The organism is Embleya sp. NPDC001921 (genome assembly GCF_053594475.1).
The window spans coordinates 1-57,671 of the sequence record NZ_JBSFEO010000001.1; the positions used below are offsets into that span (position 1 = coordinate 1).

A 57,671-nucleotide genomic window follows, 5' to 3' on the forward strand; every position below is an offset into this window, starting at 1 on the left:
CAGCACACCCCCACCGAACCCACCCGACGTCACGCTCGTCGGACCGACCCGCACCACCCCAACCCGCCGCAGAAAGACCTAAAACACCGGTATTGCCGCTAGGGCGTGTCTTCGGGTCGCCCTGTCCGCGCCGACCCGGCGCGGACAGGGCGACCCCGACCTCAGCAGTGGTGCGTGAACAGGTTCAGGGCGACCCCCTCCGGTACCGGCACCGGCATCGTGTCGACCGGCGGGTGGACCGTCCGGCCCGCTTTGATCGTCTCCTCGATGTCGATCTCCAGGAGTGCGTCGCCCGACACCGTCGCCGGATTGGCGCTCAGGATCACCAGGTCGGCCAGCTTGCCCACCTCGATGCTGCCCTTCTCCGCCTCCTCGCCGTACTGGTAGGCCGCGTTGATCGTGATCGACTTGACCGCGTCCGCCCCGGACACGCACTGATGCTTGCCCAGGACCATCCCGCTGCGGGTCTTCCTGGTGACCTGACCGGACAGGATCGCGAGCGAACTCGGCCGGGCCACCGGTGCGTCGTGATGCGACGTGTAGACCATGCCTCGGGCCAGGGCCCATTGCGCGGGCGAGATGTTCACCGCGCGCGACTCGCCGAGCACGGTCTCGACGTACCAGTCGCCCCAGTAGTACGTGTGCATCGAGAAGAACGACGGGATGATGCCCAGGCGGCGGAACTCCCCGATCTGGTCCTCGCCCGCCGTCTGACAGTGGATGCCCGTCGTACGCCTATCGGCCGGGTCGAACTCCCCGGTCGCGGTCCGCACGCAGCGGATGAACTGGGCGATCGCCTCGTCGCCGTTCACGTGCGCGATCACCTGCCAGCCGTGCGCGAAGCCGGCCCGGACCTGCTCGAGGGCGACCTCGTCCTCGAGCGTCGGGTAACCGCAGTAGTCGTCGCCCTCGTCTCCCGGCGGCTCCTTGTACGGTTCGCGCAGCCAGGCGGTCCGGCCCTGCGGGGAGCCGTCCAGGTTCAGCTTGATCCCGGCCGCCCGCAGACCGTTCACATACTCGCCGCTCGCGTCGACCAGGTGCGGGGTCTTGATCGCGTCGGCCGCCTTCACGTAGACGACGACGTCCAGGGGCAGCGGCGCGGCCGCCGCCAGTGCGCGCAGGTCACCCAGTACGGCCAGCTCCGCAGCCCCTTCCTGCACCGTGGTGAAGCCGTAACTCGCCGCCGCCTTCAGGCCCTTGTCCAGGAACAGGGCCCGGTCGCGCTCGTCGATGCCCATGATCGCGCGACCGGAGGCGGGAGTGAACGCGGTCTCCTCCAAGACCCCGTTCGGCTCGCCGAAGGGCAGTACCGACTCGTCGCCGCGCCGGATCACCCCGCCCTTCGGGTTCTCCGTGTCGGCGCTGTAGTTCAGCACCTCGAGCCCCTTGCTGTTCACCGCGCCCAGGTGGAACGACTGGTGGATGGCCAGCACCGGCCGCTCGGTGGAGACCCGGTCCAGGTCCTCCCGGGTGGGATGCAACTCGCCGTCGAGCAGCGCGTCGTCGTAGCCGAACCCGACGATCCACGCGGAGCGCCGGCCGACCTCGCTGTCGCCGAACTCGCGCAGCTTGCGCACGATCGCCTCGATGTCCCCGACATCGCCGTCCGGTTCGCCGAGCAGGTCGGCGACGGTCTCCTGGAGGCCGGTGCCGACCACGTGGCCGTGCGGATCGATGAAACCCGGAAGCAGCGCCCGGCCGTCCAGGTCGCGCAGTTGCGTCGTCGGGCCCTGCCACCGCGCGAGTGCCTCGTCGAGATCGCCGACGAAGGCGATGCGACCGTCCTTGACGGCGACCGCCTCGGGCCGCGCGCCGTCCTCTCCCATGACCGCCTTCGGACCGGGCCCGTCCGCCACCGTCTCGATTTCGCCGCCGTGGAAGATCACGTCGGCCTCGCCGGAAGTCGTCCCGGCGCCCTCACGTCCTTCGGACATCACCACTCACCCTCACTTTCGTCCCTCGATGATTCATGTCGCTACGAAGTCTGTCGGCGACGCACCGTAACAACGAAGAAGAATTCCGGACATCCTTCGCTCACCACGCGGACCGGACCACACGGACCACGACCGGAAGACCCGGGAGGGCGGAGGTGGCGCGGAGGTGGCGCGGGCGCGGAGGCCGCAGGAGCGGGAGGCACGGGCTGGGCGCGGTGTGGAAGGCCGGAGGAGCGGGAGGAGCGGGCTGGGCGCGGGCGCGGAGGCCGGAGGAGCGGAAGGCACGGGAGGCACGCGCCGCGAGGTCGAAGGGTGGCGGTGGGGGCGCGGGCAGAAGGGTGTGCGCCGAGGGCCTGGAGGGCGCGCTATCGGGGCGGGGTGGGGCTTCGGTCGCCTTGGAGGAGTTGGGCCAGGCCCTGGCGGGTTGTCGCCAGGACCACTCGGTCGGTGGGGCGGAGGAGGTATCCCGGGTGGAGTTCCCACTGAAGGTCGCGCTGTGGGGCCGCGTCCCGGCCGAGGTCGGCGCGGCGTTCCGCCGGATCGGCCACGTCCAGCGCGAGCACCCGCCACAGTCCGGCCCGAAACGATTCCGCGACCGTCTGCCCCTGCAACTCCGGGTGGCCGGCGACGTCGATCGCCGCGAACAGCAGCACTTCGCGCTCCACCGGGATCGCGCCCAGGATCTGCCGACCCATCACGGCCCCCGCGAAGGCCGGCGCGGACAGCGAGGACACGCTGCGGCTGCGGGTCAGCGCGTTCGGGTAGGACTCGCGCAGCGTGCGGTTCACCATCTTGGCGAAGTCGTCGTCGAACAGCCGCATCGCCACCCGTAGTTCGGGATCGACCTCGCGGGCGTACAGGGCCGCCTCGAGGTTGATCGCGTCGTTGCTGGTCAGCGCGAGCAGCACCCGGCTGGTGCCGATGTGCGCGGCCTCCAGCACGCCTTCGCGGGTGACGTCGCCGATCACCACCGGCACCCGACGCGCGTGCGCGGTCGCGATGCCCAGCGCCTGCGGATCGCGCTCCACGCACACCACCGGGATGCCCAGGTCGCACAGCCGATCCAGCACGCGCGTACCGATCTTGCCCAGACCCAGCAGCACCACGTGGTTGGCGATCGCTCGCGGCGGCGGGCGCTGGGTGGTCGCGGTGCGGAACGTGCCCAGGCTCTCCAGCACCACCGCGAACAGCACCGGCATCAGCGCCATCCCGGCGAGCCCGGACAACACCTGCAGGACCTGTCGTCCGGTGCCCTCGCCGATCGCCGGATCGCCCATCCCGAACACGTCCAGGATCGAGCGGTAGGCGGCGCGCAGCGGCGGATCCCCGGTGACCCACCAGGTCAGGCCCGCGAACACGAAGAGCAGCGCGACCAGACCGAAGATCGCGTACCGCAGCCGGGGCGGGAAGAGCGTGGCCACCGGCAGCCCCTGCGGCAACCGGGGCCGGTTGACCGGTGCGCCGCCGCCCTCCTCCAGGGCGATCGTCTCCAGCACGGTTCGCCCCCGCGTCCGTCCCGCCGCGGCCACCGCGGCGTCGTCCGGCAGCAGCTCCGGGCTCCCGCCCACCCCGTCGGAGGCGAGCGCGAGCGTGTACAGGTACGGCGCGGGGTCGCGTTCGTCGGCGGGCCGCTCGGCCGCCCGCAACAGCAGCCCGTCCGCCTGAACCACCTTGCCCGCGCCGGAGATCGCCGCCGCGACCAGGGCCGGGGTGGCGGTGTCCGCGTCGGAGAGCACGGTCGTGGTCACGTCCCGGGCCGAGATGTCCCCGATCCGGGCCACGACCGCGCGGTCGAGCAGTTCCTCCAGGTGCCGGCCGAGCTTGCGGTTGTACAGCCGCACCACGAGTCGGATGTTCGGGTTGATCCGCCGGGCCCGTAACGCCGCGTGGATGTTGGCCCGGTCGTCCCGGTAGACCAGGGCGAGCGCCATCGCGCCCGACACGCCCGCCGAGCGCAACGCGTCGTCGCTCGGCTCGGCCGCCTCCACCACCGACACCGACAACCCCCCGCCGCGCGCGAGGTCGTCGATCTGCGGACCGTGGTTGCGGTGCACCGAGGGCAGCAGCACGGTCACGTGCTCGCCGTAGACGTACGCGAGTTCGTAGGACAGCCGTTGCGCGAGCGCGTCGTCGCCGCACACCACGAGGTGGCCGGCCCGAGGCGGAGGAGTCGGGTGATGCGCGGGAGTCGACACACCCCCACCCTGCCTCCCGATCCCTCCCCCGTCAGCCCCCTATCCGCACCACCGATCACATCGAACACATCGATCGCACCGTAAAAGGTCGCGCACGTGCACACGCCACGCAGCGCCACGCACCGCACCGCACCGCACCCATCGGACAGAGCCCGCACGACGAACAAACCGAGAAGACCGAGCACGACCGATGACGGTCGGACCCGGCCCACCCCCGTCAGGTCCCCGTGGTGTCCGAGATCAGCAGATCCAGCACACCCGGCAGACCCCCGGCCACGAACGCCTCGCGCTGCCGATCGGCCCCCGTACCCTGCAGGATCAGTCGGTCCACGAGCGAGAACACCTGGGCGGTGTCCCCGAATTCGTCCAGCACCGGGGTCACGTGCTCGAGCAGCTCGCAGACCAGGTCCCCCGCCTCTATCCGGCGGGCCGTACCCGCCGGTCCCACCGGCCCGAACAGATCACCCTCCAAACCGTCCCGAGCCGCCAACCAACACGCGGCCCGCAGCAGTTCCGGTTCGGGTGCGGCGTACGGCGCCTTCTCGTCGTGCTGGTGCAGCGCGGTCACCACCAGCGCCCGCACCAGACCGGCGAGCATCACCGCGTCGTCCGCGCGCAACTGCACGTCCGGGCACCGGATCTCGATGGTCGGGAACCGCTCGGAGAGCCGCACCTGCCAGTACACCTGACCGCGGTCGAGCATCACGCCCACCGCGAGCAGCGCGTCCACCCGTCGTTCGTACTCCTCCAGGTCGGCGAACAGCGGCGGTTGCCCCTCCACCGGCCAGCGCGCGTAATGGATCGTGCGCCAGCTCGCGAAGCCGGTGTCCAGCCCCTGCCACAGCGGCGAGTTGGCACCCATCGCGACCAGCACCGGCAACCACGGCCGGATCCGATTGACCACCTGTACGCCGGTCTCCCGATCGGGCACCGCCACGTGCACGTGCATCCCGTGGATGAGCTGCACGTCGGCCAACCGCCGGGCGTTCTCCCGGATCGCGAGATAGCGCGGATGCTCGCTGACCTCCATCAGCTTGCCGTCACCGGCGGGCGCGGTCCCGCAGGCGACCATCCGGCAGCCGATCCGCTCGGCCGCGGCCGAGAGTTCGTGGCGCATCCGGTACAGGTGCCCGCCGATCTCGTCGAGCGACGTGCACACCGGCGTCGCCACCTCCAACTGCGCCTTCAGTAATTCGGGCTGCACGTCGCCGAGGTCGAGCCCGGGCCGCAGGCTCGCCTCGGCCCGGACCCGCTCGGCCGCCGGTACCGGCAGTCCGCTGACCGGGTCCACGAGCAGGTACTCCTCCTCGACACCCAGAGTGGTCATCACCGAACCGTCCTTTCGAGCGGGCGAACCCGCCGGGCAGGGCCTCCGCCTGGACATGACCATCCGTAGCCGGTGCGCGTCACGACGTGTGCCCGCACCCCGCCGGCCCCGGGACGACCCCGGACCCCACCAGGTGCGACATCGCGACCGCGACGCGCTCGACCAAGATCCGGACAGGCCGCACTACTTGGGAGGACTCGATCGGTTGTACCCGTAATCACCGCAGGTCGACACGTCGACCCGAATGCGCGTCCGAGGGAATCGCGGACGCGTCGGGGCCGGCGCGCCCGATGTCCGCGCTTTGTGATGGGGTGGAACCCGAAAGTGGAACGGGTGAGCGTGGGGGCGAGTGGTGGCACGGGTACAGATCACGAACAAGGCCGTTCTGGTCGGACTGTTGTTCGAGGGAGCGGCCGTCGGCGACCTCGGGCGGGTCCGCCATCGCATCGGCGACGACGTGATCGGCGCGCTGCTGGGCGATCCGAAACTCGCCCCGAGCCTGCGTTCGCTCGCCGCGCGGGACCCCGACCCGTGGGTGCGCCGCGCCCTCGCGCACAACGTGGCCGTGCTCACCGCGGCGGATCTGGCCGCGCTGCTGGAGCAGCCGGACCCGGTCGTGGACCGCATCGTGTACGCGCACCCCGAGGCCGGCGCGTGGATGCGCCGGATCGTGCTCGCGCCCGGCCGCCATGCCGACACCCCGCACCCGCCGGCCGCACTGCACGAGGAGTTGCTCGCGCTGCCCACCGAGGACGAGTTGCCGCGCCGACTGGGCGCGGCGGTGGTCGCCGATCGACCGGATCTGGTCGCGCACGCGCTGCGGGCGTGTGCCGGCGGCCTGACCGCCGCCGAGGAACTGCGCGGCCTGCTGTCGCTGAGCCGGCACGGCGGCACCGACCTGCTCGCCGAGGCGTCGCGCCACGTGCGGCCCGAAGTGGCCGCGACCGCTCTGCTGATCGGCGAGGTGGTCACCATACGTCCCGAACTGGCCGACGCGGTGGCCGAGGCCGAGGGCGCTGCCGGGCTGATCGCCGAACTGCGGGCCGGCCTGCCGCCGTCGACGTGGCGTCGGGAGATCGACTGGGACGCCGTGCACGACGAGCAGCGGCGCGAACCGCTGCCCGAGGCGATCGCCGCGCTGCTGGCCGCCGACCCGGACTGCCCCGACGACCTGCTCGTCGCGCTGTACACCGCGCACCCGACGGTGGTGGGCCCGGTCGCCCGGCCGGCGCTCGCGATGTTGCGCGCGGCGATCGGCACTCCCAAACACCCGGCGCTGGCCCGGATCGCCGCGCTCACCCGCGACCTCGCCGAACCCGCCGACCTGGCCCGGGTGGTGCACGAGGTGACCCCGGCCCGAACCGCCGTCGCCGCCCTGGTCGAACTGCCCGAATGCGCCGAGCTGCGCGACCTGTTGCACCGGCACCTGGGCGCGTGCGCCGACCGCTGGACCACGCTGCGCGCCGTACTGCCGCGCCGGCGCGAAGCGCTGCCCGCCCTGTTGGCCGGCATCGAGGCGGGCACCGTGACCGCGCCGCCGGAGCCCGCCGGCGGCCCGCCGCCGACGCTGACCAAGCCCTACCGGCACCTGCTCACCGCGGCCGACCCCGACGACCTGCGCGCCCTGCTGCCCGACCTGCCCGACTCGCTGGTGCGCGACCTGCTCTCCAGCGGCTCGCTCCCGCGACACGTGCACGAGGCGGCGATCACCTCGACCGACCCGCGGGTGTGGGAGGCGATCGCCCGCAACGTCGGCCTGGACATCCGCGAACTGGCCCGCCTGGTGGCCAAACGGGTCCCGGCCGTGGACGCCGCCGCCTACCTGAGCATGCGCTCGACGCCGTCGCTGCGCCGCACCATCGCCGCGCGCACGCCGTTGGCCCCCGCCCTGCGCTCCGAACTGCTCGCCCACGGCGACCGTCGCACCCTGTTGCCGCTGGTCGCCAGTGGTGATCCCGAACTCGCGGCCCGCGCCCTGTGGTTCGGTTGCCGCAAGATCGCCCAGCAGTACGCCTACGTCAAGGTCTGGGAACGGCACGGCCCGGCGGGCGTCCGCACCCTGCTGGACAACAGCGGCACCGGCACCGCGGCACAGATCCGCAAGCGGGTGGAGGCCGCGCTCAAGTCCGAGGACGGCCTGGCCGACCTGCGCGAGAGCGGCGAGCCGTACGAGGACCCGGCCACGCTGCCGCACCGCTTGCAGACCCGGACCAGTCGCACCACCGTGCGCGACCTGGTGCACGAGCCGTACGCGCACGACTTCCCGCTGTTGATGGCGGCCGAGCGGGACGAGCCGTTCGCCTACGAGGCCGTCGACGACCTGATCCGCCACGAGGACGCCACCGACGAGGACCGCGCGCGGCTGCGCCTGGTGCTGATCAACGCGCAGCGCAACTACGCGCGCCGGACGAACGACACCCTGCCCGAGGAGTGGCTGCGCACCGAGCCGTTCGACGGGAACGAGAACTGGGTGAACGAGGCGGTGGAGTACGACCTGCTCGATCCCGCCCACCTGATCGACGTGGCCTATCCGGCGCGGGCGGTGGTGACGGCCGCGCGCCGGGTGAACCCGAGCACCGTGCTGGCCCCGATGCGGGCCCGGCTGGCCGAGCTGACCCGGGAGCATCTCGCGGGCCACACCGAGGCGTTGGCCATCGCGGTCGGCCTGATCGACGGCTTCAACGCGTCGCTCGCCGAGTTGGTCACCGTGGCCGGTCAGGCCGCGGGTCCGCGCCCGGGAGCCGAGGAGTTGGCCCGGACGGACGCCGCCACGCTGGCCGCCGCACGGCGCGACGCGGCCGAGACTGCGAACAACGGACCGGTGCCCGTCACCGCGTCGACACCGACCACCCGGCGCGGCGGCACGATCCGGGCCGCCGATCCCGATCGCAGGTCCCGGCTGGTCGCGGCGCACTTCCTGCGCGACGTCGCGGCCGGTCCGGATCCGGTGCCGGTTCCGGAGGATCCGGCCGTGCTCGCGGCGCTGGCCTCGGTGTCGACGGTCGACGCGCCGGGCTACGAGTACCCGGGGTGGCTCTACGAGGCGTGCTTCGGCAGCGACTCGGTGCAACCGCGGGTGGCCCTGGGACGCCGGGTGTTCGACGAGTCGGTCGCCAACGACCTGATCGACCTCGGCGAGCCCGAGGTGCTGAAGTCGATGGCCGAGAACAAGGGCCTGGAGGAGCCGACGAAGGACCGCGTCACCGCGCTCCTGGCCGGAAACCCCGCCGAGCGCCCCGAGCAGTACCCGACGAAGGACACCTGGCCGGGCCGGACCAGGCCGAGTTCGTACCTGCGCTGGATCCGCGAGTACTACGACGAGACGCGGGGCGGCGGCGACTTCCTGGCCGAGGCCGCGTATCGGCACGGCATCGTCGGCCCCACCGACGTACTCGGCGTGCTCCCCAACCAGGCCCTGACCCCGCTGCCCAGGAAGTGGCGCGCGCTGAGCCTGGCCGGCCCGCTGAACCGGGCGATCGAGGCGCTGGTCGCCGAGCGGCTGGGCGTGGACCCGGAGCGGTGGTCGCGCGCGCTCGTCGCGATGGACGGCGCCGGGGATCTCCCGTTGCCCGAAGTCCTGGACGCGGCAATGGAGTCCGCTCCCGACGAGACGTTCGAGTGGGGACGGCTCGAGTCGCCGATCACCGTCGAGTCCGAGGCGGTGCGGCGAAGCGCCCATCGGCTGCGCCGCGCTTGGCGGTGGCCGGCCGGCAGCCTGCTCCTGCGCGCGTCCGCCGAGGCGCTCGCGGTGCTGCTGCCGCGGCTGGGCGAGCACGCCTACCCCACGCTGTGGTCCTACGCGGACTATGTCGAGCACCGCGCGCCCGCGCTGGACGAATACCCCTTCCTCACCCGGGATCGGACCGCGCTGCGGATCCTGGCCACGCACAGTCGCGACAGCGCGATCCGGGCCCGGCTCGCGCGCCTGGACGACCCGGTGCTGAACGCCGACCTGTACGGCTCGCCGCTGGTTCGCGGCGACGTCGTGGTGCGCCGTGCGGTGCTCTCCCGCGTGCCGCAGGGGCGCCCGGCGCCCGCGTCGCCGGCTCTGCTGCCGCTGGATCCGGGGCTGCGCGAGCGGCTCCTGGCCGACGACAAGGCGACCGCTTCGGTGCTGCCGGCACTGCGGTTGCGGATCGAGGCGGCCGACCCGGAGGTGATCGAGCACACGCTGCGCCGACTGGGCAAGAAGGCCTCGCTGTTTGACCGACTCCTGGGCGTGCGGGGTCTGTTGCGGTACGGCGGCGCGGATCGGGTCGGCGATCTGGTCGAGCAGGGCGTGCTCGGCGCGACCGCCGGCCGGGTGGTGGCCAAGGCCATGGCGGCGGCCGACCCCGACGCGGCGCTCACCGAGCGGATCGACCGCGAGCGCGCCGGCGACAAGCTGGTCGCCAAGCTGCGCAAGTGCGCGCGGGGCGCCGAGGCGGACGAGGTGCTCGACCTGCCGTACCTGCGCGACTGGGACCTGATCGTGGCCGAGCACGAGCGGGAGCCGTTCCCGGCCGACGTGCTGAACCGGCTCGTGATCCAACCGGACTCGCCCGCGCGGCTGCTCGAACTCGGGCCCGTGCACTTCCGGATCGCCCGCACAGCCGCGACGCTGGACGCGGAGCACGCGCGTGCCTCGGTCGCCTTCGGCCGGGAGCTGCTCGGCGACACCGCGTGGCACATCCACCTGGACCGCCTGGTCACGTCCGGCCTGCTGACCGGCCACGACCTGGTCCACCGCGCCCGCGGCGCGGCCTCCGTGCTGCGCTGGGTCGCCGAGGCGGCCATCCGGATCGAGGCCGATCCCACGATCCGCGCCGCCGCCGCCGAGGCGCGCACCGAGATCGCCGCCCTGATCGAAACCCACCTGGGCAACGACACGACCAAGTGGTCCCGCGCCTTCGCCACCCTGGCCGGCTGCGATCCCACCTGGAGCCCGGAGGCCCCCGGCTCGACGATCACGGCCCTGCTGACCCGCTGACCCGCTGACCCGCTGACCGGACGACGATGCGCCCGAACAGGCCGGCCCCGAGCACCGGACGGACACCCGCCCGTCCCGACCGGCGGTCGGGGCCGCGGCTCGGGCTCGGGGCCGGCACTCGGCGCCCGCGGCCGGCTCGGGCCCGCTCGGCGGCGACGGCGGCCCGGCTCGGCCCCTCCGTCGCCCGGACGTCGGCCCGAACCGATCGGCCCGGTCGGCGCCCGCCGCCGGCGAGAACCCGCGGTGTCGGCCCCCGAGCCGGCCCCGGGCGAGGCCGATCGCCTTACCCGCTTGCGCGTCCTCGAACCCGTGCGTCAACCTCGGGAGATGCCCTCGGATACCCGTGTCCACGACATCGTCCTGTTCGGTGCGACCGGGTTCACCGGCGAACTGACCGCCGCCTACCTGGCCCGCGCCGCCCCACCCACGACCCGCTGGGCCCTGGCCGGCCGCGACGCGGAGAAGTTGCGCGCGCTCCGCGACCGCCTCACCGCGATCGACCCGCGCCACGCCGACCTCCCCCTGCTGTGCGTACGCGCCGACGACGACGCCGCCCTGGCCGAACTCGCCGCCTCGACCCGCGTGGTGGCCACCACCGTCGGGCCCTATCTCCGGCACGGCGGCCCGCTCGTCGCCGCGTGCGCGGCGGCCGGCACCGACTACGTCGACCTGTGCGGCGAGGCGGAGTTCGTCGACCGGGTCTACCTCGACCGGCACGCCACAGCGGTCGCGACCGGGGCGCGACTCGTGCACGCGTGCGGCTTCGACTCGATCCCGCACGACCTGGGCGTGCTGTACACCGTGCGCCTGCTGCCCCGGGACGTACCGATCCGGGTGGACGGCTTCGTCCGGGCGAGCGGCACCTTCTCCGGCGGCACCTTCCACTCCGCGATGAACGCGTTCACCCGACTCCGCGAGGCCGACCGCGCGCACCGGGCCCGCCGGGCCGCCGAGCCCGCGCCGCTCGGCCGCCGGGTCCACCTCGGCACCGGGCCGCCCCGGCTGGACCGCACCACCGGGATGTGGGCGATCCCGCTGCCCACGATCGACCCGCACGTGGTGGTCCGTTCCGCCGCCGCGCTGCCCGACTACGGCCCCGACTTCGGCTACCGGCACTACGCGGCCGTCAAGCACCTCCCGGTCGCGCTGGCCGGTGCCGTCGGCCTGGGCGCCCTGGTCGGCCTGGCCCGGATCGGCCCGGTCCGCGAACGCCTGCTCGCCCGCCGCGCGGCCGGCACCGGCCCCTCCGCCGCCGCCCGCGACCGGTCCTGGTTCCGCGTGCTGTTCGTCGCCGACGCGGCCGGCCGCCGGGTGATCACCGAGGTGGCCGGCGGCGACCCCGGCTACACCGAGACCGCCAAGATGCTGGCCGAGTCCGCGCTGTCCCTGGCCCACGACCGGCTCCCGAAGACCGCGGGCCAGACCACGCCGGCCGCCGCCCTCGGCGACGCCCTGATCACCCGCCTGCGATCCGCCGGCATCTCCTTCCGCGTGCTCCGCGACGAGAAGCGCCCCTGACCGGCACCGCACGCCGCCCGCCGATCGCTCGTGGAGCTCGGCGAAGGATCGAAGACACGCCCTGGGCCGTCCGGGGGACCGCGTGTGTACCCGCCCGCCGTCGCGACCACGTTCACCCCATGGCCGATCTGCCGGTGTATCCGCCCATGCTCGCCACCTCGGGATCGTTGCCGCCGGCCGCCGAGGACGATCGTTGGGCGTACGAGACGAAGCTGGACGGTCAGCGGTGTCTCGGCTACCTCCCGGGGGACGGCACGGTGCTGCTGCGGGCGCGTTCGGGGGCCGACATCACCGGCGCCTACCCGGAGCTGCGCGCGCTGCGCACCGCGTTGGGCACCCGGTCGGCGGTGCTGGACGGCGAGGTGGTCGCCCTGGACGAGCGCGGGCACAGCGACTTCGAGCGCCTTCAGTCCCGGATGGGGTTGGCCGACCACCCCGCCGACGCGGCCCGGATGCGCGATCGGGTACCCGCCCGGCTGCTGCTGTTCGACGTGTTGTTGCTGTCCGGCCGGCCCCTGATCGATCGTCCGTACGCGGAGCGGCGTCGGGTCCTGGAGGAGCTCGAACTGAACGGGCCGCACTGGTCGACGCCGGGCGCGCTGATCGGGCACGGCGAGACCGCGCTCGCGGCGACCCGCGCGGAGGGCCTGGAGGGGTTGGTCTGCAAGCGGCTGGACTCGGTGTACACCCCGGGCGAGCGCTCACGGCACTGGGTGAAGATCCGGCACGTCAAGACCCTGGACGTGATCGTGGGCGGCTGGGTTCCCGGCCGCGGCAGGCTCACCGGTCTGCCCGGCGCGCTGCTGGTCGGCGTGCGCGAGGGCGGCGTGCTGCGTTACGTCGGCGCGGTGGGCACCGGCTTCGGGGACCGGGACCGGACCGTACTGGGCGAGTTGTTGCGGGTGTCCGCGATCGACGCGTGCCCGTTCACGCCGGAGCCGGAGGTGGTCGGCGCGCGCTGGGTGCTGCCCCGGCTGATCGGCGAGGTCCGGTACGCGACACTCACTCGCGCGGGTCTGTTGCGCCACCCGTCCTGGCATCGTCTGCGCCCGGACCTGGCCGAGGACTGATCCGGGCCGGCCCCGATGCCCGCGGGGCGTGTCCTACGGCAGCCGGCCGGTGGTCTTCGCGGCCAGCAGCGGCGCGAAGACGTCGCCGTCGCGCGCCACCCGTTCGAGGACCTGGGCCGGGTCGAACACCAGCTCGTCCTCCGACTCGATCTCGGCCCAGGACACCGGCGTCGACACGGTCGGCTCGGGCTGGGCGCGCAGGGTGTACGGCGCGGCGGTGGTCTTGGCACTGGCGTTCTGGCTCCAGTCCACGAACACGTGTCCCGCTCGCAGGTTCTTGGCCATCCGGTGCACGACCAGATCCGGCCGATCCCGCTCCAGGCGCACCGCGAGCGCCTTGGCGTACGCCCCGACCGCGGCCTCCGGGGTCGGCTCCAGGGCCGCGTACAGGTGCAGCCCCTTGCTGCCCGAGGTCTTGGCCACGCAGGTCAACCCGTCCGCCGCGAGCAGGTCGCGGGCCAGCAGCGCGACCTCGCGGCATTCCCCCATGCCCGCTCCCGGCCCGGGGTCCAGGTCCAGCACCAGCCGATCGTGGCCGTCGGGGTCGGCGCCCCACTGCGGCACGTGCAGCTCGATCGCGGCCAGGTTGGCCGCCCACATCAGGGTGGCCAGCGAGTCGACGTCGACCTGCCGCCTGCTCTCGTCCCGGCCGACCACCTCGATCGTGCTCACCCAGTCGGGCGCACCCGGCGGCACGTGCTTGTTGTAGAAGCGGCTCCCGCCGTCCACACCGTGTGGAAAGCGGATGAACGTGACCGGGCGCCCGGTCAGGTGCGGGAGCAGGACCGGGGCGACCTTGGCGTAGTAGTCCAGCGCCTGGCCCTTGGTGTAGCCGGTCTCGGGCCACCACACCTTGTCCAGGTGGGTGAGCGTCAGCGAACGTCCGTCGACTGTCGTGGCGATGCGGTCCGGCATACGGTAAAGGTCCCCTTGTGTCCAGATTTCGATGCATAGTCCGCGAAAGTGGAGAGCCGATGCGCAGCAGTTGGAAAGGCGCGATCACGTTCGGACTGGTGAGCATCCCGGTCCAACTCTTCCCCGCCACCGAGGAACACAACGTGCCTCTGCATCAGGTGCACGAGAAGGACGGCGGCCGGATCCGCCTCAAGCGCTACTGCGAGTTGGAGGAGCGTGAGGTCCCGTACAAGGAGATCGCCAAGGCGTACGAGGCGCCCGACGGCCGGCAGGCGGTGCTCACCGACGAGGACATGAAGGAGTTGCCGCTGCCCAGCAAGAAGGTCATCGACGTGCTCGCGTTCGTGGACGTGGACGAGATCGACCCGCTGATGTTGTCCAAGGCGTACTACCTCCAGACCGCGACCCCCGCCGCCGCCAAGCCGTACGTGCTGCTGCGCGAGGCGCTGAACAAGGCGGGCAAGTCCGCCGTCACCAAGATCACCCTGCGCACCCGGGAGAGCCTGGCCCTGCTGCGCGTGCACGACGACATCCTGATCCTGCAGACCATGCTCTGGCCGGACGAGGTGCGCACGTCCGAGGGGCTGGCCCCCGAGGGCCGGTTCGACATCCGGCCGCAGGAGTTGAAGATGGCCACGTCGTTGATGGACACGCTGAGCGAGGACTTCGACTTCCAGGCGCTGCACGACGACTACAAGGAGGCGCTCGACTCGCTGGTCGTCGCGCGCCTGGAGGGCACCGCCCCGGCCGCCGCCGAGGAAGAGCAGGCCGAGACTCCGGACAACGTGGTCGACCTGATGGCCGCGCTCACCGCGAGCGTCGAGGCGGCGAACAAGGGACACGGCCGGGCCTCGTCGGGCCGCACGAGTGCCGCGCGCAAGCCGGCGGCGAAGACCTCCGCGAAGACCTCGACGAAGGCCTCGTCGGGGACCAAGTCCTCGGCCGGGACCGCGGCGAAGTCGAGCTCGAAGAAGAGCGCGGCGAAGAAGACCACGCGCAAGCGCACCAGCGCCTGAGCGCCGGACGACCGCCGGCGACCGGCCGACGGTGGTGGTCGGCGGTGACGGTCGGCGGTCGGTCCGCGGTCATTCGGTCGGGAAGGCCGCCATCCGCTGCTCCAGGGGCACCGGCTCCTCGGCGATCCCGTCCGCCGAACCGCTCGCGAACCGCGCGCACACGCCGCGGCAGGCGAAGGTCTGCCGTTCCTCCACATGCCCGACCGGCACCGCGTCGTGCGCGGGTCGGTCCGCTGCGGCCCGCAGGTCGCGGCCGCACATCGTGCAGGCCAGGCCGTAGGTCATCTCGACCGTGGTCTCCGGTCGGGAGCTTCGGCGGTGTCCCGCGATCGAGTGCTGTGAGTACATGGGTTCGAATCCTCTGGTCGGTCTGGTGCGCGGATGTCCGGATCGCCGCAGACGACGCCGCCATGGGTGACGGCATACGAGGTGCCCTCGGTCTCCCCAAAGTACTCCTCCCGTTCCGCCGCCCAGACCCCCTCGCGGAATCGTTTCGACACCGGATCGCGCCGGCTCGGGCCGGATCCGCGGCAACCGATCCCGGGCGCGGCCGCGGGGCCCGTCGCATACGACGGGCCCCACGTCCGGCGGTTCGGCGACGCGTCGACTACCAGCGGTACCAACGCCCACGACGACCACCCGCGCCGGCGCTGCGGAACACGAACCCGAGGGCCCAGAGCACCAGCACGATCACGGCTATCCACCAGAGGGCTTTCAGGGCGAATCCTGCACCGAACAGGATCAAAGCGAGCAAAAGCACTACAAGCAGCGGAATCATCTTGAACCACCTCCGCCCGACGTCTGCCCCGAATGATTCGCTTCACGCGGTGCGATCGCGGACTTGTTCGAAGACCTATCCGAGGGGCTCCGCGCGAAGGTCCGCGGCCACCCGCGCGCCGATCTCCCGGACCACGTCCGCGAGCAGTTCGACGTCCGCCTCGGTGGTTCGCCAGTTCACGATCGCCGGGCGCAGCGCGACCCGGCCCCGGTAGACGGTGGTGCCCGCGTACACCCGGCCGTCCTCGTTGAGTTCGGCGCCGAGTCGGCGGTTGAGTTCGTCCAGTTCGGCCTCGCCGGTCGGCGCCGTCGGGCGGTAGCGCAAACACACGACGCACAGGCGCACCGGGGCCAGCAATTCCAGGTCGGGGGCCTGCTCGACCAGCGCGCCGAGGTGGTTCGCGAGGTCGTTGTGCCGCTCGATCATCGCCCGGTACCCGGATCGGCCGTACGCGCGCAGGGTGGCCCAGATCGGCAGCGCCCGGGCCCGGCGCGAGGACTCCGGTCCGAGCGAGCCGTAGTTGAGGTGGGTGTCGCCGGCGCCGGGCAGATACGGGGCGTTCCACGCACCGAACGCCCTGCCCATCACTTCGGCGTCGCGGACGAACACGAATCCGCTCTCGTACGGCACGTTGAGCCATTTGTGCCCGTCGGAGGCCACCGAGTGGGCCCGCTCGACGCCCTTGACCAGGTGCCGCAGCCGCGGCGAGACGCCGGCGAACAGGCCGAACGCGCCGTCCACGTGCAGCCACGCACCGTAGCGTCGGGCCAGGTCGGCGAGCGCGTCGATCGGGTCGAAGTCGCCGGTGTCCACCTCGCCGGCGGTGGCGATGAGTACGGCGGGCCCGTCGATCTCGATCAGCGCGCGCTCCATCGCGTCGATGTCCACCCGACCCGCGTCGTCGCGCGCGCACACCCGGAGCGTGTCCCGCCCGCAGCCCAGGATCTGCAGGGCCTTGCGATTGCTGGGATGCACGTAGCCGCTGGTGAGCACCGGCATGGTCGGCAATCCGGCCAGCCCGTCGGCGCTGACGTCCACGCCGTGTTGCGCGGCCCACCAGTGCCGCGCGCAGGTGAGCGCGGTGAGGTTGGCGAACGTCGCGCTCGGGGTGAGCACCGCGCCGTACGAGTCGGGCAGCCCGAACAGGTCCTTGAGCCAACCGAGCACCACCGTCTCGGTCTCGGTCGCCAGCGGGGACGCGGCCCACAGTCCGGCCACCTGGTCGAGCAGACCGGTGATCCAGTCGCCCGCCTGGGCGGCCGGGGTGGCACCGCCCACGACGAAGTGGAAGAACCGGGGCCCCGAGGACTGCGTCGCGGCGCGGGTGCCCACGTCGAGCAGTTCCTCGACGCTGGCCAACGTGCCGTCGCCGCGCTCGGGCAGCGGTCCGCCCAGCCGGTCGAAGAGCACGTCGGCGGCCGGGATCCGCACCGGCAGGCCGGGCAGCGCCTCCAGGTAGGGCCCGGCGGCCTTGGCCACCAGGTCGAGGGCGGGCCGGGCGAGGTCACGTTCGTGGAGGGGGTCAGCCATCCTTGCAGGGGACCACGCGAAGCCCGACCGCGTCGAGTATTTCCTTGTCGCGCAAGGCTGTTGACGGATCATCAGGCTCGTCGTGCGTGGGCCGACGCGGGAGTGGGGAAGATCCCGTGCCGGGGGGCCGATGACCTCGATCTGGAGGAAGCGTGGCAACCGACATCGCGCGGACCCATCACCGGGGCGGTGACCTCGACGAGATCCGGCGGGTGCTGCTCGACATCTACGCCGAGGTCTACGCGGCGGATCTGGACCGGCCCTTCCACTCGGTGCCGACCTTCGCGGAGCGGTTGGCGCGCTATGCCGCGGCGCCCGGCTTCGAGTGCGTCGTGGGGTGGAGCCGCGACGTCCCGGTCGGCTACGCCTTCGGGTACACACTCCAGGCCGGCGCGCGCTGGTGGACCGGACTCACCGAGCCGGTGCCGGCGGCGGACATCGAGGAGGACGGCCGGCGTACGTTCGCGCTCAACGAGTTGATGGTCCGCGAACCGTGGCGCGGTTCCGGCGCGGCGCGCACCATCCACGACACGCTCCTCGCGGCCCGCACCGAACAGCGGGTGACCCTGTTGGTGGATCCGACCCACCCCAAGGTCCTCGCGCTGTACCTGCGGTGGGGTTATCGGGTGCTCGGCGACCTGCGTCCGGCCTGGCCGGACGCGCCGCTGCTCACCGCGCTGGTCCTGGATCGCGCCTGACCGGCGTCGGCCGCCCGGGCCCGCCCGGGTCGCGGTTGTCGGAGGATCTGCCCAATCCGAGCCGAGATCTCGGGGTCGGCATGGGGTGATCACACCGATTCGCGGACGGCGCGGCCCGCCCTACCCTGTGCCCGTGCGGTCACTTCGAGGTTTCGCGGACCATCCGCCGTTCGCGCCCGGGGCGGCGGGGCGACAACGTCGCGCGCTGGGCCTGACCTTCGCACAGGTGGCCGCGGCGATGGCGGCGTTTCGTACCCGGGTCACGGCCACCGACGTCGCGGCGTGGGAGGCGGGCACGGCGCGCCCGGGCGAGCCGGAACTGCTCGCGCTGGCCGAGGCGTTGTGGTGTTCGCCGGCCGAACTGATGGGCCGTCCGGGCACCTTGCGCGAACACCGGTTGGGCGCTCGGCTGTCCAAATCGGAGTTGGCCCGGCGGCTCGGCCTGCCCGAGCCGCTCTACCTGCGGGCCGAGGCGGACAACCGCTGGCGTGGCGACGAGCGCGCCACCGCGGTGCTGGTGCGCGAGCTCTCGCTCGACCTGCGCGGCCTGGCCGAGGTGGCCGGCGCCGCGCCCGTGCTGCGTGAACTGGTGGTGGACTCGGCGCTCGGGCGCTGGCAGGGCCGGGTCGGCAAGATCGCGACGCTGCTCGCGCTGCGCCGCGGTCGGGTGTCGGCCGCGCTGGAGACCCTCAACGACGAGTTCGCCTCCCGCGCGACGCTGTCCCTGTCCTGGGTGCCGCGCTCCGACACCGATGAGCCGCGGGGCACGACGGTGGATCCGGACGAGGTCGTGGACCGCTTCTGGGCACTGCTGGCACACCCGCCGGCCAACCCGGCGGCGGCGGGCGTGTGGCGAACCTAGGGCGTGCCCATCGCCTGTCCTGGGACATTCCCGTCCTGGGACATTCCCGCCGAGAAGCTTGCCTCTGTTTAGTTTCGGCGCGCGTGCGTAGGGTGCGCGCCATGAGTGACGCGACCGCGAACAAGCGGCTGATCGAGCAGTTCTGGCAGGACCTGTACGCCCGCGACTTCGCCAAGGTCGCGGCCTACTTCGCCGCCGACGGACACTACACGGACGTCGCCGCGCCCGGGCCCGGCGCGACCGGACCGGCGGCCGTGGAGGCCCGGCTGCGGCTGGGCCTGGAGATGCTCTCGGGCTACATCCACCACCACAAGAGCACCGTCGCCGAAGGCGACCTCGTGGTGACCGAGCACGCCGAGGAGTGGCACTGGGAGAGCGGCGAGCAGGTGGTGCTGCCGTTCGTGTCGATCCACGAGTTCCGGAACGGCGAGATCGTGCGCTGGCACGACTACTGGGACTTCGGCACGTTGATGAACGCCGCACCGCAGTGGTGGTTGGAGCACGTCGCCAAGGGCTACGCGCAGGACGCCTGACCGGCCGACCGCTCCACGCCGGGTGCTCCGGCCGACCGCCCACGACTTCGGCCGTGGGCGGTTCTCGTGGTGGCGGGAGCGCGCCTCTTGTCCGGAGCGGGCGCTTCCCGGGGCCACCCGATCGGGACGGTCAGGTGCGCGGTTCGATGCGTGCGACCACCGTGTCCGCGATCTGCGCCAGCATCGCGATCTGTTCCTCGGTGAGCAGGTCGATCAGGTTGCGCCGGACCGAGGCGACGTGCTGCGGCGCCGCCTCCTCGATCACCCGCAGCCCCTCGGCGGTCAGCACGATCTCGGCGCCGCGGCCGTCGCCCGCACACTCCTCGCGTTTGACCAGGCCGCGCTGCTGCATGCGTTTGACGTGGTGCGACATCCGGCTCTGCGACCACAACATGCGCTCGGCCAACTCGCCCAGCCGGCGGCGATGGCCGGTCGCCTCGGACAGCTCGGACAGCACGTCGTAGTCGGGGTCCGACAGCCCCGAGTCGACGGCCAGGTCACGGGCCACCCGGGTATCCACGAGCAGTCGCAACCGGCGATACCCCCGCCACGCGCGCTGCTGCCCGGGGTCCAGCCAAGGCGTCTCCTCGATGCGGGCCATGGCCACCAATCTAGCAGCTACTTGACATGTCATGTACTTGCCCGGAGGATCTACATGACACATCAACTACTTCGCCGACCCCGACGAGCGCGCCGGGAGTGCGCACAGGAAGGCGGATGCCTCGTGACCGCCCCCGCTCGCCTGCCGAATCGGCTGATCCGCCTGTTCCTCGGCCTGACCCTGTTCGGCGTCGGCATCGCGCTGATGGTGCGCGCCCGACTCGGCCTGGACGCGTGGAACGTGCTGCACGAGGGCGTCGCGGACCGGACCGGGCTGCCGTTCGGGCAGATCGTGATCGGCACCGCCGTCCTGGTGCTGCTGCTGTGGATCCCGCTGCGGCAGCGACCCGGGTTCGGCACGATCGCCAACGTCGTGGTCGTCGGCCTGGTGGTGGACGGCGTGTTGTGGCTGATGCCCGCACCGGAGAATCTGCCGCTGCGGGCGACGCTGTTGGCCGCCGCGATCGTGCTGACCGCGCTCGCCACCGGGTTGTACATCGGCGCGGGACTCGGCCCGGGCCCGCGCGACGGGCTGATGACCGGTTGGGCCGCTCGCGGCCACTCGATCCGGCTGGGCCGCACCGTGATCGAGGTGAGCGTCCTGGGAACGGGCGTCCTGCTCGGCGGCACGGTCGGCGTCGGCACGATCGTCTTCACCCTGGCCATCGGGCCGCTGACCCACTGGTTCCTGCCTCGACTGACACCGAAGCCCGCATCGAAAGCGAGTCGCCCACGATGGACACGAAACTCCTCGGCACCGACCGACGCGGCGTCCTCACCACTCTCAAGCGGGACGGCCGCCCCCAACTCTCCCCGGTCTCCTACCTGTGGGAGCCGGACCGCCGGTTGATCCGGGTCTCGGCCACCGTCGACCGCGCCAAGACCCGCAACCTGGCCCGCGACCCGCGCGCGAGCTTCCTGGTCACCGCTCCCGACTACGACGCCTACCTGGTCGCCGAGGGCCACGCCGAGATCAGCGCCGCGTGCCAGTCGCCCGACGACCCGATCGCCGACGAACTCGTCGAGGTCTACCGCCTGATCGTCGGCGAGCACCCGGACTGGGCCGAATACCGCGACGTGATGGCGACGGAACACCGCGTGGTCATCCGGATCACCGTCGAGCGCACCTACGGCTGGTCCCGCGCCTGAACGGACCGCCACCCCGGCGGACCGCCACCCAGCGGACGGCCACCGAGCGGACCGCCCCGAATACGTCGCGTTCCCGGGCCGCGGGGTTGCCCGGGAGCGCGACCCCCGACCGCGGCTCCGCACCGATCGGGACACCCGTCCCGATCGACCGCCGGGCCGAGGCCGTGGCCGTCCGTGATGTGCGCCGACCGGCCCGCGCCGCTCTCGGGCCGAGCACGCGAGAATTGGTCCAGGTCTCGGCACGACGTAGAGTTCCGCCGGGGTTTTGTGGCGGCGGCGAGCACAGGAAACGGCAACGGCGATGACAGCGAGTAGCGAGATTCAGGCGGACACGGGCGTGGCGGAGGGCATCGATCCCGCGCGTATGGAGTTGTGCCTGAGCGTGCTCGCCGAGGTCGAGGAACTGGACGTCGAGCACCCGGACGCGGTGCGGATCCGGCGGGCCACGGCCGGGATCTACAAGAGCGTCAAGGAGCGCCGCCGCAAGGAGCGCCGGGACCGGGTGATCGCCAACGACGAGGCGGTCACCGCCGCCACCGCGACCGGCGCGCCGGGCCGGATCGACGACGAGACCCTCGGCATCGCGCTGACCACGGTCACCACGACCGAGATCGCCGGCGTCCTGGAACGCGCCCGAGCCTGCTACATCTGCAAGAAGCGCTACCGCGAGGTGGACGCGTTCTACCACCAGCTCTGTCCCGAGTGCGCCGCCGAGAACCGGGCCCGCCGCGACCAGCGCACGGACCTGACCGGACGCCGCGCCCTGCTCACCGGCGGCCGGGCCAAGATCGGCATGTACATCGCGCTGCGCCTGCTCCGCGACGGCGCGCACACCACGATCACCACCCGCTTCCCCAACGACGCGATCCGCCGCTTCGCCGCGATGCCGGACAGCGCGGACTGGCTGCACCGGCTCAAGATCGCCGGGATAGACCTGCGCGACCCGGCCCAGGTGGTCGCGCTGGCCGACTCGGTGGCCGAGGCCGGACCGCTGGACATCCTGATCAACAACGCCGCGCAGACGGTCCGCCGGACCCCGCAGGCGTACGCGGCACTGGCCGCCGCCGAGGCCGCGCCGCTGCCCGCCGGCGAACTGCCGGAGATGGTCTCGTTCGGACACATCGGCGGCAGCGGCCACGTCCTGCTGCCCGGCCAGTCCCGCGCGGAGGAGCAGGCGCTGACCCCGCAGGCACTCACCGCGCTCGCCCTGACCAGCGGTTCGGCCTCACCCGCCCGGATCGAGACCGGCACCGCGATCGACGCGGGCGGCCTGGTCCCCGACCTGGACCCGGTCAACAGTTGGACGCAGCGCGTGCACGAGGTGGACCCGGTCGAGTTGCTCGAAGTGCAACTGTGCAACGTGACCGCGCCGTTCGTGCTGGTCAGCCGGCTGCGTCCGGCGATGGCCGCAGCCGAGGCCCGGCGCAAGTACGTGGTCAACGTGTCCGCGATGGAGGGCCAGTTCAGCCGCGGCTACAAGGGCCCCGGCCACCCGCACACGAACATGGCCAAGGCCGCGCTGAACATGCTGACCCGCACCAGTGCCGAGGAGATGCTCTCCGACGGCATCCTGATGACGGCCGTGGACACCGGCTGGATCACCGACGAGCGCCCGCACCCGCAGAAGATGCGACTCGCCGACGAGGGCTTCCACGCGCCGCTCGACCTGGTCGACGGCGCGGCCCGGGTGTACGACCCGATCGTGCGGGGCGAGGCCGGCGAGGACCTGTACGGCTGCTTCCTCAAGGACTACGCGCCGGCCGCCTGGTAGGCCGCCGACCTGCGTGTTCCGGCCCCGGCGGAGGTTCCCGCCGGGGCCGGTTCGGGTTCGGCCGCGAGTCGCCGAAAAAAACTTTCGCCGGCGCTGAACCCTTTCCGACCCCTCCCCCGTACTGCTGGATGTCGACGCGCAACGACCGGCACGCGAACCGGTCGACTCGGGAACGGGACCCAAAATCCGTCTCCCGTACCGCCGTTCGGCAAAACCATCGATCATCTTCCGGGGGTTCACCATGTCTGTTTTCAGCACCCGCAGCCTCGCCGCCGTCGCCATCGCCGGTGCGCTCGGTCTCGGTCTGTCCGCGTGCGGCAGTGACTCGAAGGACGACGGCAAGGCCGCCGGCACCGCGACGCAGCCCGGGCAGCAGTCCCAGCCCGCGCCGAACACGCCCGGCACGCCCGCCGCGCCCGCTCAGAGTGCGAACGGTACGGCGGGCAAGGCCGTGCTGAAGGCGGGCACGGACGCCAAGCTCGGCCCGATCGTCGCCGACGGCTCCGGCTTCACGCTGTACCGCTTCGACAAGGACACCGCCAAGCCGTCCAAGTCGAACTGCGAGGGCGACTGCCTCGCGAAGTGGCCCGCCGTCACCACCACCGGCGGCGTCACCCTCAACGGCGTCGACCAGTCCGTCGTCGGCAGCGTGACCCGCGGCGACGGCAGCACCCAGGTCACCATCGGCGGCTGGCCGGTGTACCGGTTCGCGGCCGACACCAAGCCCGGCGAGACCAAGGGCCAGGGTGTGGGCGGCACTTGGTTCGCGGTGACCCCCGACGGCAAGAAGGCCGGCGTGACCGCGACCACGGCGCCGCCGAGCGACAAGCCCTCGACCGGCGGCTACGGCTACTGATCGAACCGAGCGGTGGCGCGGCCCGGGCCCTCCACCGCTCCCGGCCGACTGCCGGGCGGCACAAGCCGCTTGGCCGTCCACAGGCACCACGGCACAGCACCACGGCAACAGCACCACGGCAACGACGCCGCGGTAACGACACCGCGGCGGTGACTCCGGCCCGCGCGCCCCCGCGCCACGCACGCGGACGAGGCCCGGCCGGACAACCCACGCGCATTCCAGGACCCATGTCTTCGGGGAGACTCGTCATGTCCGCACGCAAGTACACGCTGCCCACCGTCGCCTTCGCCGCCACGCTCGCGCTCGCGGTCACCGGATGCTCGTCGTCGGACACCAAGTCCGGTGCCACAAAGAACGGTTCGACCAACGTGGCCGCGGCCGAGGCGGGCAACGACCCCGGCTCGCCCGGGGGCGAACACGGCGGCGAGCACGGCTCCGAGCACGGCGGAGCCGTTCCCGCCTCCGACCGGACCACCACCGGCGCGGCCGAACCCGCGACCGGCGAGGAGACCTTCTTCGCCGCGGGCCTGTCCGGCGCGAACGAGGTCCCCGGCGGCAACGCCGCGGTGGGCGACAAGGACGGCAAGGGCACCGCGCTGGTCCGGATCAAGGGCGACCAGGTCAGCTTCGGGATCCGCTGGGAGGGCACCGGCGCGCCGACCGCGGCCCACCTGCACCTGGGCGGCAAGGGCAAGAACGGCGAGGTCAAGGTGCCGTTCTTCGCGACCGCGCTGCCCGACACCGCGAACGCGGTGACCGGAAGCGTCAAGGTCACCGACGTGGCGCTGCTGGAGAAGATCAAGAGCGACCCGGCGAGCCTGTACTTCAACGTGCACACCGGCGAGTTCCCCGGCGGCGCGATCCGCGGCCAGTTGGTCGAGCTCGCCCGCCCGGTCGAGATGAACAGCGTGCTCAAGAACGGCACGTTGCCCGCCGAGGCGAACGGGAAGCAGGAGGTGCAGAACGCCGAGGGCAAGAAGACCGGCGACCCGAACGGTCGCGCGGACACCTCGGTCCGCCCGTGGGGCAACTGCGTCGACTGGTCGTTCTCCTGGACCGGCGTCGCCCCGCCCACACTGGGCCACCTGCACAAGGCCGCGGCGGGCGCCAACGGTGACGTGGTCGCGCCGCTGTTCGACGCGAAGGGCGGGCTGCCGCAGTCGGTGACCGGCCTGGCCGGCACCGTGGAGGGGATCGACCCGGCCGTCGTCGAGCGGATCAACGCGACACCGGCGAACTACTACACCAACCTGCACACGGGCGAGTTCCCGGGCGGCGCGGTGCGCGGACAGCTCGACCGCAAGGTGGCCCCGAAGTCGCCGGCGCTGAACCTGTCGGTGCTCACGGGCAAGCAGATCTACCAGTGCACGACCAAGGACGGCGCGAGCTCCTTCACCCAGCTCGACGTGGCGGCCAGGCTCCAGGGCGACCTCAAGCACAGCTTCGTGAACCCGACCGCCGGCCCGCCGCAGTGGATCGCCCCGGACGGCAGCGCGGTGACCGGCGCGGTGGCGACCAAGCTGCCGAACGGGGACGGCAACATCCCCGAACTGGTGCTGAACGCGACCCAGACCGGCAAGCCGGGCCTGCTGCTCTCCGCGACCACCCAGGTGCTGCGGCTGAACACGCAGGGCGGCGTGGCCCCGGCCGGCCCGTGCGACCCGGCGACCCGGCCCACCGCCGAGGTGCCCTACCAGGCCGACTACCTGTTCATCGGCTGACCGAAATTCCGCTCCCCCGAGCCGGATCGTCCCCCTGAAAGACCCCGAAGGGCCGCGCGTCCAACCCCCACGCGCGGCCCTTCGGCAGGTCCGCTCCCGCGACGCGAACGTGCCCGGCTCTCACTCCGGCAGGGCGACGACCATCTTCCCGGTGTTCTCCCCGCGCAGCATGCCCAGCAGCGCGTCGAGGTTGTTCTCGATCCCTTCGACCACCGTCTCGCGGTACTTCAGCTTGCCCTCCTTGATCCAACCGCCGACCTCGGCGAGGAACTCGTCCCGCCTGCCGAAGTGGTCGATCACGATGAAGCCCTGGAGCCGCAGCCGCTTGCCGATCGACAACGCCAGGTTGCGCGGCGCCGGGGTCGGCTCGGTGGCGTTGTACTGCGCGATGGCCCCGCACATCGCGACCCGGCCGTGTGTGTGCAGCGCGCCGATCGCGGCCTCCAGGTGCTCGCCGCCGACGTTGTCGAAGTACACGTCGATGCCGTCCGGCGCGGCCTCGGCGAGTTGCGCGGCGACCGGCCCGTCCTTGTAGTTGAACGCGGCGTCGAAGCCGTACTCGTCCACCAGCAGCTTGACCTTGTCCGCCGAGCCGGCACTGCCGATCACCCGCGAGGCGCCCTTGAGCCGGGCGATCTGGCCGACCTGGCTGCCCACCGCGCCGGCCGCGCCGGAGACGAACACCGCGTCGCCGGGCTTGAAGGACGCGACGTCGAGCAGGCCCGCCCACGCGGTCATGCCCGGCATGCCCAGGACGCCCAGGTAGGCGGACAGCGGCGCGAGGTCGGGGTCGACCTTGACGGCGCCGGCGCCCTTGCCGGCGACCACCGAGTACTCGCGCCAGCCGAGCCAGTGCTGCACCGCGTCGCCCACCTCGAAGCCGGCCGCCTTGGACGCGACGACCCGGCCGACCGCACCGCCCTCCATGGCCTCGTTCAGCTTGAACGGCGGGGTGTACGACTTGACGTCGTTCATCCGACCGCGCATCGCGGGGTCGACCGACAGGAACAGGTTGCGGATCAGCATCTGCCCGTCGGCGAGCTCCGGGATCTCGACCTCGCGCAGGGCGAAGTCCTCCTCCTTGGGCCAGCCCTTGGGGCGGGCCAGGATGTGCCATTCGCGGCTGGTGGTGGGTGTCATCGGGCGTGGCCTTCCTCGGCGGTGCGGAGTGGATCGGGAAACAGGGAGTGGTGCGGGTACCGGTCGGACGGGGCGTCCCGTGCGGTGGTTCGGCCGTCAGGCGTCCACGGACTCCTGGGTTCGCGGCACGGACACGACGACCGGTTCGGCCCTTGCGGGTACCCGCTTGAGGCCGAGCAACGCCACCCCGACGACCAGCACGAGCATCACCCCGGCGATCACGAAGCTCAGCGTGAACCGGCTCTCGGCCGGAATCGGCGGGAAGCCCGCGGGCAGGCCGGCGACCGACTTGGAGGCGAGCAGCGAGGTGATCACGGCGCTGGCGATCGAGCTGCCGACGCTGCGCGAGATGGAGTTGATCCCGTTCGCGATACCGGTCTGGTGGTGCGGCACGTTGGCCACGATCAGCGCGGGCATCGCCGCGTACCCGAACGAGATCGAGATGCCGGTGAGCATGCCCGCGAGGATCACCGACGCCGAGGCGCCGTGCCCGAAGGCCAGCCACACGAAGCCGGCGATGCCGACCAGCGAGCCGATCACCAGGGTCATCCGGGCACCGATCCGGCCGACCAGGAGGCCGCCCAGCGGCGCCGCGAGCAGCGAGATCAGCGCGCCCGGGAGCAGGTATTCGACCGAGGCGCGCAGCACCGACGCGGTGAATCCGTACCCGGCCACCCGCTCCGGCATCTGGACCAGGTAGGAGATGCCGATGAACTGGCTGAACGCCGCGAAGCCGACGAACAGGCCGGCCAGGTTGGTGAGCAGGACCGGACGGTGCACGAACATCCGCAGGTCCACCAGCGGGTCGGCGACCCGGCGCTCGACCTGGACCCACACGCCCGCCATCAGCACGGCGCCGACGAAGGAGCCGATCGTCCGGCCGGACGCCCAGCCCCATTCGTGCCCCTGCGAGATGCCCAGGAGCAGCAGCACCAGGAACAGGCCGAGGGTCGCCGCGCCGAGCAGGTCGATCCGGCCGCCCACCTTGGTACGACTGGCCGGCACCCGGAGGATCACCGCGAGCAGGGCGACGCCGGACAGGATCGCGGAGAACCAGAAGACCAGGTGGTAGTTCGGGTCGTCGCCGCGGGTGAGCAGTCCGGTGGCCACCAGCGAGAGCCCGCTGCCGAACGCGAGCGTGCCGCTGATCAGCGACATCGCGCCGGGCAGCTTCTCCACCGGCAGTTCCTCGCGGATGATCGACAGCGCGAGCGGGAAGATCGCGGTGGCCGCGCCCTGGAGCACCCGCCCCAGGATCAGCAGCGGCAGCGAGGACGTCACCGCCGCCAGCACCGAGCCGGCGATCATCACGCCCAGGACGCCGATCAGCGTCGGCTTCTTGCCGTGCTGGTCACCGAAGCGGCCGAGCAGCGGGGTGAACACCGCCGCGGACAGCAGCGTCGCGGTGGTCACCCAACCGACCCCGGCGGGCGTGGTGCCCAACTCCTGCTGGAGCAGCCCGAGGATCGGGATGACCTGGGTCTGCGCCATCGCGACGACCATGGCGGCCAGGCCGAGCGCGAGGATCAGCGGGGCACCGGATCCTGGCTTGTCGGCGGTGGCGGTGGCGGTACTGGTGCCGGTGCCGGTGCCGGGCGGGGTGGGACTCACGGAGACGCTCTTTCTTCGGAAAGTCGGGTTCGGGACGACCGGGTTCGGGACGCCCTGGCGAAGCTTTGCAGCCTCGATGGTTGAAGTCTTCAAGCAATAGGACCGACCGTAGACACCCGCAAATTGCTACGTCAAGTTCAAAGGTTGAAGTCCTCAACCTTTTTGCGTTAGCTTGGATCCATGAGCAGCGCCACGGACACCGACGTCGATCCCAGCACCCCGAGCACGGCCGAGATCATGGACGCCATGGCCGCCGTGGGCACCGCGTACTTCCACGACTTCGCCGCGGTGGTCAGCCGGCACGGCCTGACCTCGGTGCAGGCCAAGACGCTCTCCCTGCTCCGCCGCCCGCTGCCGATGCGCGGGCTCGCCGACCGCCTGGTGTGCGACGCCTCCAACGTCACCGGCATCGTGGACCGGCTCGAATCGCGCGGCCTGGTGCGCCGCGAGCCCAACCCCAACGACCGCCGGGTCAAGAACGTGGTGGCCACCGAGGAGGGCCACGCCACGATCCGCCGCATCCGCAGCGAGATGCGCACCACCCGCGCGGCACTGGACGGGCTCACCACCGACGAGCGCCTCGCGCTGTACACCCTCCTGGGCCGGCTGCGCCCGGCCATGGAGACCGTGCACCCCTGACCCTCGGCCCGGGTCGGCGCTCAGCGACCGGGCGGCCGGTCCGGCAGGCCGAACGTCGGGAACAGCGCCCGATCCATGAACGACACCACCCGGGTCACGCCCGCGTCGGCAAGGGTGAGCACCTGGATCGCGTGCGGGCGCAGCACCCCGTCCGGATCCGGCGCGTACAGCGCGAACGCGGGTTGGCCGTTGGCCGCCGTGCGGATCATCCGGCCTCCGCGCAGCAGCGCCGGGCAGCGGGCCGCGATCAGCGCCACGATCGCCTCGGGTCCGACGAACCACGACGGCGTCGGCGGCATCTCCCAGACCGCGTCCTCGGTCAGCACCCCCATCAGCGCGGCCATGTCGGCGTTCTCGAAGGCGGCGGCGTAGCGGTCCAGCAGTGCGCGTCGGGCCGGCTCGCCGGGCCCGCGGACCTCGCTCGCCACCGGCGCCACCTCGGCAAGTCGGGCCCGGGCCCGCTGGAGCACGCTGTTGACCGCGGCCGTGCTGATCCCGAGCAGGTCGGCCGCCTCGGCGGCCCGGGTGCCCAGCACGTCCCGCAGGATCAGGACCGCGCGTTGTCGCGGCGGCAGGTATTGGAACGCGGCGGTCAGCGCCAACCGCATGCCCTCGCGCGCGGTCACGATCGCGGCCGGGTCGGCCGCGACCGCCGCCTCGCGGGTCTCGGCGACGAACAGCGCGTCCGGAATCGGCTGCAGCCACGCCGGTTCGGGCAGCGCGGCGGCCAACGGGGCGGTCGGGTCCTCGGTCGGCCCACCGAGGCCGGCCGGGAGGTCGCGGCGCCCCCGACGTCGTTCCAGCGCGCGCAGACACACGTTGGTCGCGATCCGATACAGCCACGTCCGCAGCGCGGCCCGGCCCTCGAAGCCGGCATAGCCGCGCCAGGCGCGCAGGTAGATCTCCTGCACCGAGTCCTCGGCGTCGTGTACCGAACCGAGCATCCGATAGCAGTACGCGAGCAGTTCGCGCTCGAACGGGCGGGTGAGCCGAACGAATTCCTCGTCGCCGTGCACCGTCGTGGTCATCTGGTCCCCCTTGGCTCCGTCCTCTCTACAGATCCGCGCCGACCGGAAAACTCATCGGTCGGGCGCGGGCCGGTCTCGCCGTGCACGCCACCGACGACTTTTCCCGGGCGCCCGGATCGGTATCGGTACAACCCGATCCGGCCGCGACGGCCGAGAGAGCAGGAACAGATGAGTGGCGACAGCGGCGGGCCGAGCCCGGCATCCGCGCGCGGGTGGGTGTTGACGCTGACCGCGGTGGCGTCCGTGATGGCCGCCCTGGACACCCTGGTCGTGTCCACCGCCCTGGGCGCGATCCGGGACGATCTGGGGTCGTCCGTAGAGGAGTTGGAATGGACGGTGAACGCGTACAACCTGAGCTTCGCGGTGTTGTTGCCGACCGCGGCGGCGTTCGGCGACCGGTTCGGTCGACGGTTGATGTTCGGTACGGGCCTGGCCGGATTCGTGCTCGCCTCGGCGGCCTGTGCGCTGTCGCGCGACGTGCCGACGCTGGTGGCGGCGCGGGCCGTGCAGGGTATCGGCGCGGCGCTGGTGATCACGCTCGCACTGGCGCTGGTGGGCGCGGCGTTTCCGGCCGAGCGCCGGGGCATGGCGATCGGGGTGCTCCAGGGTGTGACCGGACTGGGCGTGGGTTGTGGGCCGTTGGTGGGCGGCGCGATCGCCGACGGGCCGTCCTGGGAGTGGATCTTCTGGCTCAACGTCCCGATCGGTCTGCTCGCGCTGCCGCTGGTGTTCACCCGGCTGCCGGAGAGCTACGGCCCCCGCACGACGCTGGACCTGCCCGGGGTCGCGCTGGTGAGCGGCGGCGCGTTCGGGTCGGTATGGGGCCTGGTCCGGGGGAACACGGTCGGGTGGGGCAGCCCGGAGGTGATCTGCGCGTTCGTGGCCGGCGCCGTGCTCACGATCGGCTTCGTCCGCTGGGAACTCCGCTCGCCCGCGCCGATGGTGCCGATGCGCCTGTTCCGCTCCCGGACCTTCTCGGCGGGCAACGCGGTGGGCTTCTTCATGACCGCGTCGCTGTTCATCGGCGTGTTCTTCTTCGCCCAGTTCCTGCAGAACACACTCGGCTACGGTCCGCTCGACGCGGGTCTGCGGCTGCTGCCGTGGACCGGGACCCTGTTCGTCTGCGCGCCGATCGCCGGCGCGCTCGCCGACCGGGTCGGTGAACGACCGCTGCTCACCGCTGGGTTGCTGCTCCAGGCGATCGGCATGGGGTGGCTCGCGCTGCTCGCCCAGGCCGGGCCGAGCTACGGCGCGATGATCGCCCCGTTGGCCGTGGCCGGTTGCGGGATCTCGATGGCGATCCCCACCGTGCAGAGTTCGGTCGTCGGCGCGGTCGATCGTGCCGAGATCGGCACGGCGGCCGGGATCAACGGCATGACGCGCCAGCTCGGCGGCGTGTTCGGCATCGCCGTCGCCGTCGCGATCTTCGCCGGCGCGGGCAGCTACGCCTCACCGGCCGCCTTCGCCGACGGCTTCGTGCCGGTCGCGGCGCTCGGCGCGGGCCTGTCCCTCGCGGGCGCGGCGATCGGCCTGCTCCTGCCCGCGCGCCGCCCGACGACGCCGCCGGCCGGGTCGCCGGGTACACCCACCCGGACCGAGACGGCGTCGGTGCGGTAAGCCGGGTCCGGCAGGCCCGGCAACGGCCCGGCAACGGCGCGTGGTGGCGCGGCCCTTCGGGTGCGCACGGGACGAAGTCGGTTGCCGAGGCGGGCCTGTGCCGGGCAGGCCCGCCCGGTCGGCGAGCGTGGAGGACCACGAGACCGGTTCCGCGTCCGGCGTGCTGAACGCCGACCAGCAGCTCGGCGCGACGCTGGGCGTGGCGATCCTGGGCACGCTGTTCTTCGATGTCGCCGCCGATCCGGACGCGGGTCATCGGGCGGGGGCGTACCCCCACGCGCTGGAGCGCACGCTGTGGGCGGTCGTGGCCGCCCTCCTGCTCGTCGCTCTCACCGCGTTCCTGCTGCCGCGCCGACCGCGCGAGGACGAGCCGGGTGGCACGGGCCACCCGGGCCACCCGGAAGACAAGCGCTGCCCGCACGCCGAGCCGGCCGACACGCCGACGACCGGACGGGCTCCGCCGGACCGCTTCCGCCGGGCCGGGTGAGCCCGGTCGGCCGGGCCCGTCCTACGCCGGATCCGTCGGCGGTCCCGGCTCGGGATGCGGGGGTGCGGTTCCCGCCGGGATCGTGCCGCCGAGGGCGCGCCACAGGAGGGACGCGGTGCGGTACGGCCAGTTCGGCGGGATCGGGGCGCCCGCGAGTTCGCGGGCGTACCAGGCGCCGGTGCACATGGTCAGCGCGATCTCCAGGTCCGCGTCGGCGGCGAGGTGGCCCTGTCGGCGGGCCGACTCCAGCGCGGCCAGCAGCCGGGCCCGCCGCGGCGCGATCACCCGAGCCCGGTAGCGGGCGCGCAGGTCCGGGTCGGTGGTGTCCTGGAGCATCGTGCCGACCAGCGAGAGCCGGCCGGACTTCGAGACGCCGCGCTGGAAGTCGGTCAACTCGGCCACCAGCGTGGTGAACGGATTGTCCGCGGCGAGGTCGGCGCGGTCCTCCTCGGCCAGCGCGGCGACCACCGCCGCGGCGAGTTCGGCCTTGCCGGGCCAGCGGCGATACAGCGCCTGACGGGTGGTGCCCGCCTCCTGGGCGACAGCCGCGAGCGACATTCCGGCGTACCCGTCCCGGGCCAGATGGCGTCCCGCCACGGCCAGGATCCGGGAGTCGATCGCGCTGTCCCGGGCGCGACCGGAACCGCGACTGGCACTTTCCATTTCAATACACTCCTGTATTGTATTGAATCAGCACCGCACCGAGACAGGGGTAGCGAGCGTGACCATCGTGTTCAACCGTCCCATCATCCCGTCGGGCCGACCCATCGGTTGCACGCCGTGACCGGCGCGCCGATCCCGGCCCGGCTGCGGTCGCTGCTGATCCGGGCACGTGTCCTCGATCACGAACTCACCCGGCGGATGACCGACGCCGACGCGGGCGAGCCGCTGCGCGACACGGTGCTCCGGCCGATGACCGAGGCGCTGATCGAGATGGGCGGGGATACCGCCGGACCTCAGCCGAGCGACCCGCCCGCCGGCACTCCCGCCGGCACCGACTGGGATCCGGCCGGTCCGGTCCGCGAACTCGCCTCGGACGTCACCCGGTTGCGCGTACAGATCAGCCCCGAACCGCCCACGGGCCTGATCGAGGCCGCGGCGGCGCTGCAACACCTGGCCTGGCTGTTCACCGACGGTGACGCCGAACGGGCTGCCCTGGTCGCCGAGTTCACCGAGATCCAGGGCGCGCTGCCGACCCGCGTCCAGGTCGCGCCGGACGGACCGTACCTGGTCACCAACGCGACTCACGTCACCGACCGGCTCGGCGAACCGATTCCGGTGCTGCCGCAGACCGCGCTGTGCCGCTGCGGCGAGTCGGCGACCAAGCCGCTGTGCGACGGCAGCCACGCCCGGATCGGCTTCAGCGGTGCCAAGGATCCGGGTCGAGTGCCCGACGAGCGCCACACCCACCCGGGCAATCCGGTCGAAGTGACCGACAACCGGGGCCTGTGCGCGCACTCGGGCCTGTGCACCGACCGGCTCTCCTCGGTGTTCCGGCAGAAGGAGGAGCCGTTCGTGGCGCCGTCCGGCGGCCGGATGGACGAGATCGTGCGAACCGTCCGGGCCTGCCCGTCCGGCGCCCTGGACTACCTGCTCGAGGGGCACGAACCACCTTCACAGCAGCGCGAACCGGTGATCGAGGTATCGCTGAACGGCCCGTACCGGGTCACCGGCGGCATCCCGCTGGTCGGCGCCGACGGCGAGCCGGAGCCGCGCGGCCCGGGCGCGCCGACCGAGCGCTACAGCCTGTGTCGATGCGGTCATTCGCGAAACAAGCCGTTCTGCAGCGGGATGCACTGGTACGTCGACTTCGCCGACCCGCCGCCCTCCGCCGAACCCACGCTCTACGAATGGGCCGGCGGGCTGCCCGCGCTGACCCGGATGACGCACATCTTCTACGACAAGTACGTCCCGCAAGACCCGCTGCTGGCACCGCTGTTCGCCCGGATGGCGCCGGATCACCCGGAACGGGTGGCGGCCTGGCTGGTCGAGACTTTCGGCGGCCCCAAGCTGTACAGCGAGCGCTACGGCGGCTACGACCACATGGTCGGCGAGCACGCCGGCAAGGCGCTCAAGGAGGAATGGCGGGCCCGCTGGGCGCAGTTGATCAGCCTCGCGGCGAACGACGCGGGTCTGCCCACCGACGCCGAGTTCCGCGCCGCGTTCGCCGGTTACGTCGAGTGGGGTTCGCGGATCGCGGTGGAGAACTCCCAACCCGGCGCCCGCCCGCCGGCCCACATGCCCGTACCGCGCTGGTGGTGGGTCTGCGGCGCCACCCCGGGCGCCCGGGTGTCGGCGCTGTCGCCACCCCCGAAAGAGGAGACGACCGACATGCCCCTGCCGGCCGCGGACGAACCGATCGGCTTCGACGAGCACATCAGGCCGTTGTTCCGGGAGATGGACCGCAAGTCGATGAGTTTCATGTTCGACCTGTGGGCACACGCCGACGTCAGCACGCACGCCGAGGCGATCCTGGCCCGGCTGCGCCAGGGCACGATGCCGTGTGACGGCGCCTGGCCGGCGGACCGGGTGGACGCGTTCGCCCGCTGGGTCGCCGAGGGCAAGCCCGAGTAGTCGGGCGGACATCGGCCGGCGGTCCGTGCCGGGGCGCGGGCCGCCGGCACCGACCCGGATCCCGGTACGAGCCGGTCGGTTGTCCGACGACTTCGGATGTGTACCGATTCCTCGACAGCCCTCCACCGCCGGCCCAAACCGTGAATGCCCCCAGTACAGTCGGCGAACGTAGGGAATCGGTACTGCGGAGGCAGGCGGACGTGACATCCATACCGGCGGGGAACGCGGGGGACGGCGACGAGAAGGCCTGGCGGTTGCCTCGGCTCGACGAGGTGGAGAGTCGGCTGCCGACTCGGATCGACACGAGCATCCCGCACACCGCCCGGATCTACGACTATCTGCTGGGCGGCAAGAACAACTTCGCGGTCGATCGCGCGACGGCGGACGCGATCGTCGCCGCGATCCCCGATCTGCCGGTCACCCTCCAACTCAACCGGCTCTTCCTGCGCCGCGCGGTGCGCTACGCGGCCCGCCGCGGCATCCGCCAGTTCCTGGACATCGGCACCGGCATCCCCACCGCGGGCAACACCCACGAGGCGGCCCACGAGATCGCCCCGGACGCCCGGGTCGCCTATGTGGACAACGATCCGATCGTGCTGGTGCACGGGCGGGCGCTGATGACCGACGCCGACCCGGGCCGGATCACCTTCACCCAGGCCGATCTGCGCGCGCCCGAGGACATCCTGTCCGCGCCCGAGGTGCTGGAGGTGATCGACTTCGGCGAGCCCGTCGCGCTGATGCTGGTCGCCATCCTGCACTTCATCCGGGACGACGAGAAGCCGCACGAGATCGTCGCCCGGCTGCGCGACGCGCTGCCCGCCGGCAGCATGCTCCTGCTCTCACACGCGTCCTTCGACGCCAACCCGAACCAGGGCCGCAAGGGTGCCGACGGGTGGAAGAACGCCTCCGCCGAGATGACCATGCGCCGATACGACGACATCCTGGCCATGTTCGCCGGATTCGACCTGGTCGAACCCGGCCTGCGCACCCACTGGAACCCGGACGCCGAACCGGACCACCCCCTCGACACGGTCGAGAACGTCTGGGGCTACGGCGCGGTCGGCATCAAGCCCCAGGGCGCGTCCTAGCCGCCACCCCGCCCCAGCCACCACCCCGTCCCAGCCGCCACCACCGTCCGATCCGACCCAGGGCCCGTCCGGGCCACGAGCAGGCCCGCCGGCGCGTTGCCGACGGGCCGCTCGGCGGGTGGAGGGGTCACCCGGTCTCGCCGGCGACCACCGACGGAAGCGGTGGTTCCGGTTCCGGCTCGGGGCGCCGGCGCATGACGGATTCCGCGATCTCACCGCTGCGGATCGCGATGTTCGACAGCAGCGACGACGTCAGCCCGTGGGTGTGTTCGGTGCCGCCCTGGAGGTAGATGCCGCAGGCCAGTTCGGGCGTGGTGACCAGCCGGTAGTCCCGGGTCACCCGGTATCGGCCGGTCTCGTCGCGCAGGCAGTGCCGGTCCAGGTCGCCGAGCAGCGCGGTCGGCTCCATTCCGTCGTAGCCGGTGGCGAACACGATCGCGTCCACGTCCAGTTCCCGTGACTCGTCGGCGGGCAGCGACAGCAGCGACACCCGCGTCTCGTCACCGGCCCGCTTGACCTGGTCGACCCGGGTCAGGTTGAGGAAGTGCAACCGCCGGACGCCACGCACCTCTTCGTCGTACGAACGCCGGTACAGGTCGCGGATCACCTCGTCGTCGACCACCGAGTAGTTGGTATTCCGGTGGTAGTGCCAGAACGCCTCGCGGGACCGGTCCGTCCCGAAGTAGTAGGTGTCCACCGCGCCCGGGTCGAAGATCTGGTTCGCGAAGGGGGTGTCGTCCGCGACGCAATAGCCGTAGGACGGGATGATCGAGGACACCTGCGCGTCCGGCAGCTCGTCGTAGAGGAACCGGGTGATCTCGGCCGCGCTCTGCCCCGCGCCGACCACCGCCACCGACTTCAGGTCGGACGGGTTCATCCGGCTGTACTTCTCCAGGAACTCCGAGCTGTGCCAAACCCGTTCATCGCGCACCACACCGTTGGGCATGCGCGGTACCAGGCCGGTCGAGATGGCCACGTTGCGCGCGTCGACCACCCTGGTCGCGGAGCCGCTGCGGATCTCCAGTTGCACGTGGTCGGCCGCGGCCCCGGCCTTCGCCGCCGCCGGCACCCGGATCCCGGTGACCTCCGAGCCGTAGCGGACCCGGTCGGTGAAGCCGGCCGCGGCCCATTCCAGGTACTGGTGGAATTCCTGACGGGTCGGAAAGAAATCCTGATTGTTGACGAACTGTGCGAGCCGGCCCGACGCGTGCAGATACGACACGAAGCTGAATCGCGACACCGGATTGCGGAAGGTCGCCAGATCCTTCATGAAGGAGATCTGCATGGTCGTCGTGGGCAACAGCATATTGCGGTGCCAGCCGAACGCGGGCTGTCGCTCGAAGAAGATCGCCGCCGGCTCGGCCCGGTCACCCGGCGCCTCGGCTCGATACTCGTCCAAGGCGATGGCCAGCGACAGATTGGACGGGCCGAATCCGATGCCCACCACGTCGTAGATTTCGCGTGCAAAAGTGCCCATAGAAAACTCTCCCGCTAGCGTGGCGGCGACAGGGACTTCCGTATCTTCGACGAGTCGTCACGGCACCAGCAGGAAACGCTGGTCGTGGATTCAGGATGGAATTCGTCGAACGTGCCCTATGATCCCATATCTCTCGACCGGCCGTCCGGGAGAAACGCATTCGGTATTGCGCCGGGGGGCACCGCAGCTTCAACTTAAGGGGGCCGGGCACGCCTTTCAAGGGCTCGGTCCGCAATACAGTCGGGTACGCCGTCCTGCCGACGGGACAACGCTTCGCTCCGACCGTCGACGCGACCGTACCCGCGCGCCAGGACCGCCGGCTTCGTCTCGTGGAGCCGTGCACCGCACCAGGTCACCGAAAGGGTGAGTTCCGCATGTTCGTTCCCAAGCAGTATCGCGAACCGGACGGTTCGTGGATGGTCGAGCTGATCCGTCGAAATCCATTGGCGCTCCTGGTGCTGAACGGCACCCCGACGGACGGCCCTTTCGCCACGCATCTGCCGATCATTCCCGACCCGGAGATGACCGACGAATGGACCGATGACCTGTCCGGCGCGACATTGCTGGGCCACATGAACCGGGCGAATCCGCATTGGGGCGCGCTGACCACCGGCGACACCGTGCTGCTGACCTTCACCGGCCCGCACGCGTATGTCTCTCCGACCGTGTACGAGATCACCCCGGCCGCGCCCACCTGGAATTTCACTTCCGTGCACGTCCGCGGCACGGTGCACAAGATCGATTCGATGGAGGAGACCCTCGGCGTCGTGCAATCCACCGTGCGGGCCTTCGAGGACGAGTTCGGCAACGCGTGGGACATGTCCGAGTCGGTCGACTACTTCCGCAAGATCGTGCCCGCCGTGGGCGCGTTCCGGATCCGGGTCTCCCGGGCCGACGGCATGTTCAAGCTCAGCCAGGAGCAACCGGCCGAGATACGCGACCGGGTGGCGCGCTCGTTCGACGGGCGCGAGTGCAGCCGGCATCGCGAAACGGCCGCGATGATGAGCCGGTTGCCCTGACCGGGCGAGACCACGCCGATGGGCCCGCGCTCGGTCGTTGAGCACGGGCCCGAGGTCGTCACGGACCGAGTCGCCCCGGGCCACTCGGATCCCGCGATGTCGCCCTACCGCATGCCGGTACCGGCATACTCCCTACCGCCCCACTGCCTTGCCGCCCTGCCGCTTCGGCGCCACCGGAGCATCACACGCTCACACCGGCCTGCTCCTGGACGTCCTCCAGGACCCGCTCGGCGGCGTGGTCGAGCGTGGCGAGTACCCACTGCTCGAAGTCGATCCCCGATTGTTCCGCGGCCTTGTGCCACCAGCGGATGCGATCACCGGGCACCGCGAGACGACGCGTCGCCTCGGTTTGGCGACCGTCCCGCACTTCGTCCGCTCGCGCATCGCGGATAGCGTTGCGCAGTTGCTTGGTGGTCCACTTCATCTGTTCGGCACGGTCCAGCCACAACTCCTGTTCGGCAACCGGAAGCGAGGCCAGCTCCGCGTGATGCTGAAAACTCAGAGCCGATCGCCGTCGATCGAACTCGAATCGTCGCGATACCCAGGCATAATTCCTTAACGTCTGATAGCTTAATCCCGCGGCACGTATCCCTCGCTGGTACAGGTCTGTGTAATGGTCCTTTCCATACACAAGCCAGTCGCCGAGCCACCACGATGAGGAATCCAAGATTCCGGACAGCTTGCGTCCGGCCTGCTCCCAGTCTTCGAAGGTGATGTCTGCAGGTATTTGCAGACCCACTTTCGTCGTGAGCAAACGGCCGCAATGCGGATTTTCTCCGGCGACTCTTCGCGGTCGAGCCACAATCCCGGGACCCGAGCGAAGCGGTGTATCCCTTGCGCTTTCGTGACTTCTGGTTTGGTTCGCCACCATGCCTCCATGTGAGTGCACGCTCGAACAAGCGAATTTTGCGCCATTCGCTGCTGCTACTGCGCAGCTCGTTGCCACGGGGGTATGCCAGACATATCCGATATGCATTCGATCGTCCACCGTGCCCGCACGGCCGACTCCGCCGATCCCCCTCGGATCACCCCTGGCCGGGCGATCGGCGACACGGACTTCGGAAACGCGCGGCGATGCCGCACGACCATCGCGGTCGTACGGACGGACAAGGTCGACATATGTACGAATGCGTGCATCAACGACTCGCCCCGTTCGCCTCTTTACAGATCCCCGTTGGCGTTGCGGCTGTCGGCGTCACACCCTGCCGACACCTGAAGATCCACATTCAAAGTGGTTCTCTTCGAAGGCCTACCCGAGTAGATCCCAGCAACTGCCGGAAATCAAGGAAGCGGCCGCTAATTGTTTCGGAGCGACACCGAGCGCAACCGCTCGGTAGTCGAGCCCACCATTCCGGCACCGGCGAAAAATATCCGTCCAACCGTGTCGTGTCCTCGGCCGGCCACGGAAAAGAGCCTGCGCACCGGAGGTGTCGATCCCTGTTCCGGTCGGCGTTCGAGTCGGCCGGGTTTCGCGGGGGTGGTCACTATAGAGGTATTCACCTGTTCCGGCTCGGCTACTCGCGCGTCTTGACGCCGTCCTAACGACGTAGATAGACGGAGGCCACCGCGTATTCATAGCGAAGCCGGGTTCGGAATGCCTCCGGCCATCCGGATGGATTTCACCGGGGCCCGCCCGGCGCTCGGATCGGCGGCCCGTCGCAACGCGTCGAGCGCTGCGATCCGGCCACGCGGGATCGGGGCGGGAGGGTGCCCGAGAGCGCGGTCGAGAGCTTGCGGTTCGATGCTGTGAGGTTGAGTCCGGCTACGTTCCGACACCGTTCTCGGCGGGTCCGGGAGCGGCGGGCGGTTGGTACGGGCGCCCGATCGCCGGAGTCGCCCGGCCGCCGGCGGCGCGTGCGCCACGCGCTCGAACGCCTGACGCGCCGACACCGGCGGCACCGGGCCGGGTCGATCCCAAGCGGCCTCGACTCCACCGCTCCCGGAGCCGGTTCGCGGCTGTCCGGGCGACGTCCGCGGGCGGCGCTCGGGCAATCGCGGCCGGGCACCGGCGGCGACGCGAGGCGTTCGGCCTACGCGGGTGCCTCCCCGCCCCTCCACCCCGGCGGTCGGGGCGAGCTCATACCTCGGGTGGTCGATATACCGCGTGGGTTCGATCCTGCGATGCTCGCCGGGCAATTGCATCCGCGCCGGGCACCGAAAACGTTGGCATTACGCGGGCGCGGCGCACCGGAAATCGTGCTTATCGATCGCCGGTGCCGAATATCCATGGCGCTCGCGCGGCACCGGGAGATCGGGCGCTGTTGTCCCGTCGACGGGACGAGACGCGCCACGCCTCGTGCTAGCTTCGGTCGGCGGCAAATCCCGCTCTTCGCCGGCCTGCGCGCATCATGCGCACGCCGTGTTTTCGCCCGGTGGAACGCACCGTTTCGCACCGGCATTGATTTTCGCCCGGACACAATCACGGAGAACAAGGGAATCAAGGTGGCCCAGACAAACGTTGAACAAATCTCGAACAACCACCGTACGGCGCGGTCGCGACGTTTCCTGATGTGCCGGCCGACCTATTTCGACGTCACCTATTCGATCAATCCGTGGATGGATCCGAGTGTGCCCACCTCGGCCGATACCGGTCTGGCCCAGTGGAAGCAGCTCCACGACGCCTACGTGGCACTCGGACACGACGTCGCGCTGATCGAACCGGTACCGGGATTGCCCGACATGGTGTTCGCGGCCAACGGCGCGACGGTCCTGGACGGCAAGGTGCTCGTCGCGCGGTTCCGCCACCCGCAGCGCGCCGACGAAGCCCCGGCCTACCTCGACTGGTTCCGCACCGCCGGCTGGTCGGAGGTGCGTCAGGCCGAGTACATCAACGAGGGCGAGGGCGACTTCCTGTACACCGGAAGCGAACTCCTGGCCGGCTGCGGCTTCCGCAGCGACCTGCGCGCGCACGACGAGGCCCGCGAGTTCTTCGGCGTCCCGGTGGTCGGCCTGACCCTGGTCGACCCGCGCTTCTACCACCTGGACACCGCGCTCACGGTGCTCGGACCGGGCGAGATCATGTACTACCCCGAGGCGTTCGCCCCGGACAGCCAACGTCTGCTGGCCGAGCGCTTCCCGGACGCGATCCTGGCCGACGAGGCCACCGCCGCCGTCTTCGGGCTCAACGCGCTGTCCGACGGGCGGCACGTACTCATGCCGGAGCGGGCCGTCGAGCTCTCCGGCTCGCAACTGCGCGAGCGCGGCTTCGTCCCGATCGGAATCGACCTCACCGAACTGCTCAAGGCCGGCGGCAACGCCAAGTGCTGCACGCTCGAACTGCGCGACTGAGCAAGCACGCGGCGCGCGAGTGCGGTGCCGGTGCCGGTGCCGCGGGAACGCCGCGCGGGCGCCGCGTACGCCCTGCGGGCGGTTCGTCCGGATTGAGTCCCGTCGACGGGACACCCCTTCGTCGGCGCCGGCACCGACGGGCCGCCCGGCCGGGCATCGTCGGCAACGCGCGGGTGCCGGCTTTCCGCGATGCGCCGAATTCCCCGCGAGAACGCGCGCCCACGACGCCGGGCTCCCGTTCACCGTATTCCAGGCGGAGGGTATGCTCGGGCTCGGTCGAAAACGACTTCCCGGAACGCGGATCGAGAACACGATCGACGCCCGATCCGGCCCGATTCGCGCGCGGGTCCACCGCATACCCGTATCGATGCCCGGACGAAGCCGATTGCCGGTCCCCATCCACCGACCGCCGGCGGAAAAAACCCTCACGCGGGTGCGTCCCTCGGCTTCGGCACGGAGAATCTCCGTCGAGGAAACGCCGGCAGCGGGAAACCGGACGCTCCGGGAATCCCCGGAACGCCGGATCCGGAACGCCGGGCTCCGGAATCCCGGGGACCCCGGAATCCGGAGGGCAAAGAATCCGATGGCGTGAGAAGTCCCGCCCGCACCGAGAAACGGCCCGCCGTCCGGCCGACCCGGTCGGGCGAAGGCGGCGGAGGCCGGCGTGGCGTGCGAGCGTCCGCCGCCCCGGCCGCGCAGCGCCACGCGATCGACGACGGCGCGCGTGTCGGCCGTCGTGATCGCCACCGAACCGGGTGAGCCGTCGCATCCGACGCGCGCACCGCATCCGGCGGGTCCGCCGCATCCCGCGGCCTTGCCACCCTCCGCGGACCCTCGGCATCCGAGCGGCCCGCCACGCCAGGTGGGCCCACCGAACCCGGCGGGCCCACCCAGGGCGTGTCCCTCGATCCCCCACCGCGTTCATCCCCACCGCATGCAAAGATCCGTCCAACAGGTTGGCTGGAGAGATTGACTCCACTCCGACCCCGCGAGCGGGCGAACAGTACGAAATCGGTGCCGACCGGACCCAAACCAGGCACCCGGTCCCCGGTCCGGGCCGAACGCGGCACACGAGCCCCCTAGGGTGTTGCCTGTTTCGGGATACGGATCTCGTCTACGGGGTGAGGAGGCCGGTCGGGGTGTCCGATGTGGACGTACCGGGTTCGAGCCCGTCGGGTTCCGACCCGCCGGGCTCCGACGAGGAGACCAAGTTCGTCACGATGCTCTATCGCGAGTACTCGCGGCCGTTGCTCGCGGTCGTCTCGCGGTTGAACGGCGGTGATCGCCAACGCGCCGAGGACAGCGTGCAGGAGGTGCTGGTCCGGGCCTGGCGCAACCGCGCCAAGCTGGATCCCGCCGCGCCGCTGCTGCCGTGGCTGGTCACCGTCGCCCGCCGACTCGTCATCGACGAGCAGCGGGCCCGCGCGGCCCGACCCCCGGAGGTCGGCGACGAGCCGTTGGCCGCGCTGCCCACCGGCGACGAGGTCGATCGCCTGCTGCGTTCGGTGGTGGTCGGGGACGCGTTGGACGCCCTCTCCACATCGCACCGGGAAATTTTGATCGAAACGTTCTTCCGCGACCGTACTGTCAATCAGGCGGCCGACGTACTCGGCATCCCGGCGGGTACGGCGAAGTCGCGCGTGTACTACGCGCTGCGCGCCCTGCGGGTCGTCCTGGAGGAGAGGGGGGTGTCGGCATGAGCGTCCAACCCGAACACGCGGATATCGCCGCGTATGCCCTCGGCCTGCTGGAGCCGGCGGACCGGGACGCGTTCGAGGAACACCTGGCCACGTGCGACCGGTGTCTCGACGAGCTGGCCGACTTCTCCGGCATGGCCACGCTGCTGACCGAGCTGCGCGACGAGGGTGTGTACGAACTGCCGGAGCCGCGCGACGAGGCCGGGCCGTCGGCGCCGGTCGCGGCCGCACCGCCGGCGCGCGCCACCCGGGCGCCCGGACCGGTCCTGACGCCGGTTTCGGAACCGGCCGGTACTCCGGCGACGGCTCCGCCCGCGGCACCCACCGCCGCGTCGACCGCCGCTCCGGCCGCCGGGTCCGGCCCCGCGGACGAACTGGCCGCGCGTCGGGCCCTCCGGCGCGGACCCCGGTGGTCCCTGCTGGTCGCCGCGTGCGTCGCGCTGCTCGTGATCGGCCTGGGCGCGGGTGTGCTCACCGGGCGGACCTGGCTCGAGGACGACTCGTCCACGTCGGCGCGGGAGGTGCCGTTCGACCCGATCAAGGCCATCGGCAAGAACGGCACGAGCGTTCGGGCGAGCGATCCGACCACCGGCGCGGCCGCACAGGTCGCGCTGGAGGGCAAGGCGTGGGGCACCAACCTCGCGCTCGAACTGCGGAACGTGCGCGGTCCGCTGCGGTGTTCGCTGATCGCGGTGGACAAGAACGGCAAGGAGCAGCAGATCTCGAGCTGGAGCGTCCCGGCCAAGGGCTACGGCGTGCCGGGCTCGGAGGCGCCGCTGGTGGTGCAGACCGGCACCTGGACGCCCAAGGACCAACTGGCCCGTTTCGACGTGCGCACCTCGGACGGCGGGACGTTGGTCAGCGTGCCCGTGTAGTTCGGGTTGCCCGGGCAACACCCGCGGGACGTGCGGCACGGGCCGAAGCGGCAGCGGTGGGCGTGCCCGGGCGACCGGATGAGCCGGAACGAACGCCGGTCCTGATGCCTCGTCGGATCCGACGAGGCATCAGGACCGTTCGGTTCGGCGCGGGTTACGCGAAGCGGCCTTGCAGCAGCCAGACCCCGGGGGCGCCGGGGTCGGCGACCGGGTCGCCGAGCAGGCCCCAGAATCGCTCCACCACCGCGGCGCGCGGCACGTCGGCCACGTCCATTCCCTCCGGGAAGACCGAGCTGAGCGCCTCGAGCACCTCACCGATGCGTTTGCGGCGCATGCCGATCAGTCGGGTGATGTCCGGCAGTTGGGTCTTCCAGCGGCCCACCACGGCCTCGGCGAGCAGGGTCTCCAGCTCCGGGCCCACACCGGAGACCTCGGCCAGGTCGCGCATCGACAGGCCGAGCGCGCGGACCAGGAAGCCGGTCCGCTCCTCGTCGGCCCGCCACTTGTTCGCCCGTTCGAGTCGGGTGTAGCCGAGTTCCTTCATCCGGACCCGATTGGCGAGTTCGGCGCGGGTGAGGCCGGCCGCGATCCGGTGGTCCTGGAGGTTGGTCGGTCGGCCGCCCATGAGTTGGCTCACGGGAACGACCAAGGACTTGGCGAGGGCGAGCAGTTCGGCTTCGTTCGGGCGCTCCGTACCGGCTTCCCACTGGGCCACGGTCGACGGCAGTACCCGCAGCTCGTACGAAGCCAATGTCGCGGCCACACGCTCGCAGGTTAGCGCCATCACCCCCCGGGCAGAGGCGGCTGCGGACGGCGAGAACGCCGGTCGGACATCGAGGTCATTGGGGTCGGTCACGCGGCAAGCATAGAAACCCCCGGCGGCGGTGTGGCGCCGACGTCGATGTGGAATCGGACGAAGTGGCGCACACCCGACGGACATCGGGGCGACTCGCGGTCCACGCCGGTCGGGCAGTCGGCCACACCGGGTCCGCACCCGGTCGACACCGATCGGCAACCGGTCGGCAACCGGTGATTACCGGTGCGGCCGCAGCTTCGTCACGTGTCGCGGCAGGGCCGGCGCGATCGACCACAACACCTCGGCCTCGATCTCGCCCGGATTCGTCCATCCGTGTTCCAGCCGCGCGGAGAACGTGGTCGAGTCGCCCGCGCCCAGGTGTCGCACGGTGCCGTCGACGGTCAGTTCCAGGCTGCCGCGGACCATGTACGCGAACACCGTCTCGGCCTCCAGCGTGTACGCGCCGCCGGAACCGCCGCCCGGGCTCAGCACGGTACGCATCACCTGCACGTGGGTCTCGTCCGCCGGGGTCAGCAGGAACTCCTCGATCCCGATGCCGCCCATCTCCAGCGGCGCGCCGATGCCGCTGCGCACCACGTCCTGGTCGGGATAGTCGAACAGGGCGGCGATGCTCGTGCCGACCGCGTCGCAGATGCGCAGCAGGGTCGGCACGGAAACCGACGCCTTGCCCCGCTCGGCCAGGCTCAGGAAGCCCTTGGTCACACCGGCGGCGCCGGCCACCTGGACCAGCGTCAGCCCCTGTGCCAGCCGCAGTTCGCGCAGCCGCGGGCCCACTCGGGACATCCGGCTGGAGGTGTCCCTGCCGGTCTCCTTGGCGGTGTCCCCGCCGGCGTCCCCGGAGGTGTCCCCGGGTGTGGCCACCGCGGGCTCGGCTTCGGGCGCGGCTTCGGGCTCGGGCTCCGCGCCGGGCGGGCGGCTCGGGTCGTCACCACGATGTTCACCGGGTTCTTCTCCGGAATGTGCTGGCACGCGCGACACGCTACCCGCCCTCCCCCGCTTCCCCGCACCGATCGCGGCCCGCCGAACGGTCCACAAAGGTTCGGATTCACCCTGCTCGGGGGTCTTTACGCCACGAGTTTACTCATGTAAAACCTTGACGAAAGTTTAGCGCTACTAAACGCGATCCCGTCCAGCCTGGAGCAGTCATGCGCACCATCCCCTCGCCGGCACCCGCCGACCGCATCCGCGGCGTGGTCCTGCGCCCCGGCAACGACCTCACCATGACCGACCTCGTCCTGGCCCCGCCCGGCTCGGGCGAGGTCGAGGTCGCGGTGGTCGCGGCCGGCGTGTGCCACTCGGACCTGCACGTGGTGCGCGGCGAGTGGGACGTGCCGATGCCGGTGGTGCTGGGTCACGAGGGTTCCGGTGTGGTGACCGCGCTCGGTCCCGACACCGAGGACTCGGGCCTGGCCGTCGGCGACCACGTGGTGCTGTCCTGGGTGCCGGCCTGCGGCGCCTGCCGGTACTGCCTCGCCGGTCGCCCCGCCGCGTGCTCCCTGGTCGCCGAGGTGGTCGCGCCCCTGGGCGTGCTGTACGACGGCACCAGTCGGCTGAGCTCGACCGACGGCGAGGAACTGCACCACTACCTCGGCGTGTCCTCGTTCGCCGACCGCGTGGTGGTCCCGGTCTCCGGCGCGATCAAGGTCCGCAAGGACGCGCCGCTGGACGCGCTGGCCCTGGTCGGCTGCGCCATCGCGACCGGCGTGGGCGCGGTCCGCAACACCGCGGGCGTCGAGGCCGGCGCGACGGTCGCGGTGATCGGCTGCGGCGGCGTGGGCCTGTCCTGTGTCCAGGGCGCCCGACTCTCCGGCGCGGGCCGGATCGTCGCGGTGGACGTGGTCGCGGACAAGCTCGACCTGGCCCGCAAGCTGGGCGCCACCGACACGATCGACGCGAGCACGGTCGACCCGGTGGCCGCGCTGCGCGCGCTGGTCCCCGAGGGCCTGGACTACGTGTTCGACGCGATCGGCAAGATCGCCACCACCGAGCAGGCCATCGCCGCGCTCGGCCAGGGCGGCGCGGCGGTGATCGTCGGCCTCCCGCCGACCGGCAGCACCGCCCGGTTCGACCCGCTCGCGCTGGCCGAGGCCGATCAGCGCATCCTCGGCTCGAACTACGGCTCGGTGGTCGCCCATCGCGACATCCCGATCCTGGTCGACCTCGTGGTCGGCGGCTTCCTGGACGTCGAGTCGATGATCTCGGCGCGGCGCCCGCTGGAAGAGGCCGGGGACGCGCTCGCGGACCTCAACGAGGGCCGCGCGCTTCGCCAATTGTTGATCACCGGCCACCGGCCGACGGCGCGGGAACCGGCCGAACCGGGCGTGGCCGCCGCCGACTCGGCCGGCCACGACTCGGCCGCGTACGACGCGTACACGGCGTACGCCGCACCCCGGTCCGCGTCCGGCCCGAGCACCCGCACCCCGTCCGCGTACGACCCCACCAGGCGCGAGGGCTGACCGATGACTACTCTCACTCCAGGCAATTCGGCCGGAAAGTCCGGAAAGGCGGCAAGCGTGCCCACATCCGCGGCCTCGTCCGGCGCACCGTCCGGCACCCCGACCCCCGGCGCCCCCTCCCCCGGTGTCGCGGCCCCCGGCGGGACCGACAGCGGCCTGGCCCGACGCAGTGTGACCAGCTTCGAGGTGGGCGCGCAGAGCGTGGCCAACGTCGCGCCGAGCGCGGTCATCGCGTTCGCCCCCGCGAGCATGGCCGCGTCCGCCGGCAACGGCGCGTGGTTCTCGTTCTTCCTGGCCATGGCCGCGGTGCTGGCGATCGCGTACTGCATCTGCGTGTTCGCCCGCCGCCGGGCCGGCACCGGCTCGCTGTACGCGTTCACCCGGCTCTCGCTCGGACCGTCCGGCGCGTTCGTGACCGGCTGGGCGCTGTTGATCGGCGCGGTGTGCATCGGCTCCGGCTCGCTGGCCGGCGCCGGCTACTACACCGGTCGCGCGCTCGACGGGATCGGCGCGGGCGCGTTCACGGGTGTGGCCGGTCAGGTACTGCTGGACCTGCTCCTCGCCGCGATCGCGGTCCGGCTGACCATCGCGAGCGTGCGCACCGCCGCGCGCGTGGCGGCGACGCTGGAGGTGGTCTCGATCGTGCTGATCGTGGTCGTGCTCCTCGCGGTGTTCTTCAAGAGCGGCAACGACCTGTTCGACACCGACCAACTCGCCCTGAGCGGCAGCACACTCGACGGCGTGGTGTTCGCGGTGGTCCTGGGCGTGCTCGGCTTCGTCGGCTTCGAGGGCGCGGCCTCGCTGGGCGCGGAGGCGACCGACCCGTACAAGGCGATCCCGCGCGCGGTGATGGGCAGCGCGCTGCTGGCCGGGCTGTTGTACATGTTCGCCACCTACGCCCAGGTGGTCGGCTTCGGCGGTCCGGACGGCCTGGTGGCCAGTGCCGACCCGATGGACGAACTGGCCGAACTCTCCGGGCTCGGCTTCCTGAAGTTCTTCCTGCACGCGGGCTTCGCGGCCTCGTTCCTGGCGGTGGTGATGGCCTGCGTCACGGTCGCGGCCCGACTGCTGTTCGGCATGGCCAGGGAGGGTGTCGTCCCGGCGCGCCTGGGCCGGGCGCACCCGACCCACAAGACCCCGTCCACCGCGATTTGGGTGGTCACCCCGTTCGTCGCGATCCCGACCGTGGCGGTGATCCTGGCCGGCACCGACGGCCTGGACGCGACCACCTACATCGACACGATCGGCGTCTTCGGCTACATGCTGTCGTACGTGCTGGTCTGCCTCGCCGCACCGCTCTTCGTCCGCAAGACCGGCGCCCGGGCCCTGGCGATCACCTGGGCCCTGGGCCTGATCGGCGCGGCGGCGATGGTCTACGTCTTCTACCGCAACCTGTGGCCGGTCCCGGAGTCCCCGCTCAACGTGCTGCCGTACGTCTTCGTCGGCGCGCTGGTGGTGGGCATCGCCGGCTACGCGATCCTGCGCCGGCGAGACCCGCAACGCGCCGACCGCGCCGGTACCTTCGCCGACGACGCGACCTGATCCCCCACCCCGGCCACCGGCCGCCGCCTCCCGCACACCGGGGGGTCGGCGGCCTCGGGTCTCGCGGAGCCCGCACCGGTCTCGGGTCGAGCCGGCGCCGGTCGCCGGTCGCCGGTCGCCGGTCGCCGCATATCACCGCCGCCCTCATCCGGTATCGAATCCGGCAAATGGCGAGAAATGGGTTCCGCGATATCGCGGGAGGTCGGGTGGATTTCGATGTGCGGGCGGATTTCCCTGGACATGAATTGACTAAACTTCGGGATACCACGATTCTTGCGTGCGGCGGCCCAGGGGTGGGGACCCCGGTGACAGACCCGGGCAGCGGGGGCCGCCTTTCATGAGGAGTCGTTTCTTTCATGTTCAGGACCCAGCGGGGTATATCCCGCGTGGCTTCGGCGTTCGCCGCCACCGGTCTGGCCGCGGTCGCGGTCGTCGGCCTGGCGCCTTCCGCGCACGCCGATGCCGACAGCACCAAGCTCCGGTTCCGGGGCCACGTGGACGACACGGAGGGCTCGGTGCGCCTGAAGGGCCACCCCTTCGGCGTGCAGACCGAGTTGATGATTCTCAGCCAGGAGCGCCGGGGGACGCCCGAGGTCCTGGTCTACTGCATCGACCTGGACACCACGGTCCGCGACGACGCCGAGTACCGCGAGGGCACCTGGGGGGAGTCCTGGCTCAACGACACGGCCAAGGTCGCGAAGATCAACTGGGTGCTGAACAACTCGTACCCGAAGACGTCCGACCTCAACGCGCTGGCCAAGACCGCGGGTCTGCCGCTGCACGAGCGCAAGGGCAAGAAGTTCTACGACCTCGACGCCGCCGAGGCCGTCGCGGCCACCCAGGCCGCGATCTGGCACTACAGCAACGGTGTCGACGCGAGCAGCGGCAACGGCGAGGATGTCAACGCGCTCTACGCGTACCTGACGGGGCCGGCCAACAAGGGTGAGTCCACCGAGCCCGGTGCCTCGCTCGAGTTGTCGCCGACCACCAAGTCCGGCAACGACGGCGACACTCCGGGCGTCGGCCCGATCACCGTCAAGACCTCCGGGACCGACCCGGTCGCGGTCAAGCTCGACGGCACCGTCCCGGACGGCGCCTCGCTGGTGGGCAAGGACGGCAAGCCGATCAACTCGGCCGCCAACGGCACCGAGCTCTACGTCAAGGCGCCCAAGACGCCGGGCGAGGCCAAGATCTCGGCCACCACCAAGGCCGGCATCAACATCGGCCGGGTCTTCCTGGGCAAGAACCGCAAGCACACCCAGACCCTGATCACCGCGGGCTCGCAGCCGTTCTCGGCCAGCGCCTCGGCCCAGGTCAAGTGGAGCCACAAGCCGGTTCCGGTGCCCTCGTCGGCGTACAAGGAGGACTGCGTCCAGGGCGGCGTCACCGTCACGCTGAAGAACACCGGTGACGGACCGGCCGACTTCAAGGTCAACGGCACCGCCGTGACCGTGCCGCCGAGCTCGACCAAGACGCAGTTCGTCAAGGTCGCCGAGGACACGGCCTACACGATCACGGTGTCCGGTCCGGGCAACTACGCGGCGACGTACACGGGCAAGCTCGACTGCGTCGAGACGCCGACCGTCCCGCCGACGACCGCGCCGCCGGTCTCCACCACGACGCCGAGCACGCCCAAGCCGCCGACCTCGAGCGCCCCGACCTCGAGCGCCCCGGCGACGTCCGCCGCGCCGACCACCTCCGCGCCGGCGACCACGTCCGCCCCGCCGACGACTTCGGCGCCGGCCACCAGCTCGGCCCCGACCACCCCGTCCGCTCCCGCGAGCTCGTCCGCGCCCGCGACCACCTCGGCGCCCCCGGCCACCAGCGCGCAGCCGACCGGCAGCGCGGGGCCGACCAAGCCGATCGTCGAACCCGGCACCGACGACCCGGCGGTTGTCGTGCCCTGGCTCCCGGTCGCCCCCGCGGGCAACGGCAAGGACCTGGCCAAGACCGGTGGCGACGACTCCTACACCGTCATGATCGCCGGCGCGGCCGCCGCGCTGCTGCTGGCCGGCGGAGGCGCGATCTACTTCAACCGTCGCCGCGCTCGCCACGAGGCCTGACGCCGTCGAGGCGCACCTCCGCACGAACGCTGAACCGGGTCGGGTCACCGGGTGATCCGATCCGACCGCGAGGGCCCCGCCGCACGGCGGGGCCCTTGTCGTTTCCCTCCGCGATTCCCGTGCGTATTTCCGCGAATGCAATCCGTGCTTTGTCGACAGCACGATTCATTTCCCCTACCGGCACCGAAGCGGCTCGATAATTCGAAAAGAACTCGACCGGAGCGGGAAGCCGACCGACGCCGGGAACGAGGGAGGCCGTCGTCGGGAATGATCCGCCGCGTCCGCGACCTGTACTCGACGACCGTTCGCTTCGGAGGGACCCCGACCATGTCACACCGCATCATCAACCCCGACGGCCTGCACGACCCGGTGCACTTCGGCTACAGCCATGTGGCCGTGGCGTCCGGGGAACTCGTCTTCGTCGCCGGGCAGTACGCGTCGGACGCCGACGGCCATGTGAGCACGGACGACTTCGCCGAGCAGGTCGAGGAGTCGTTCGCCAATCTGCGCACGGCGCTCGCGGCCGTCGGCCTGGACCTGAGCCACATCGTCCAGTTGCGCACGCATGTCGTCGACCACGATTCCGACAAGCTGACCATCCTGGGCAAGGCGATCGGCGAGATCTGGGGCTCCGTCCCGCCGACCCAGACGCTCAGCGGCGTCGCCGCGCTGGCCCTGCCCGAGATGTTGTTCGAGGTCGACGCGATCGCCGTACGCCCCTGACCCCCGCCACGACCCGAGGCGCCGGCCGGGCGGACCCGACCCGGCCGGCGCGAGCGGCCGCCTCTCGGCGACCGCCGTCCGCCGAGCCCGCGCCGTCCGTCGGATGTGTGCCGACGGTCAGGCCTGCACCAGGTGCGACCGCTGCCGCCCCAGCCGGTCGATCTCCATCTCCATCACATCGCCCTCCGCCAGGTACGGGAAGCGCCCGGACAGCGCGACACCCTGCGGCGTCCCGGTGTTGACGATGTCACCCGGTTCCAGTACGAGGTACTGCGACAGGTGGTGGATCAGGTACGCGACGCCGAAGATCATGTCGGCCGTCGTCGAGTCCTGCCGGCTCTCGCCGCCGACCCACGAGCGCAGTCCGAGCGTCTGCGGGTCGGGAACCTCGTCGGCGGTCACCAGCCACGGGCCGAGCGGGTTGAACGTCTCGCAGTTCTTGCCCTTGGACCACTGTCCGCCGGACTGCTCCAACTGGAAGGCCCGTTCGGAGACGTCGTTGCTGATCGTGTAGCCCGCGACATGTGCCAAGGCGTCCTTGGGCGACCCGAGGTACCGCGCCCGCCGGCCGATCACGACGGCGAGTTCGACCTCCCAGTCGGTCTTGACCGCACCACGCGGGATCAACACGTCGTCGTAGGGCCCGGCCAGGGTGTGCGGCGTCTTGTAGAACAGGATCGGCGTGCTCGGCGGCTCGGCGCCGGATTCGGCCGCGTGTGCCGCGTAGTTCTGACCGATGCACAGGATCGCGCCGGGGGCGGCCACCGGCGCGCCGACCCGCCGGCCGGCGACGTCGATCTCCGGCAGCGCGCCCGCCGCCGCGGCCTCGCGGACCCGCTCGACGCCGTCGGAGGCGAAGAACGCCCCGTCGATGTCGACGGTGAGCCGGCTCAGGTCGAAGTGGCGGCCGTCGGCGGCGAACAGAACGGGTTGTTCGTTGCCGGGCTCGCCTACGCGCATCAGGCGCACGGTGATCTCTCCAGGTACGTGAAGGTGTCGATGGTGGGACTGCGAAGGGGATTCAGCCGACGCGGGTGAGCGCCTCGGGGCCGACCTCGTGGTCGAGTGCGCGGCCGGTCAGATAGCGCTCCACCTCGTCCAGGACGATGTCGCCCTGGCGGCGGCGACACTCGACCGTACCGGCGGCCCGATGCGGCGTCAGCAGCACATTGGGCAGTGCCCGGAACGCGTGGTCCACGGGCAGCGGCTCCGCGTCGTAGACGTCCAGCGCGGCGTCGATCCGGCCGGTGCGCAACTCCGCGAGCAGCGCCCGCTCGTCGACCAGCCACGAGCGCGCGGTGTTCACCAGGCCCGCGCCGTCCGCGAGCAGGGCCAACTCGCGGGCCCCGATCAGGTGCCGCGTCGCCGGTAGCGACGGCGCGTGCAGCGCGACGATCCGGCTGGTGGTCAGGAGCCGGTCCAGCTCGACGAGTTCGACTCCCAGACCGGCCGCGTCGGCGGCGCTCAGGGTGGGGTCGGCGACCTGGACCCGGGCGCCGAGCGCACGAGTGACCTCGATGTACGCGCGACCGGTCCGGGACGCGCCGACCACGCCGATCCGGGATCCGAGCACCTCGTGCCGGGCCGGTGCGATCGAGGCCGCCTCCCACTCGCGTCCGCCGCGCAACGCGTGGTCGTAGCGATGGGTCCGATGCAGCAGCGCGAGCGTGAAGGCCAGCGCCACCTCGGCCACGGACCGGGCCATGCCCTGGCCGGCCTGCGTCACCCGCACCCCGCGCGCGAAGGCGTCCGCGCCCACGACCGGCGTGATCGCGGCTCCGGTGTGCGCCAACAGCCCGACCCGGGGCGCCGCCGCGAGCAGCTCGCCGGTCAGCCGGGGCATCCCCCACGACGACACCACGACGTCGGCGACCCCCAAGGCCGCGCGCAGCGCCTCGACATCGGCGGGATCGTCCACCGTCACGAGGTCGGCCACCGCCCGCAGCCGCTCGGCCGGCCCACCCGGACCGGCAGGGTCGGCCGCGCCGAAGAACTCCGCGCGCAGCCCGGGCGGGACGGCCAGCACGACCACGGCGCGATCGGGCCGCCCACCGGCCCGGCCCGGACTAGGCGAGCCAGGCATCGAGGTGCTCCGCCACGAACGCGTCGTCGGTCAGCCACGGGTAGGCCTTCGACACCCGCTCGATCTCCTCGGCCTGTCCCGGCGACAGCGCCTCCGCCGGATCCAGGCACCACGTGCCCGCCAGCAGGCCCTGGCGCCGGAGCACCTCGTGCACGCCCGCGATGCAGCCGCGGAAGCCGCCGCGCACGTCGAACACCGCCGAGTTCGCGTCGGTCAACTCCGGTGCCTGGCCCAGCAGTTCGACTATCAGCCGATGATCGCCCGCGCGGGCGCGGCGGACCCGGTCGAGCAGCGTGACCGCGGTCGACGTCCAGACCGCCCACTGGCCGAGCAGGCCGCCGGCGAACCAGCGCGGCCGGTCGCCGGCCCGGTACGGGGTGAGCAGGTCGGTGATGATCGCGTCGTCGTTGCCGGTGTACAGCGCCACCTCGCCCGCCCGGTCGGCGCCGGCCACCGCGGAGAGCACGTCCGCGGTGCGGTAGCGGTCGAACGGCGCGATCTTGATCGCGGCCACACTCGGGATGTCCGCGAACGCACGCCAGAACTCGGGGGTCAGGAATCGTCCGCCCACCGCGTCCTGGAGGTAGAACCCGATCACCGGCAGCACCTCGCCGACCGCGCGGGCCCGGTCCAGCAGCCCCTGTTCGTCCGCCCCCGGCACGGCGGGGCTGAGCAGCACCGCGTCGTAGCCGAGCGACGCGGCGAGTTCGGCCTCGGCCACCGCCTGGGCGGTGTACCCGCAGGCTCCGGCCACCCGTACCACCGGGCGGCCCGCCTCGCGGGCGACCGTCTCGGCGGCCAGTTCCAACACCGGCCGCAGCAAGCCGACCTCGGGCCTGCGGATCTCGAACTGCGTGGTGTGCACGCCGACCGCGATCCCGCCCGCGCCGGAGCCGAGGTAGTACCGGGTCAGGGCCCGCTGCCGGCGTTCGTCGAACCGTCCCTCGGCGTCCAGCGCGAGCGGATGCGCGGGGATCACGGTGCCTTCGAGCAACAGCTCGATCGGCGAGGGCGAGGATCCGGCCGAATCGGTCGAGCCGACCGGGTCGATCGAACCTGCCGGGTCGACCGGGTCCACCGCGCCGATCGAACCCGGGTAATCCGTTGCGGAGTTGATCACGATGCCTCAGAACTTTCCGTCGCGGACCTGGAACTTGGTTGCCTTGCCGGACAGCGGATGCCCGCGCCGGATCCAGTCCGCCTGCCAGGCCACGAGTGTGCGCAGGGGGACCTCGGGATAGCCGAACAACTCGTGGCACAGACTCGCGTCGGACAGCAGCGCGCTGCCCGATTCGGCACCGGTCACGATCGCCTCCCGGCCGAACTCGGCACCGAACAGGGCCGCCAGGCGCCGTACGGACGCGGTCTCGGGTCCGGTCAGGTTCACCGTGAACGGCGTCGCCGCGTGCTGGAGCGAACGCAGCGCGACCTCGTTGGCGTAACCCTGCCACACCACGTTGGCCTGACCCGTCGTCACATCCACCGGCTCGCCCGCGTACACCGCCGCCGCGATGTCGGCGAGCACGCCGTAGCGCAGGTCCACCGCGTAGTTGAGCCGGATCAGCGAGACCCGGGTGCCACGCGTGGTCGCGGCGTGGGTGAACACCCGCTCGCGGCCCAGGCAGGACATCGCGTACTCGCCGACCGGCCCGACCGGGTCGCTCTCCACGCTGCCACCGGAGCCCGCGGCCACCAGTGGGTACACATTGCCGGTGGAGAACGCGGCGATCCGCGCGGCCGGGTAGCGGCGCGCGATCCGGTCCGGCAGCGCGGCGTTGACCGCCCACGCGTGCCCGGGGGCGCCGGCCGAGCCGAACTTGGCGCCGACCATGAAGACCACGTTGCCCGCGTCCGGCAGTTCCGCCGGGTCGCCGGTCATCAGGTCGAACGCGACGGTTCGTACTCCGTCGGCCTCCAACGCCTCGGCCGCGGCACGGTCCGACCAGCGCGAGACCGCGTACACCCGCACCTCCTCGCGCCCGGCCGCGTCCAGCGCGCGGCGGGCCAGCCGGCACAGGCTCGGGCCCATCTTGCCGCCCGCGCCCAGCACGACCAGGTCGCCCTCCAGATCGGCCAGGTCCGCGATCAGCGCCGCGGACGGGGTCGCGAGGAGTTCCTCCAACGCGGCCTCGCCGTCCGGGAACGCGAGCCCGGCGGGCGTGCCTTTCGCTTCGGCCACAGCTACAGCCACCTCATTCATGACGCGAGATCAGCCCTTGATTCCGGTTGCCGCCACGCCTTCGGTGACGTAGCGCTGGCCCACGAGGTAGGCCATGAAGATGGGGACGAACGCGACCACGGAGCCCGCGAGGACCACGTTCAGCGGCACGTTCTGTTGTTGCAGCGAGGCGATGCCGACGGTCAGCGTGCGCATGTCCGTGCTCTGACCGACGATCAACGGCCACAGGAAGTCGTTCCAGTGCCACAGGAAGACGAACGTGCCCAGGGTGGCCAGGATCGGCTTGATCAGCGGCAGCACGATCCGGACGAAGATCTGGAACTCCGAGGCACCGTCGATCTTCGCCGCCTCGAACAGCTCGTCCGGGAGTCCCTGGATGAACTGCCGCATCAGGAACACCGCTTGCGCGTTGGCCAGCGACGGCAGGATCAGACCCCAGTAGGTGTCGACGCCGTTCATCTTCGCGATCAGGACGAACGTCGGGATCATGGTCACGTGGTACGGGACCATGACCATCGACAGGAACGACCAGAACATCGCCTCGCGGCCGGGGAAGCGCTTCTTGGCGAACGCGTAGCCGGCCAGCGCGGACAGCAGCAGCGTGCCGAGCACGCCGACGATCGAGTAGATGAGCGTGTTGATCAGCCACTGGGGGACGTCCTGCGAACCGAGGACGTCGCTGTACGCGCTGGTGGTCAGGTTCCACGGCAGCAGGCTGCCCGGGAACTCGACCGCGCCGGACGGCTTCAGGGACAACACGACCATCGCGTAGAACGGGAAGATCGTGGCCAGCGCGACCACGCCGAGCAGCAGGCCGCGCAACACCTTGCCGCGCCGGGTGCCGCGCATCGCGTACGGCACGGTGTCCTGCTCGCGGCTGCGACCGGAGCGGTCGCGGCGGCGCAACCACGGGCGGGCGCCCGCCGGTTCGCTCTTCGCCGCAGCGACCGGCGGCGGCGTGATCTCGGCGACCTCGTGGGTGTCGAGGGACATGGTCACTTCTCCTTCCCGATCACCAGGCGCTGGATGATCGCCACGATGAGCGTCAGCACGAACAGGGCCAGGCCGATCGCGCTGGCGTAGCCGAGATCGAAGTACTTGAAGCCGGCGTCGTAGAGCTGGAACACCAGCGTGTAGCTGGCGTTCGCCGGGCCGCCGCCGGTCATCACGTACACCGCGTCGAAGACCTGGAAGCTGGCGGTGGTCTCGATCACGGCGAGGAAGAACAGCGCGGGCTTCAGGCTCGGCGCGATGATGTAGCGGAAGCGCTGCCAGGGACCGGCGCCGTCGGTGAGCGCGGCCTCCTCCAGTTCCCGGGGCACGTTCTGCAGGCTTGCCAGCAGGATCAGCATGCCGTAGCCGAACCGCGACCAGATGCCCACGATCGCCAGCGCCGGCACCACGAACACGTCGTCGGCCAACCAGGATTCGGTGTGTCCGCCGATCCAACCCATCACCGTGGACCACGGTCCGTCGGTGGAGAAGATCCAGATGAAGACGGTGGAGGCGAGCACGAGGCTGGTGACCACCGGGAGGAAGAAGATCGAGCGGAACAGCTTCGAACCGCGGAAGGCGCGCCGGGTCAGCAGCGCGAGCCCGAGCGCGGCGATGATCGTGCCGGGCACGGTGATCACCGTGTAGAGCACGGTCACCCTGAGCGAGGACCAGAAGACCGGGTCGTCCCACAGGCGGGTGAAGTTGTCCAGGCCGGTGAACTTCGGCGAGTCCATCAGCGAGTAGTCGGTGAAGCCGAGCAGCACGCCGGCGATGCTGGGGCCGAAACGGAACAGCACGAACAGCACGAAGGCGGGCAGGACGAACAGCAG

47 protein-coding genes (1 of these 47 running past the window's edge) are annotated in these 57,671 nt (G+C 71.6%); 25 read left to right on the forward strand and 22 right to left on the reverse strand.

Annotated elements, in window-relative coordinates; translation table 11 throughout:
* Window positions 1–161: 161 nt before the first annotated feature.
* The 3 genes from ACWCPW_RS00005 to ACWCPW_RS00015 form a co-directional block, all read right to left on the reverse strand.
* The gene (locus ACWCPW_RS00005; protein ID WP_449759273.1) at window positions 162–1,934 is read right to left on the reverse strand and encodes an amidohydrolase; all 1,773 of its coding nucleotides are present in this window, start codon (window positions 1,932–1,934) and stop codon (window positions 162–164) included.
* Between the two features lie 365 nt (window positions 1,935–2,299).
* Window positions 2,300–4,129, reverse strand: coding sequence for an NAD-binding protein (locus ACWCPW_RS00010; RefSeq protein ID WP_449759274.1), 1,830 nt, complete (start codon window positions 4,127–4,129; stop codon window positions 2,300–2,302).
* A 217-nt stretch (window positions 4,130–4,346) separates the two neighbouring features.
* Window positions 4,347–5,456, reverse strand: coding sequence for a carboxylate-amine ligase (locus tag ACWCPW_RS00015; RefSeq protein ID WP_449759275.1), 1,110 nt, complete (start codon window positions 5,454–5,456; stop codon window positions 4,347–4,349).
* A 352-nt stretch (window positions 5,457–5,808) separates the two neighbouring features.
* Between ACWCPW_RS00015 and ACWCPW_RS00020 the strand changes: the two genes are divergently transcribed.
* The 3 genes from ACWCPW_RS00020 (at window position 5,809) to ligD (ACWCPW_RS00030) (ending at window position 13,013) form a co-directional block, all read left to right on the forward strand.
* Complete coding sequence (locus tag ACWCPW_RS00020; RefSeq protein WP_449759276.1) at window positions 5,809–10,425, forward strand: hypothetical protein; 4,617 nt, start codon at window positions 5,809–5,811, stop codon at window positions 10,423–10,425.
* Between the two features lie 327 nt (window positions 10,426–10,752).
* Complete coding sequence (locus ACWCPW_RS00025; protein ID WP_449759277.1) at window positions 10,753–11,943, forward strand: saccharopine dehydrogenase family protein; 1,191 nt, start codon at window positions 10,753–10,755, stop codon at window positions 11,941–11,943.
* A gap of 119 nt (window positions 11,944–12,062) precedes the next feature.
* Window positions 12,063–13,013, forward strand: coding sequence for a non-homologous end-joining DNA ligase (gene ligD / locus ACWCPW_RS00030; protein WP_449759278.1), 951 nt, complete (start codon window positions 12,063–12,065; stop codon window positions 13,011–13,013).
* A 33-nt stretch (window positions 13,014–13,046) separates the two neighbouring features.
* Here ligD (ACWCPW_RS00030) and ligD (ACWCPW_RS00035) read toward each other — a convergent pair whose 3' ends face one another.
* Entirely contained in the window at window positions 13,047–13,928 is an 882-nt protein-coding gene (gene ligD, locus ACWCPW_RS00035) for a non-homologous end-joining DNA ligase (RefSeq protein ID WP_449759279.1), read from the reverse strand.
* Window positions 13,929–13,987: 59 nt separating this feature from the next.
* On the opposite strand from ligD (ACWCPW_RS00035), the gene ku reads away from it, so the two are divergent.
* Complete coding sequence (gene ku, locus ACWCPW_RS00040; RefSeq protein ID WP_449759280.1) at window positions 13,988–14,944, forward strand: non-homologous end joining protein Ku; 957 nt, start codon at window positions 13,988–13,990, stop codon at window positions 14,942–14,944.
* Window positions 14,945–15,013: 69 nt separating this feature from the next.
* Here the strand turns inward: ku and ACWCPW_RS00045 are convergent, their stop codons facing one another.
* From ACWCPW_RS00045 to ACWCPW_RS00055, 3 genes are all read right to left on the reverse strand, one after another.
* The gene (locus tag ACWCPW_RS00045; protein ID WP_449759281.1) at window positions 15,014–15,292 is read right to left on the reverse strand and encodes a hypothetical protein; all 279 of its coding nucleotides are present in this window, start codon (window positions 15,290–15,292) and stop codon (window positions 15,014–15,016) included.
* Between the two features lie 259 nt (window positions 15,293–15,551).
* Window positions 15,552–15,722 carry a DUF5670 family protein gene (locus ACWCPW_RS00050; protein WP_355537031.1) on the reverse strand — a complete coding sequence of 57 codons (171 nt, stop codon included), beginning with the start codon at window positions 15,720–15,722 and terminating at the stop codon, window positions 15,552–15,554.
* A gap of 75 nt (window positions 15,723–15,797) precedes the next feature.
* Window positions 15,798–17,252, reverse strand: coding sequence for a pyridoxal phosphate-dependent decarboxylase family protein (locus tag ACWCPW_RS00055; RefSeq protein ID WP_449759282.1), 1,455 nt, complete (start codon window positions 17,250–17,252; stop codon window positions 15,798–15,800).
* Between the two features lie 152 nt (window positions 17,253–17,404).
* Here ACWCPW_RS00055 and ACWCPW_RS00060 point away from each other — a divergent pair, with 152 nt between their 5' ends.
* From ACWCPW_RS00060 to ACWCPW_RS00070, 3 genes are all read left to right on the forward strand, one after another.
* Window positions 17,405–17,950, forward strand: a complete 546-nt coding sequence (locus ACWCPW_RS00060) for an N-acetyltransferase family protein (RefSeq protein ID WP_449759283.1) — start codon at window positions 17,405–17,407, stop codon at window positions 17,948–17,950.
* A 133-nt stretch (window positions 17,951–18,083) separates the two neighbouring features.
* Entirely contained in the window at window positions 18,084–18,812 is a 729-nt protein-coding gene (locus ACWCPW_RS00065) for an XRE family transcriptional regulator (protein WP_449759284.1), read from the forward strand.
* A gap of 101 nt (window positions 18,813–18,913) precedes the next feature.
* A complete protein-coding gene (locus tag ACWCPW_RS00070; protein ID WP_449759285.1) occupies window positions 18,914–19,345 on the forward strand; it encodes a nuclear transport factor 2 family protein in 432 nt (143 codons plus the stop codon).
* A 130-nt stretch (window positions 19,346–19,475) separates the two neighbouring features.
* Here the strand turns inward: ACWCPW_RS00070 and ACWCPW_RS00075 are convergent, their stop codons facing one another.
* Window positions 19,476–19,946 (reverse strand): MarR family winged helix-turn-helix transcriptional regulator, encoded by a 471-nt coding sequence (locus tag ACWCPW_RS00075; RefSeq protein WP_449759286.1) that lies wholly within the window; start codon window positions 19,944–19,946, stop codon window positions 19,476–19,478.
* Window positions 19,947–20,069: 123 nt separating this feature from the next.
* Here ACWCPW_RS00075 and yczE point away from each other — a divergent pair, with 123 nt between their 5' ends.
* From yczE to ACWCPW_RS00100, 5 genes are all read left to right on the forward strand, one after another.
* Window positions 20,070–20,795 carry a membrane protein YczE gene (gene yczE, locus ACWCPW_RS00080; RefSeq protein ID WP_449759287.1) on the forward strand — a complete coding sequence of 242 codons (726 nt, stop codon included), beginning with the start codon at window positions 20,070–20,072 and terminating at the stop codon, window positions 20,793–20,795.
* The gene (locus ACWCPW_RS00085) at window positions 20,681–21,094 is read left to right on the forward strand and encodes a PPOX class F420-dependent oxidoreductase (protein WP_449759288.1); all 414 of its coding nucleotides are present in this window, start codon (window positions 20,681–20,683) and stop codon (window positions 21,092–21,094) included. Before yczE ends, ACWCPW_RS00085 begins: the two co-directional genes overlap by 115 nt.
* A 301-nt stretch (window positions 21,095–21,395) precedes the next feature.
* The gene (locus ACWCPW_RS00090; RefSeq protein WP_449759289.1) at window positions 21,396–22,865 is read left to right on the forward strand and encodes an SDR family NAD(P)-dependent oxidoreductase; all 1,470 of its coding nucleotides are present in this window, start codon (window positions 21,396–21,398) and stop codon (window positions 22,863–22,865) included.
* Window positions 22,866–23,106: 241 nt separating this feature from the next.
* On the forward strand, window positions 23,107–23,721 hold the full coding sequence (locus ACWCPW_RS00095; protein ID WP_449759290.1) for a hypothetical protein: 615 nt from the start codon (window positions 23,107–23,109) through the stop codon (window positions 23,719–23,721).
* 248 nt (window positions 23,722–23,969) lie between these two features.
* Window positions 23,970–25,442 carry a CHRD domain-containing protein gene (locus ACWCPW_RS00100; RefSeq protein ID WP_449759291.1) on the forward strand — a complete coding sequence of 491 codons (1,473 nt, stop codon included), beginning with the start codon at window positions 23,970–23,972 and terminating at the stop codon, window positions 25,440–25,442.
* 120 nt (window positions 25,443–25,562) lie between these two features.
* Here the strand turns inward: ACWCPW_RS00100 and ACWCPW_RS00105 are convergent, their stop codons facing one another.
* Entirely contained in the window at window positions 25,563–26,582 is a 1,020-nt protein-coding gene (locus ACWCPW_RS00105) for an NADP-dependent oxidoreductase (protein WP_449759292.1), read from the reverse strand.
* A gap of 96 nt (window positions 26,583–26,678) precedes the next feature.
* On the reverse strand, window positions 26,679–28,193 hold the full coding sequence (locus ACWCPW_RS00110) for an MFS transporter (protein ID WP_449759293.1): 1,515 nt from the start codon (window positions 28,191–28,193) through the stop codon (window positions 26,679–26,681).
* Between the two features lie 180 nt (window positions 28,194–28,373).
* Between ACWCPW_RS00110 and ACWCPW_RS00115 the strand changes: the two genes are divergently transcribed.
* A complete protein-coding gene (locus tag ACWCPW_RS00115; protein WP_449759294.1) occupies window positions 28,374–28,832 on the forward strand; it encodes a MarR family winged helix-turn-helix transcriptional regulator in 459 nt (152 codons plus the stop codon).
* A 20-nt stretch (window positions 28,833–28,852) separates the two neighbouring features.
* On the opposite strand, the gene ACWCPW_RS00120 is transcribed toward ACWCPW_RS00115, so the two are convergent.
* Window positions 28,853–29,860 carry a sigma-70 family RNA polymerase sigma factor gene (locus ACWCPW_RS00120; RefSeq protein WP_449759295.1) on the reverse strand — a complete coding sequence of 336 codons (1,008 nt, stop codon included), beginning with the start codon at window positions 29,858–29,860 and terminating at the stop codon, window positions 28,853–28,855.
* A 168-nt stretch (window positions 29,861–30,028) separates the two neighbouring features.
* Between ACWCPW_RS00120 and ACWCPW_RS00125 the strand changes: the two genes are divergently transcribed.
* A complete protein-coding gene (locus ACWCPW_RS00125) occupies window positions 30,029–31,477 on the forward strand; it encodes an MFS transporter (RefSeq protein ID WP_449759296.1) in 1,449 nt (482 codons plus the stop codon).
* A gap of 97 nt (window positions 31,478–31,574) precedes the next feature.
* Window positions 31,575–31,964, forward strand: a complete 390-nt coding sequence (locus tag ACWCPW_RS00130) for a hypothetical protein (RefSeq protein WP_449759297.1) — start codon at window positions 31,575–31,577, stop codon at window positions 31,962–31,964.
* A 21-nt stretch (window positions 31,965–31,985) separates the two neighbouring features.
* Here ACWCPW_RS00130 and ACWCPW_RS00135 read toward each other — a convergent pair whose 3' ends face one another.
* Complete coding sequence (locus tag ACWCPW_RS00135; RefSeq protein WP_449759298.1) at window positions 31,986–32,627, reverse strand: TetR/AcrR family transcriptional regulator; 642 nt, start codon at window positions 32,625–32,627, stop codon at window positions 31,986–31,988.
* Between the two features lie 117 nt (window positions 32,628–32,744).
* On the opposite strand from ACWCPW_RS00135, the gene ACWCPW_RS00140 reads away from it, so the two are divergent.
* Both ACWCPW_RS00140 and ACWCPW_RS00145 read left to right on the forward strand, forming a co-directional pair.
* Entirely contained in the window at window positions 32,745–34,538 is a 1,794-nt protein-coding gene (locus ACWCPW_RS00140; RefSeq protein WP_449759299.1) for a CDGSH iron-sulfur domain-containing protein, read from the forward strand.
* 200 nt (window positions 34,539–34,738) lie between these two features.
* Complete coding sequence (locus ACWCPW_RS00145) at window positions 34,739–35,626, forward strand: SAM-dependent methyltransferase (protein ID WP_449759300.1); 888 nt, start codon at window positions 34,739–34,741, stop codon at window positions 35,624–35,626.
* A gap of 127 nt (window positions 35,627–35,753) precedes the next feature.
* Here ACWCPW_RS00145 and ACWCPW_RS00150 read toward each other — a convergent pair whose 3' ends face one another.
* Window positions 35,754–37,103, reverse strand: coding sequence for a lysine N(6)-hydroxylase/L-ornithine N(5)-oxygenase family protein (locus tag ACWCPW_RS00150; RefSeq protein WP_449759301.1), 1,350 nt, complete (start codon window positions 37,101–37,103; stop codon window positions 35,754–35,756).
* Window positions 37,104–37,477: 374 nt separating this feature from the next.
* Between ACWCPW_RS00150 and ACWCPW_RS00155 the strand changes: the two genes are divergently transcribed.
* Window positions 37,478–38,122 carry an FMN-binding negative transcriptional regulator gene (locus tag ACWCPW_RS00155; RefSeq protein WP_449759302.1) on the forward strand — a complete coding sequence of 215 codons (645 nt, stop codon included), beginning with the start codon at window positions 37,478–37,480 and terminating at the stop codon, window positions 38,120–38,122.
* Window positions 38,123–38,303: 181 nt separating this feature from the next.
* On the opposite strand, the gene ACWCPW_RS00160 is transcribed toward ACWCPW_RS00155, so the two are convergent.
* On the reverse strand, window positions 38,304–38,876 hold the full coding sequence (locus tag ACWCPW_RS00160) for an LmbU family transcriptional regulator (protein WP_449759303.1): 573 nt from the start codon (window positions 38,874–38,876) through the stop codon (window positions 38,304–38,306).
* A 1,688-nt stretch (window positions 38,877–40,564) separates the two neighbouring features.
* On the opposite strand from ACWCPW_RS00160, the gene ddaH reads away from it, so the two are divergent.
* From ddaH to ACWCPW_RS00175, 3 genes are all read left to right on the forward strand, one after another.
* Window positions 40,565–41,410, forward strand: coding sequence for a dimethylargininase (ddaH, locus tag ACWCPW_RS00165; RefSeq protein ID WP_449759304.1), 846 nt, complete (start codon window positions 40,565–40,567; stop codon window positions 41,408–41,410).
* A gap of 1,139 nt (window positions 41,411–42,549) precedes the next feature.
* The gene (locus tag ACWCPW_RS00170) at window positions 42,550–43,110 is read left to right on the forward strand and encodes a sigma-70 family RNA polymerase sigma factor (RefSeq protein ID WP_395863689.1); all 561 of its coding nucleotides are present in this window, start codon (window positions 42,550–42,552) and stop codon (window positions 43,108–43,110) included.
* Window positions 43,107–43,982 carry an anti-sigma factor family protein gene (locus ACWCPW_RS00175; RefSeq protein WP_449759305.1) on the forward strand — a complete coding sequence of 292 codons (876 nt, stop codon included), beginning with the start codon at window positions 43,107–43,109 and terminating at the stop codon, window positions 43,980–43,982. Before ACWCPW_RS00170 ends, ACWCPW_RS00175 begins: the two co-directional genes overlap by 4 nt.
* A gap of 154 nt (window positions 43,983–44,136) precedes the next feature.
* Here ACWCPW_RS00175 and ACWCPW_RS00180 read toward each other — a convergent pair whose 3' ends face one another.
* Together ACWCPW_RS00180 and ACWCPW_RS00185 are read right to left on the reverse strand one after the other, a co-directional pair.
* Window positions 44,137–44,745: a hypothetical protein gene (locus ACWCPW_RS00180; protein WP_449759306.1), complete on the reverse strand. Its 609-nt coding sequence runs from the start codon at window positions 44,743–44,745 to the stop codon at window positions 44,137–44,139.
* A gap of 270 nt (window positions 44,746–45,015) precedes the next feature.
* A complete protein-coding gene (locus ACWCPW_RS00185; protein ID WP_449759307.1) occupies window positions 45,016–45,768 on the reverse strand; it encodes a helix-turn-helix domain-containing protein in 753 nt (250 codons plus the stop codon).
* A gap of 176 nt (window positions 45,769–45,944) precedes the next feature.
* On the opposite strand from ACWCPW_RS00185, the gene ACWCPW_RS00190 reads away from it, so the two are divergent.
* From ACWCPW_RS00190 to ACWCPW_RS00205, 4 genes are all read left to right on the forward strand, one after another.
* A complete protein-coding gene (locus tag ACWCPW_RS00190) occupies window positions 45,945–47,255 on the forward strand; it encodes a zinc-binding dehydrogenase (protein WP_449759308.1) in 1,311 nt (436 codons plus the stop codon).
* A gap of 57 nt (window positions 47,256–47,312) precedes the next feature.
* The gene (locus ACWCPW_RS00195; RefSeq protein ID WP_449759309.1) at window positions 47,313–48,797 is read left to right on the forward strand and encodes an APC family permease; all 1,485 of its coding nucleotides are present in this window, start codon (window positions 47,313–47,315) and stop codon (window positions 48,795–48,797) included.
* Between the two features lie 356 nt (window positions 48,798–49,153).
* The gene (locus tag ACWCPW_RS00200) at window positions 49,154–50,860 is read left to right on the forward strand and encodes a thioester domain-containing protein (protein WP_449759310.1); all 1,707 of its coding nucleotides are present in this window, start codon (window positions 49,154–49,156) and stop codon (window positions 50,858–50,860) included.
* A 327-nt stretch (window positions 50,861–51,187) separates the two neighbouring features.
* The gene (locus ACWCPW_RS00205) at window positions 51,188–51,583 is read left to right on the forward strand and encodes a RidA family protein (protein ID WP_449759311.1); all 396 of its coding nucleotides are present in this window, start codon (window positions 51,188–51,190) and stop codon (window positions 51,581–51,583) included.
* Between the two features lie 117 nt (window positions 51,584–51,700).
* On the opposite strand, the gene ACWCPW_RS00210 is transcribed toward ACWCPW_RS00205, so the two are convergent.
* The 6 genes from ACWCPW_RS00210 to ACWCPW_RS00235 all read right to left on the reverse strand — a co-directional run.
* The gene (locus ACWCPW_RS00210) at window positions 51,701–52,552 is read right to left on the reverse strand and encodes a fumarylacetoacetate hydrolase family protein (protein ID WP_449759312.1); all 852 of its coding nucleotides are present in this window, start codon (window positions 52,550–52,552) and stop codon (window positions 51,701–51,703) included.
* Window positions 52,553–52,604: 52 nt separating this feature from the next.
* The gene (locus ACWCPW_RS00215; protein WP_449759313.1) at window positions 52,605–53,666 is read right to left on the reverse strand and encodes a hydroxyacid dehydrogenase; all 1,062 of its coding nucleotides are present in this window, start codon (window positions 53,664–53,666) and stop codon (window positions 52,605–52,607) included.
* Window positions 53,650–54,669 carry a dihydrodipicolinate synthase family protein gene (locus ACWCPW_RS00220; RefSeq protein ID WP_449759578.1) on the reverse strand — a complete coding sequence of 340 codons (1,020 nt, stop codon included), beginning with the start codon at window positions 54,667–54,669 and terminating at the stop codon, window positions 53,650–53,652. The genes ACWCPW_RS00215 and ACWCPW_RS00220 overlap by 17 nt, the downstream gene beginning before the upstream one ends.
* Before the next feature lie 123 nt (window positions 54,670–54,792).
* Window positions 54,793–55,866, reverse strand: coding sequence for an NAD-dependent epimerase/dehydratase family protein (locus tag ACWCPW_RS00225; RefSeq protein WP_449759314.1), 1,074 nt, complete (start codon window positions 55,864–55,866; stop codon window positions 54,793–54,795).
* Between the two features lie 9 nt (window positions 55,867–55,875).
* Window positions 55,876–56,838 (reverse strand): carbohydrate ABC transporter permease, encoded by a 963-nt coding sequence (locus ACWCPW_RS00230; RefSeq protein ID WP_449759315.1) that lies wholly within the window; start codon window positions 56,836–56,838, stop codon window positions 55,876–55,878.
* A gap of 2 nt (window positions 56,839–56,840) precedes the next feature.
* On the reverse strand, window positions 56,841–57,671 hold the 3' portion of the coding sequence (locus tag ACWCPW_RS00235; protein ID WP_449759316.1) for a carbohydrate ABC transporter permease. The gene runs 75 nt beyond the window's last position; only the last 831 of its 906 coding nucleotides appear in the window; its start codon lies beyond the right edge, outside the window; the stop codon is at window positions 56,841–56,843.

Coding starts and splice junctions, on each gene's coding strand:
- ACWCPW_RS00115 (WP_449759294.1), top strand. CDS start 28,374: ATGAGCAGCGCCACGGACACCGACGTCGATCCCAGCACCCCGAGCACG.
- ACWCPW_RS00045 (WP_449759281.1), bottom strand. CDS start 15,292: ATGTACTCACAGCACTCGATCGCGGGACACCGCCGAAGCTCCCGACCG.
- ACWCPW_RS00015 (WP_449759275.1), bottom strand. CDS start 5,456: ATGACCACTCTGGGTGTCGAGGAGGAGTACCTGCTCGTGGACCCGGTC.
- ACWCPW_RS00050 (WP_355537031.1), bottom strand. CDS start 15,722: ATGATTCCGCTGCTTGTAGTGCTTTTGCTCGCTTTGATCCTGTTCGGT.
- ACWCPW_RS00005 (WP_449759273.1), bottom strand. CDS start 1,934: ATGTCCGAAGGACGTGAGGGCGCCGGGACGACTTCCGGCGAGGCCGAC.
- ACWCPW_RS00225 (WP_449759314.1), bottom strand. CDS start 55,866: ATGAATGAGGTGGCTGTAGCTGTGGCCGAAGCGAAAGGCACGCCCGCC.
- ACWCPW_RS00125 (WP_449759296.1), top strand. CDS start 30,029: ATGAGTGGCGACAGCGGCGGGCCGAGCCCGGCATCCGCGCGCGGGTGG.
- ACWCPW_RS00025 (WP_449759277.1), top strand. CDS start 10,753: ATGCCCTCGGATACCCGTGTCCACGACATCGTCCTGTTCGGTGCGACC.
- ACWCPW_RS00205 (WP_449759311.1), top strand. CDS start 51,188: ATGTCACACCGCATCATCAACCCCGACGGCCTGCACGACCCGGTGCAC.
- ACWCPW_RS00150 (WP_449759301.1), bottom strand. CDS start 37,103: ATGGGCACTTTTGCACGCGAAATCTACGACGTGGTGGGCATCGGATTC.
- ACWCPW_RS00190 (WP_449759308.1), top strand. CDS start 45,945: ATGCGCACCATCCCCTCGCCGGCACCCGCCGACCGCATCCGCGGCGTG.
- ACWCPW_RS00055 (WP_449759282.1), bottom strand. CDS start 17,252: ATGGCTGACCCCCTCCACGAACGTGACCTCGCCCGGCCCGCCCTCGAC.
- ACWCPW_RS00215 (WP_449759313.1), bottom strand. CDS start 53,666: ATGCCTGGCTCGCCTAGTCCGGGCCGGGCCGGTGGGCGGCCCGATCGC.
- ACWCPW_RS00100 (WP_449759291.1), top strand. CDS start 23,970: ATGTCCGCACGCAAGTACACGCTGCCCACCGTCGCCTTCGCCGCCACG.
- ligD (WP_449759278.1), top strand. CDS start 12,063: ATGGCCGATCTGCCGGTGTATCCGCCCATGCTCGCCACCTCGGGATCG.
- ACWCPW_RS00135 (WP_449759298.1), bottom strand. CDS start 32,627: ATGGAAAGTGCCAGTCGCGGTTCCGGTCGCGCCCGGGACAGCGCGATC.
- ligD (WP_449759279.1), bottom strand. CDS start 13,928: ATGCCGGACCGCATCGCCACGACAGTCGACGGACGTTCGCTGACGCTC.
- ACWCPW_RS00095 (WP_449759290.1), top strand. CDS start 23,107: ATGTCTGTTTTCAGCACCCGCAGCCTCGCCGCCGTCGCCATCGCCGGT.
- ACWCPW_RS00120 (WP_449759295.1), bottom strand. CDS start 29,860: ATGACCACGACGGTGCACGGCGACGAGGAATTCGTTCGGCTCACCCGC.
- ACWCPW_RS00105 (WP_449759292.1), bottom strand. CDS start 26,582: ATGACACCCACCACCAGCCGCGAATGGCACATCCTGGCCCGCCCCAAG.
- ACWCPW_RS00175 (WP_449759305.1), top strand. CDS start 43,107: ATGAGCGTCCAACCCGAACACGCGGATATCGCCGCGTATGCCCTCGGC.
- ku (WP_449759280.1), top strand. CDS start 13,988: ATGCGCAGCAGTTGGAAAGGCGCGATCACGTTCGGACTGGTGAGCATC.
- ACWCPW_RS00070 (WP_449759285.1), top strand. CDS start 18,914: ATGAGTGACGCGACCGCGAACAAGCGGCTGATCGAGCAGTTCTGGCAG.
- ACWCPW_RS00085 (WP_449759288.1), top strand. CDS start 20,681: ATGGACACGAAACTCCTCGGCACCGACCGACGCGGCGTCCTCACCACT.
- ACWCPW_RS00155 (WP_449759302.1), top strand. CDS start 37,478: ATGTTCGTTCCCAAGCAGTATCGCGAACCGGACGGTTCGTGGATGGTC.
- ACWCPW_RS00230 (WP_449759315.1), bottom strand. CDS start 56,838: ATGTCCCTCGACACCCACGAGGTCGCCGAGATCACGCCGCCGCCGGTC.
- ACWCPW_RS00200 (WP_449759310.1), top strand. CDS start 49,154: ATGTTCAGGACCCAGCGGGGTATATCCCGCGTGGCTTCGGCGTTCGCC.
- ACWCPW_RS00075 (WP_449759286.1), bottom strand. CDS start 19,946: ATGGCCCGCATCGAGGAGACGCCTTGGCTGGACCCCGGGCAGCAGCGC.
- ACWCPW_RS00090 (WP_449759289.1), top strand. CDS start 21,396: ATGACAGCGAGTAGCGAGATTCAGGCGGACACGGGCGTGGCGGAGGGC.